The sequence below is a fragment of the Acrocarpospora pleiomorpha genome, assembly GCF_009687885.1.
Classification (GTDB): Bacteria; Actinomycetota; Actinomycetes; order Streptosporangiales; family Streptosporangiaceae; genus Acrocarpospora; species Acrocarpospora pleiomorpha.
The window spans coordinates 1-57671 of record NZ_BLAF01000055.1; the positions used below are offsets into that span (position 1 = coordinate 1).

The window sequence follows — 57671 nt, forward strand, 5'->3', positions numbered from 1 at the left end:
ACCGGGCCGAGGGCGGAGACCAGTCTGATGGTGGTCCCGCGTGCCCGGGTGGGCACGCGGGACGGGGGTCAGCGGGACTCGTGGGCCCGGCGGCAGGGCATGCAGTGCCGGGTCAGCGGGCGGATCTTCAGGCGCTCGTACGGAATCGAGGTGCCGCAGTCCTCGCACTGGCCATAGTCGCGTTCGGAGAGGCGGGCCAGGCCCTTCTCGATTTCCGCGATGGCCCGTTCCGTGGCGGCGAGGTCGGCCAGGGTGCGCTGGCGCAGGTCTCCGTCGCCTTCCGTGGTCTCGACCAGAGTGTGGAGTTCCTGGAGGCGGGAGGTCCGCCACATGTGCTGTTCCCGCAGTTCCTCGGCGATGGCGTCGGTCTGGACCCGGCTGAGCCCGGTGTCGCTCATGCTGCCATCTCTTTCGCGGTGAGGCGGGCGCAGTCGGGGCACCGCTGCTCGTGCGGAGCCTGGAACAGGACGGTGAGCGGGATGAACGTGCCGCAGCGCTGGCAGGCGCCGTACAGCCCTCGGTCTATCCGTTCGATGGCGGATTCGATGGCGGCGAGCTGAGCGAGCAGGCGGTGCTGGGCACCTGACCGTTCCAGCTCGTTCCTGGCGGCGGAGCGGCGCTCCTCCAGCAGGGCGCGAAGCTGTTCGAGCCGGGCCAGGTGCCACTCGTAGTCCTGAATGAACGTGTGCAAAGACGCCATGACGGTGTCACTCCTAGCGTGAGAATTCAGCGATCCCGCGCGTTCGCGGCAGATCGATGAGCCCCAGGCGCGGTTCGCGCGCGGGGGAAGGAGAGAACCTCTAGAGCGTCGGCGGGCTACGCGAGCCCGGCGCGCGATGCCCCGACTGCTGGGGGTCGCGAATGTCGGCCGAGCCCGCGTCGGGCCAGGCCAGTCGGGTTCCGGACACCGGTTGCGCCCACCTGGCCACGGGCCACAGGCGGGACGCGTGACCGGGCGCCCCGGTCAACGGCGGCAGCGCCAGGGCCGCGGACGTTTGCGTGAACGGCGTGATCACGTCGGTCGCGCACGGGTTGGAGTCCCGTCCCGGATCGCTCGTGGCCCACGCCGGAGTGGAGGCGAACATGACGAGTGCGAGCAGGAGAAGACCCACCGCCGCCGTGAAGGAGGCGGAGCCACAGGGTCTCCGGAGCCGCATAATCCCGACCATAGCCCACCTCAGGCACCAGAACGCGGGCTAGGCTGGGCGGTCACCGGCCGGGAGGAGGCGTCGTGCGGACCAGGTTGCCCGCCGTCCTGCTCCTGGTGGCATGGCTGCTGCCCGTCACCCTTCACGCCTCCGGGGTGACCGGAATCACGGCCACGCCGAGCGCGGTCTCGTGGCAGGCCGAGCAGCAGCAGCCTGTCGGCCGCGCGCTGCCCCTCGCGCAGGTCCGTACCGCCCACGAAGTGCCCGGAACGGCTTGGCACGCCGTTCTCGCCTCCGGCGCGCCCCTCTTGCGCGCCGTCTGGCACGACTCCTCGTTGCCCGGCGACGATCGGGCTCGCCCTACTCCCCGCCGCTGCGCGCCGCCCGCGCGCGCCCCGCCCTCCACGCAGCTCTGACCAGCTCTTTCTTTCCCGCACATCCGAGCCTGTGGAGGGTTCCGTGTCCCGTGCGCCTGTTTGGCGTGCGCTGGCGGCGCTGGCCGTCATCGTCACCTCGATCATCATCACCGTAAGTCTCTCGCCCCGCCTGGGCCTCGACCTGCGAGGCGGCACCCAGCTCGTCTTCGAGGCAAGAGACTCACCGACCGTCAAAGCCGACTCCGAATCCGCCGACCGCGCCCTGGACGTGCTGCGCCGCCGAGCCGACGCGCTCGGCGTGGTCGATCCCACCCTGATCCGTTCCGGCGAGCGGCGGATCGTCGTGGAACTGCCCGGCATCCTGGACCCCACTCAGGCCGCCGAGGTCATCGGCAGGACCGCGCAGCTGAGCATCCATCCCGTACTCGCTCTCGCCGAGGAGACCGACCAGACCGCGCCGCGCGACGAAAACGGCCAGCGGTTGCGGATCGGCCCCGCCGCGATCAGCGGCGACGGCATCACCGGCGCGGGCGAGCGCACCGACCCGCAGCGCGGGCCCGGCTGGTCGGTCGAGATCAACTTCCGCGACGCCCGGGCGTGGCAACAATTGACTGGCGAAGTGGCCTGCGCGGCGCCGGGAGACCCGAGACGCAGGATCGCGATCGTCCTCGACCAGAAGATCATCTCCTCACCGCAGCTCAACCCCTCGATAGCTTGCGGGGCGGGCATCCCCGGCGGCTCGACCGACATCACCGGCTCGTTCGGGTACGAGGCGGCGCGCGATCTGGCCGTGCTCATCAAGGGGGGCGCGCTGCCGGTCCCGCTCGACCTGGTCGAGCAGCGCAGCGTCGGCCCGACTCTCGGCGCGGACGCGATCGACGCCAGCGCCAAGGCCGCGATCACCGGACTCATCCTGACCACCTTGTTCATCATCGTCGTCTACCGCCTGGCCGGCTTGCTCGCCGCCGTCGCCCTGGCCGGCTACGGCCTCATCTCGTACGCCGTGCTGGTGGCCATGGGCGCCACCTTCACTCTCTCCGGCCTGGCCGGTTTCGTCCTGGCCATCGGCATCGCCATCGACGCCTGCGTTCTGATCTTCGAACGCGCCAGGGAGGAGTACGGCCGCGCTCCCCGGCGCGGCCTCAGAGCCGATCTGGACCTGGGCTTCAAGCACGCGTGGAGCGCCATCGCCGACTCCAACATCACCACGCTGATCGCCGCCGGCATCCTGTTCTGGCTGGCTTCCGGGCCGGTGAAGGGCTTCGGCGTGACGCTGGGGATCGGGGTGCTGGCCTCGCTCGTCTCGGCGATGCTGATCACCCGCGTGCTCACCCAGGCGGTCATCGGCCGGGTCGGGCCGAAAGCGTCCGGCATCGGGTCGGCCGGGCGGATCAGGTCGTGGCTCACCCGCAGGAACCCCTCGATCATGGCGGCCCGCCGCTGGTGGCTGGCAATCGCGGGCGGGTTGGTCGCGGTCGCGCTGGCCGGGACGCTCACCCAGGGCCTGAACTTCGGCGTCGAGTTCACCGGAGGCAGAGCCGTCGAGTTCACCACCTCCGGCACCGTGCCGGGCGATGTCGCCCGACGGGCGGTCGCCGACGCCGGTCACCCGTCCGCCGTGGTGCACTCCTCGGCCGGGCTCGTCTCCATCCGGGCCGGGCAGCTCACCCCCGAGGACGTCGCCAGAATCCAGGACTCCTTGCGGGGCCACGCGGGCGAGGTGACCAAGCGCCGGGACGAGTTCATCGGCCCCAGCATGGGCGCGGAACTGCGCCGCAACGCCGCCATCGCGATCATCGTCGCCATGGCCGCCCAGCTGGTCTATCTGGCCGTACGGTTCCGGTGGACCTTCGGCGTGGCGGCGGTGCTGGCCCTGCTGGTGGACGTCGCCGTGGTGCTCGGGCTGTTCGCCTGGCTGGGCAAGCCGGTGGACGGCATCTTCCTGGCCGCGATGCTCACCATCGTCGGCTATTCCGTCAACGACAAGGTGGTGGTCTTCGATCGGGTCAGGGAGCTGTGGTCGAGTAAGGACCATCTCCCCGAAGCCGTGAACAGCGCGATCCTGCAGACCGTCCCCCGGACGATCAACACCGGCCTCGGCGCCCTGTTCATCCTCGGCGCCCTGGCCGTCTTCGGCGCCGACTCCCTCCACAACTTCGCCATCGCCCTGGTCACCGGCATCGTGGCGGGCACCCTGTCCTCCTCGTTCGTCGCGGGCCCCATCGCCATCGCCCTGAACCGCTTCGACCGCAATCCACCTACTTCTCGGCCCCAAAGCCCCCGCTGACCTGGCTTGTCGTCACCGCACTTCGACCGCATGGGGGGAGGGCCCGGTCAGCGGGTGACCACGCCGCAGCCTCTCGTCGAGATGTTGTCGAGGCTGCGCAGGAGCCGCCACGGTGGAGACGTCCGAGGACGTGCCTGGAACATCCTCGGACGTCCTGCCAGGTGGCCGCGCCAGGGGTACCACGCTTGTGATCTTTTTTTGGGGATTTGTCTCGGCAAAGTGAATTGTCAGGAGATCTATAGGTTTGTCAAAGGTTGGGTAGATGCGCAGGCATCACGCTGACCCGCATGATGTCTCGACGGTCGGGTGAGATCCCCGGAGTTGGCCGGTGGATCGGGCTTTGGCGGAAAATGGTGTTCCCCGCCGTGTCAGTGATCATGGTCATGACCGGCGTCCCGGGCGCGGTGGCGTTACCCCGCGTGCGCCTCCGGGCCCTCCATGCTTCCCCCGACTCCAAGGTGGCCACCGTGGCCAAGGCGACCTTCTCCACATCGTCACGCGCCAACCTGACCCGGAACCTCGCCACCTACCTGAAGGACCGCTCCGGCCAGGCGTCGATACAGATCCACGACCTGTCCACCGGCATCACCTACGGCTACAACACCGGCCTGCGAACCGTCACCGCGAGCATCGTCAAGGTCGACATTCTCGCCGCACTCCTGCTACGCGCACAGCAGGACGCCCGGAAACTCACCGCAACCGAACGAAACCTGGCCAAACTCATGATCACACTCAGCGACAACGACGCGGCCACCACACTCTGGAACCAGATCGGCGGCGCACCGGGCCTGGCCACCGCCAACCGCAAACTCGGCCTACGCGACACAACACCCGGCCCCGGCGGCTACTGGGGCTCAACCACCACCAGCGCCGCCGACCAACTCCGCATCCTCCGATCCCTCACCTCCAAAACCAGCCCACTAAACGCCGAAAGCCGCCGCTACATCCTGGGCCTGATGGCGGACGTCACCCCCGCCCAGGCCTGGGGCATCAGCGCGGCTGCCAGCGACAACGACACGACGGCCGTCAAGAACGGCTGGCTACCCCGCACGGCCGACAGCGGACGCTGGACAATCAACAGCATCGGCCGCATCCACGGCAACGGCCACGACTACCTGATCGCCGCCATTTCCCGACGAAACTCCTCCATGCCGGACGGCATCACCACGGTCGAGCACATCGCCGAACTGACCGTCGAGGCCCTGAACAGAAATCCAGCGCCATAACCCCGCGATCATTCAGACCCGTGGAGTCGGATTGACGACCAATAAACCAATTCGGCCACGTTCCTGAGCACCAGGTCACGGGGCGGGTCGTGCCGGATGGCACGCTTGAGGATCGAATGAACCGTTTGTATTCCGATATGTCACCATTGCGCGTATGTCTTCACATCCGCTCGCTTGCGCGTGTTGCGGTGGACCACTTGATCCTAACGATCGTCGCTTCAACTACCGGCTACCCGACCCCGTAGCAGAGTTGCCGGACGAGGAGATCGAGAGCCGAGTGGCAGGCGGACCCCATGTGTTCGTTGTCGAGGGCATGGGCCAGTTTCTTCGTGTTCTCCTGCCGGTTGCACTGGATGACGGCCGCCGTGTCACCTTCGGAGTCTTCGTCGCGGTCAGTTCACAGGCGTACGAGAGCGCGCGAGGCAGCAGGTGATGACGAGAAGTACTCGCACCTCACTTACTCTGGCCTGCTGGCCAACGCGATCAAGCCATGGGGGGACGAACTTCTGGGAGCTGAAGTTGATCTGGCCGTCCTCGACCCGCGCAGCATGGCCTATGTCGTGGGAAGCAAACATCAGGCAGTCGCCCGCGTCCTTCAGGAGCGGTGGCCTGCTTCCGAGGTTCTCGAAGCCCGAGCTGGCTGATGGCTGCGTGACCAAATGTGTGACAACGGAAATGGACGACCATGGGCACTGGCGGCTGGCAGCAGAGCATTTCTGCACGCGGGCAACTCGATGCGGCAACTTCAAACTCGGCAGAAGGGCCCGCGCTGAGAGCGGCCAAAGCTCAAGCACAGTTGCGTTCTGCCCATTCCGCTTGCGTTTGTAGCGGCCCATTCATCAGCTTGTGGGCGATCTCCGTCTTCGTCGCTACATCAAGGTTCTCCGATAACTGATCAAAGGATGAGGCAGGACGTCCAACAGCGAAAAGACCTGCGTGCCGTCTCGGACGGTCAACAGCAGCATGCAGCGCCAATGCGGCGAGTCGACACCAGATCAGGCCTGCACTCACCAAGGGTGCATAGGCCATGGACAAGTACCCCCCGCTGGAGAAGGCAATCGGTCGTGCATCACCCGGCGACCCTTGAACTGCTGGCCAAGTAGGACGGGCCGGACGGCCTGCGAGCCGCCGGACGCGACCAGCTCTTGGGCCTCGCCAAGCCCCTCGCCCCACGCATGGCCGAGCGGCTGGCCGCCGACATCGCGTGCCGCGCTGAAGGCGCAGACCGTGGTAGTCCCGGGCACTACGTCCGCCTTGCTGGTCCTCCCGCACTCGGCTCGCTCGCCGCGGAGCGTGCACGACCAACGTAATCAGGTAGCCTCCGAGGTGGAGGAGATGCTCGACGCGCACCCTCTCGCCAAGATCCTGATCACTATGCCCGATCCGCAGACCCCGGCTTAGGGATCAAGACCCGCCGCGCCGGAAGCGGCCAATACTGTTCCTCCCGAAGTTCGTCGGCCAACTCATCAAAGAGTCGGACGACGCCGTACTCCTCGACCTCGGCCAGAGTGATATTGCCGATACCCGGAGCGCCGTTGTTGGCACGCATCAGGACCGCCCGCGCTGCAGAACGTCTCTGCGGCACTTGTCATACAACGCTTGGAATCTTCGCCCGGGATCGACCTTGGCCGCCCGGTACAGCACATGCTGCATAGCTCGGACCGGATCACGCGGAACCCGCGGTTCCCGCGACCCCGACGCGGCGGGACTCGCCTGACCGGCACTCACCGGGCCCTTCCTCAACAGACACTGCGCATCGACGAAGCAGCGGCCCTTCCCTCACCGCCGGTTATGTTGTCCGGTCGGCTCAAGCAGTAGTACGGTCGCCTCCGACGCCCACCCGGCAGTGATCCTTCCCGGCGTGAACCGGTTATAAGACGCCACGCTCCGACAACACAGCCGCAGGTCATCGGGCCGGGGAGGGCCTCTCCAGTTCCCGTCGTCACCATCAATACGTTCCGTGCCCCATACGCCGGGGAGTCCTCGCGGCTGCGCTCCAGGCTCTCCACCGCTTCCAGGGCGTTCACCCTGATTTCGGGGGCTCGGTTCTCCCTGTTCCCGATCTTGCGACCCGGACCTCTAGCGACGCCGCAGACATCGCGTCACGCTACGGACCGCACCTTCGCTCCCCCAACGGGGCTTTCGACACTGGGCTTCGACGCCAGGAGTTTCTCCCTGACGCCGCCAGTCAGCTACCGGGCCTCCGGACAGCTACCCGGACCGGACTTCCACCGGCAGGTGACGACGAGCTTACGAACACCAGGATCTGCCGTTATGCCACGACTTCACCTCGTGTCTCGTGTCCTGCTGGGCGCACGAAGGATCGAGGCTAGGGCTTTGTGGATCTTCCGCCAGACCCAGGCATTCACCGACACATCTGCATCACCCAATCGGGCATGGTGAAGCCGACTGGCCAGATGCTAGCCTCAAAAGGCACGTCGACTGCGGTTTAGGTGATGAGTGGATCGCTGTATCCCTACCGTGTTCCTTGGTGATCGCCATATGGTGAGGCTCAACTACGTGTTGCGGTCCGTTAGTGGAACCGCTCGTGGGCGGCGCTTGTTTGCGGCCAACACGCTCGTCGCTTTTGGTCTAGTTTCTGCGTTGGTTCAATTCGTCGGCCAACTGATGCCGGCGGTTCTACCAGGAACGGGGACGACCGTCCCAGCGTCGATCCTTGCGTGTCTGTTCTGGGGGGTGTTTCGCGCTGCTCCACGCCAAAGGTTGTCTCACGAGTTCCAGAACCCACAAATAACAATCTCGATGGTGGTCGGTGATCTATTCGAACAGGACGCCGATATCGTCGTGGGGTTTACCGATACCTTCGACACCTCGATCAGCGACGGGGGAGTGATCAGCAGCTCCACTGTACAGGGGCAACTTGTGTTGCGGCACTATGATGGTGATCATCGGCGCCTCGACAAGGACCTTAGCGGCGCGTTATCACGCACCATCCCCATCGCTCGGGAAACTCGTCAGACCAAGCAGCGAGGAAAGCTGCTCCGCTATCCTCTAGGAACGGTGGCGGTGATCGGCAGGCCGCACCGGCACGTCTTCGCGGTCGCCTACAGCCACATGGGAAGAGACAATGTCGCCCAGTCCTCACTAAAGGATCTCTGGCTGAGCCTTGAACGACTTTGGAACGCGGTCCACCAGCACGGTCAGCGCCGTCGACTCGCGATGCCCATCATCGGCTCCGGCTTAGCGCGCATCGACGTTCTCAACAGGGAAGGTCTGCTGCGGATGATCCTACTGTCTTTCATCGCGCAATCCCGGCAGGCTGTGGTCTGCAATGAACTGCTTATCGTGATCCACCCAAATGATCTTGGTGAGGTCGATCTTCTGGAGATGGCGGCCTTTCTCAAGTCTTTCTAGATGACTGGTGCTTTCTGTCGCTCGTGGTGATTTCCCTTCACGTACCCGCGGTGATGGTTATCGAACACCCGATGTGCGGGAGATAGAGAGATAGTGGTGGCGGAAATAATAAAAAAAACGGGGCCGTACGACCGCGAGATGAGCTGCTCTAATGTGACCCACTCGGGACGGTCCGCCGTCGACATTGGTATACGAATCGGACACCCGCGCCCCTTGTAACGAGGCTGAGCCGGTAGCTCAGCGCAACGTGGTGGTGGAGGATTCTCAATTAATACCAGTCAACTAGAAGGTATGGATGTTGGAGGCTCTGGAGGTGCACGGTCGTATGCGTCAAGGTCAGCGAAACGTCGAGGAATTCGCCAGTCACTGCCCTGATCGTCCACCGCGCAGCCAGCCGACTTGAGGCGTTCGACGAGCTTGCCGGTGGAGATGGCTGAGCCGTCGAAGCGGATGACATTGCGCCCCGCCAGGTCAGCGATGGGACGCAGGCCACCGATCTCGACAATGATCGTTCGCTGTGGGTATGCCATGAGTACCATGCCGAGTTCGATCAGGACGTTGGGCCGAGGCTGACAGGTCGGCTTGGTCTCGAAAATAGGCTCAGACTTACCATGTAGATCGGGGTGGAGATGGACGAGGTCATCCGGAGTCAGGAGTACGACGGCCGCCTGTGCCTGGGCTGGCGCACGCTGGACGACGTCTCCAAGGAACGGCGCGGTGCTGTCGGAGGCCGCAACGAGTGGCTCCCACTCCAGTGGCTTGAGGTCAAGGGCTCGCATGAATTCGAACATGCGCTCTCGCACTGTCTCGTCGCGACCATAGACGACGAATACATTGCGTCTGACGTCTACGGTATCGCTTTGCGAATGCGACTCAGCACGTGGGCCGGTGAAAATTTTCTGCCTCGACTGTGATCGTTTCGCAGTGGAACCGTCCAATTCTGAGTTCTGTGTGAAGGTCAGTTCTTGGCGCCGCAGCAGTTGTAACTTATCGGCCGTGATCTCGCCTAGCCGCCGCACATGGTGTTGAGCCGCTTCAATATATGCCAGGTCGTCCTCGAGTTGCTTACCGAACCAGTTCGCCAGGGCCGATTCATCGCCGAACACACTCCGGTCGGGGTTGTCGGCGGAGTACTGGCCCAGCACTGCGGCCATATTATCGGCGGCGATCTTGACCGTCCGCTGCATGATCCGCAGTCGTGTCATCACATCGAGAAGGTCAGCTTCGTTCGTGTGCAGGAGGCTCAGCCGTTCCTCTAGGGTTGCCGTCGAGTCGGGATCGACCTTGCCAATGCCCCCTTCCGTGTGGCCCCGAAGGTCGCGTATTCGTTTTCCCTGGTCATGCACCCGCACCTGATACCGGATCTTCGCGGCATGAAGAAGGTACCGCGCGAAGGGCGGCATGTGCTCATCTCCACGCGACCAGGTCCAGGCGCTCAGCGCGGCATCGTGGTTCTCGGCGGCAACAACAATGATCCGCCGTTCGATCCGCGCGTCTTCAAATGGAGATGGCTCCCAAAGGGCCAGCCCGCCATCTGCGCGAAATGCGCGCTTCCACCAATCGCTGTCGTGGGTGGCGAAGGGCAGCAAGGGACGGATGGCGGCGGCCAGATCTGCAGACGGGTGCGCCTTTGCAGCGTTATCGCTATGCACCCTGGCGAGGTACAGACGCGCTACTCCGAGCAGCGGATCGAGGGCGTCGTTGGCGATCTCGTTCCACCGCCGGTCGAACTCCGCCCACCCCGAGCGGGAATAGCACCCTATCCGGGCCGTCACGCGACGGTGCTCCGAGTGGGGATGCTGTGGCTCCGCAGCGAAAGCACATGAGAGATTTAGTACGTCATGTACTCGTCGAACGATCGCCTGCGTGCTTGCATCGGGCCCTTCGAAGGCAGCGACGGTCTGGGCCAAGCCAAGCGCATCGAGTTCGGCGGGCAGTTCAGTCGGCAGACGCCTGCCTGGAATTGCCTCTACTCTGCCAAGCCTGCGCTGGAGGCCAAGCCACAACGCGCGAATCTGCGCATAAGCCTCATTCGCGCGCGGACCGTCCAGCGGGGCGAAAATATGGACAACAAGCTCCTGATCAATGATGTGCGGGCTCATCGTCAGGCATCTCCAGCTTCGGCCTCATCTGCGGCGGCAGTGCTTGGCAATGGCGCCGTGTCCCCGCCCAGAGAATGGATCAACTGATTCGTACGGTCCCGGATTCGCGGCGGGGGTGGAACCAGGGAGGTGCTTCCGATCCGAGTGATGCGAGTGGGACCCATCAACTCCAACTCAGCAGTCACATGACGCAACGCCTCGCCATCACCGATAGCGAGGGCTTCCTGCATCCGAGTCACGACCGGTTCGATCCGTTCCCAGTGCCCTGGGGAGGATCTCCATCGAAGCAGATCACCAAGGACGGCCAGGGCCTCTTCAACGGTCTCCTGCGTGGCGACTGAGATTTCGGGGGAATGATGTGTGTTATCCGGTAGGCGCATGTGCTGACCCTAGCAACGGTATAACGTGGGCGGATGGCTGCTAGGAAGAACAGCCGCGAGATCGGGGCGGCGTCCTCAGGTATGCGAGCGTCTACCGACTTTCGCCATGGCTCCCCGGGATACTGATCGTGGATCACGAGATCAGTGAGGACATGATGCGTGGGAAGCGTGCCCGTGCGGCGGTTGACGAGCGGCTCGACCGGTTCAACTTCTCAGGTGGGCTGCCCCGCGAGGTACAAAAGAGACTCCGGGGCATCGGTGATGACCCATCCGGCTGGGCGTCGATTGCACACGATCTGCTGAGCACCGGCGCGGCCAAACTGAGCCAATCAGGTGTGCACGCGATAGCCGCGCTTATGGACTTCGCGCTGAAGGAGACTTCACCGTGGCATCCGCTGCGTGAGCAATACGTCCGATACTACGGTGCCGCACTCGCTATCTTGGCCGAGGAATACGGCGATCTCGCCACAATCGACGAGGCGAACGAAGCTTTGCTGGCTCAGGTTGAACGAGGTGCGGTGGATGACTCGTTTCGGCTGCTGGTATATCACGGGTTGGAACGCATGGCTCAGCTCCGGCAAGAGCTTGATCCTGGTATCCCTACGACCGAAGACCTCATCCAAACTCGCATACGGCTTATTTCTCTCATGAGCTTCCACGACCCGGAGACTGCCGGGATCATGGCCAGGCTTGGCATGTCCTACCTCGACCGGCGCGACGGTACAGCCGCCGACCTGGACAGAGTGACCGAGGCCGTTCAATGGACCCAACAGGCGCTCGAATGTGCCGACAACGGCCATCCAGAACTAGGACGCATCTTGCACTATGCGGGAATAGCGTTGAGGAGCCAGTATGAGGTCGCCGCTGACACGGTGGCGTTGATGGAGGCGGTCCGGTTGGTCCGGCGGGCCGTCCAGTGGTATGCGACAAAACTGCCAGACGATCTGTGGCCACAAGCGGATTTGGCCGACCTCCTGCGACTCGAGTACGAGGTGCGCGGCGATCACGCGATTGTGGATGAGGCGATCGGGCACTTCCACTCCTGCCTCGCGAAGCTGCCCAATGGAGGAGTGAAGGCGGGCCTTCTACTGGGGAGTTTGAGTCATGCCCTGTACGCACGTTATCAAACAACCGGCGATGGCCAGGACCTGGAGCAGGCAATTTATACGATGCATCGGGCGTCGGCCCTGGTGCCTGATGAGCATCCGGGGAAAGTTATCCTGCTCGTCAACCTCTCTGGTTTCCTTTACCTCTTGCATGAGAGGACAGGGAATGAAGAACTACATGAGGAAGCGGTCCGGATCGGGCGTGCTGTTACGGCGACGGATAACACTACACGAGTTGGTTTGCTGGCGCTCAACACTCTCGGTTCGAACCTTTTGCAACGATTTTTTCGAACCAGGGATAGGCGAGTTCTAGTTGAGGCAATCGATGTGCTGGCCCGCTGTGTGGCAGCAACGCCAGAGAGGTCTCCAGACCGCGCGGGCCGACTCAACAACCTCGGTCAAGCAGAGTATTTATATTTCCTACAGACCGGCGAAATGAAGGCGCTTGATCGATCGATCTCCCTTGGCCGTGAGGCGCACGCCGAGCTTCCTTTCCACCATCGGCATCGTCATGGAATACTGAGTGAACTTGGTAGCCGGCTACAACGTCGTTACCTCGAGATTAATGACGTCTCTGCAATTGAGGAAGCCGCCGAACTGTTCCAGGAAGTCATTGCCACGAGTCCGGAGTCCGACCCCGACCGACCAGGCTTCTTTGCCAAAGCCGCCACGGTGCTGACAAACCTGTACAAGCAGGTAGGGCGGCCGCAAATCCTCGAGGAGGCCATCAGTGTTGCCCGCAATGGGCTTCGGGGGCTTCCAGACGAACATGCCATGCGTACGAGTCTATTGACAACGCTCGGCCACGCTCTGGCTGTTAAATACTTCGATGCCAATGATCAAGCCTGCGAGCGAGAGGCGCGGTCATTGTTCCTGGCCGCATCGCGGCTCGACAGCCCACCCGGCAACCAGATCGCCAGTGCCCGGATGGCTGCGAATCTGGCCATGGCCAACGGCGACTGGGACGATGCCACCAATGCGCTCGGCCATGCCATCTCACTGCTGCCGCAGTTGGCGTCTCGAAGACTAAATCGCAGCGACCAGGAACGATTGCTAGTGGACGTGAGCGGGCTGGCGCAGGATGCTTGCGCCAGCGCCCTGCGAGTCGGAGATCGCGAACGTGCGCTCACCTTACTGGAGCAGGCTCGCGGTATTCTTATTTCCCAGATGCTTGAGGCCCGCAGCGAACTCACAATACTGAGGGACCACTATCCCGATGCCGCTGACCAACTCGAAAACTTGCGTGATCGGCTGACTGACCTTTCGAATGAGCAAGTTCTGCTCAGCAGTCATCAGACCGACGCCCATCACGAACTGGCTCGTCAGTGGGATCGGCTGATTGCCACAATTCGGAATCTGCCAGGGTTTTCGCGCTTTTTGCTTCCCCCCTCGGTCGATGAACTGCTTACGAGCGCCAAACAGGGTCCCGTGGTGGTACTAGCAATCAGCGAGCGTGGCTCGAGTGCTTTGCTCCTCACCGCTGACAAGCTCGATGTCCTGGAACTATCCGACGTAACCCCGGTCCTTGTCGAGCGGCAGGTGCGGCAGTTTGTGGCCGCCGTGGAGTCTGGGACGGCGGCCGAAGCATCCGCAGACTCATCGCCGGAAGCTCTCGATAGTAATGAGCAAGTGCTACGGACACTGGAGTGGCTCTGGGATATGATCGCCCATCCGGTGTTGGACCGCCTATGCCTGAGCAGAACCCCCACCGATGGCGCCCCGCTCCCCCGGCTGTGGTGGTGCCCGACCGGACTGCTCTCCCTACTTCCGCTACACGCTGCTGGTTATCACCGGGACACCGGTTCGGATGCCCGAACGGTGATCAGTCGGGTGATCTCCTCCTATTCCACCACGGTACGGGGACTGCTGCACGCCCGCCGCCCTCAAGGGGCCAATGGTTCCGACCAAGGAGAACGGCTTGGATCCGACGTCTGCGCCCTTGTCGTGCCGATGTCGCGCACTTCGGGAGCCGATGATCTTCCGGGATCGGACTGTGAGGCGGACATTCTCCGTACGCGACTGCCCGCACAGGTAACTGTCCTTCAGGCGCCAGACGCTCATCGTGACCGGGTGCTGATGGAGCTTCCTGAACACCGCTGGGCTCACTTCGCTTGCCATGCGGTCAGTAATCCCGATCATCCCTCCGCAAGCCATCTGCTTCTGAATGATCACATGCTCCATCCTCTGACCGTCTCAGACATTGCGGCCTTGCACCTTGAGCAGGCAGAATTCGCTTATCTGTCAGCATGCTCGACAGCCCAGGCAGGTGGCAGACTTACTGATGAGGCGTTTCATCTTGCTTCTGCCTTCCAACTCGCTGGCTATCGAAACGTCATCGCGACCTTGTGGCCAATCCGCGACCGCCCGGCAGTTCATTTCATGAAGGGCATTTATAGCATTATCGCTGTCCGTGGGACGGCTTCTACCGCCCAGGCACTACATACCACGACCTGCCGACTTAGAGATCGATGGCCTAACAATCCAGAGGTATGGGCTGCGTACATCCACATCGGGCCCTGATGATAGAAGGAGAGTCGATCCGCTAATCGAACGACCTGGGCCGGGACATTGTATCGTTAGATTCGGCTTAGCCCACACCGGGGTCCCCTGATGAGCGTTCCATATCTCCGTCTAGGGAATGTATCATTTGACTTACACGATCCCGAACCGCTGCCGGTGGAGGTACAGTCGGCGTGTCCCCGATTCGTGTGTTCCGCGTAGTTCCTGCTAGGGCAAGGTCTGCAACAGCACTCCAGGCTGTTGTCATATTGCTGTCAGCGAAGGCCGCCTGCATATGGGCCAAGATCTGTTCGATTCGTCCCCATCGCTTTAGAGAGGTTCGCCAGAGCAGCAGATCACTGAGAATTGCTAGAGTATCAGCGGCCATCTCTTGCTCATCCAGGTGCTCACCCATGTGAATGGTTTGGCGGCTAGCGGGACTATTGTTTTGCTGCTGGGCATGCGGGCTGGCGTTCTGGACGGAACCAGTATTGCCGGTAATTGTAACACTACTGTCTATTACAACTCCTCGCGAATTCAGAAGATATTCATCGAGCTTCCGCCAAATCTTGATTACATTACCCACATTCCTTCCTTGGTCGATGATCACGGTGCTTGGTTGAGAGACGCTTTCAACATGCACCCATCCATCGTCGGTGACTGAAATTGAAATTTTCTCCTTGAACTTTGAGAGCCAGCGCTTCAGGACAAATGACACCATTATCTCTTCGAAGAAGCTTAAATCGCGTGTATCGGAGTACTGCCCATCTGTAGATTCAGCTTGAATCATCCCTGAGTGGTGTTCCGATTTGGTGATCAAGAAACCGCATGGCTGCATTGCATCGCAGCAAGCTTGAAAGATTCGATCTCTGGGGGCTTGATATTGCCTCGAGTCTCGATGGCCAGCAGTCATTTCTCCTCGTTTAGCGCATCGTCTACAGAGTACAAGACACGACACCTCGGTCTGATCAAACAGCTGCGCCTATCGAACTTGCTATCCGTAGAATTTGGGCCATATTTGTCGTAGTTGTTATGCCTTCTGTCCTGATTATCACATAGGTTCGCTACATGTGCTCGCCGTTTGTCGCCAAGCTACGGCCCCTAGGTAACGTGGATTGGTGTAACTCCAAGCTGTTGATGCATCCACCAGGCAGCAAACGAAGCATCGTGTGGGTCTCTGCGTGACCTGCCAAAGTAGCACGTGGGAAAGGACACCGATGGCCCTGGGCCAGTCTGCCCTCCTTGATGTGTGGAGTCACGATCCTGACGTAGATTGGGCGAAAACGCTCCACGATCGCTGTCGTTTGGGAACATGAGGCAGAAGAGCTGTGCCGACACTCAGACGCCGGGCCAGACCCCAGAGTCATGAGAGCTGCGGACCCAGGTGGCTAAAGTTCCCGCAGGAAAGCACTCACCGGGGTGGCCGTACTGGCCTGGTGAGGCACATTAGCGACGGACCGCGCCGATATCATGGTGTCGGTGGAACGTAACCCCATGCCTGCCGAAAACATCATCCATGCAGTTCAAGTGGTATGTAGATACTCGTGTGGGACTCCGCCGAGTCTGTCTCGTCGGCCTATGTTCAGGTCGGCAATTCGCTCTGGATCGGTGATCGGAATTGGGATCGCGCGCAGCGGAGCCGCCTGAGCGAGGGCCTGATTGTCAACGGTGCGCCAATCGTCGCTCTGCCCCACTTTGGTGATCTCGTGCGACGCAGGTCTGCCTTCGTGATCATGTCGGATGTCTGTCAGTGAGCTGTCGAGCGTTGTTTTCCCTCACCTGCATCATGTGCGGATCGATCGCGTGTCGTCGGCCGGACGGTCGGTCCGCATTGAGGCGAGCACCCACCTCGTCCACGCCCTCTGCCCGAACTGTGGCCTGGCTTCAAAGCGTGTGCACAACCGCTACCGGCGCAGGATCGGTGATACCGCGACCGGCAGCAGGGAAACGCTCATCCATCTGCGGGTCCGCCTGTTCTTCTGCCTCAACGCCGCGTGCGAGAAGCAGATTTTCGCCGAGCAGGTGCCCGGTGTGACCGTCGGGCATGGGCGGCACAGCCCAGGACTCGGTGCGGTACTCACCGCGCTGGCACTGGCCTTGGGAGTCCGGGCCCTCACGTGTCCGCACAGCTGTCCAGCGCGATGCCCCTGCTGCGGTTGATCCGCGCCCTGACTGGACCCGCCACCGGCACACCCGGGTGCTGGGCGTGGATGAATCCGCCCCTGCGCCGCGGACATCGCCGATTTCATCGCGACGTTGGAGATGTCGGATCAATCCACACTGCACTGCACTGCATTGTGGTACGCCGTTGGCGCAAACCAGTCCGCGAGGCGATCAAGAAAGGAGACATGGTCACCGAGAACTACAGCTTGTGTCTGGACGCAGAGCGTGGTTTGCGTCCACGGAGGCGGTGTAAGAGCTTCCGCTGGTAGCAGGCGTGGTGTCGTGAAATGTGGACGGCCATCGCAGGATCCTTCCGGTAGCGGTACCAAGATCGAAGGAGACAACGCGATGGCCGTGAACGACAGTGTGGACCCCGTCGGCTGGCTGGCACGCGAACTTGAGACCAGAGACCCGGATCTGTTGCGGTCCATGGTGAAGACGATAGCCGAGGCTTTGATGTTGGCCCAGGCCGACGCCGAGTGCGGAGCCGAGTATGGACAGCGACGACCCTGCGTCGGCATCACGCGCGGCAGGCCGCCCAGAAGCTCAAGGCCGGGAAGCATGGCAGGACAACGGTCTCGTCTTCTGCCGCGAGGACGGGACACCGCTCGACCGCTGGACCGTCCGGCGGGAGTTTCAGAAGATCACCAAGTGTGCAGGTCTCGGAGAGGACTGGACACCGCGCGAACTGCGGCACAGTTCGGATCCATCCTGAGCGCGCACGACTTCCCGCTAGAGGACATCAGTGGCCTTGTAGTCCACGGAAGCACGCACGTGACCCAGACCGTCTATCAGGGGCATGTGCGCGGGGGGTGGACAACCGCGGGGAATCAGACACTCCAAGACGCGATCGACCGGAGCATTCCGGCCCCTGCTCACGTCCTGCGCCAGGCGCTGAGCAGTTCCTCGGGGCCGTACGCCGCCTGGAGCCCGGAGCAGCTGGTCCCGTTGCGGGAGACCGCCACGAGCGGTACCGGATCGTCGGTGATCGCCGCCCGGTGCTTCTGCAGCGCGGCCAGGTCGTGGCTGTCGAACGCGGAATTCTCCAGCCACTTGATCGAGCCGAGGAAGAGCAGCTGCTTGGCCACCGGTTGCCGGTCGGCGCCCACCAAGTCGATTTCGACGTCATTGCTACGGGTCCAGTACCCGCCGATCGCCGGGGTGGCGGGCAGGAGCCCGTCCGGCAGGAGACGGGCGAGGGATTCCCGGATGAGGGGCTCGATCGCGCGGCCCCGCCAGCTCGTCCACTGCTCCTTGATCCGGCTCAGAGTGAGATCTCCCCTCATCCGCTCGATCTCCGCCATGTGCGGATCCAGAAACGCGAGCCAGAACCGCAGGTAAGGATCGGCCACTCGGTAGCGGCGTTCCTTCGACAGCCGCAGCGAGACTGGCAACTCGGCTGCCACCACCCGTTTCTCGGTCAGGACATCCGTAGCTCGAGTGAGAGTGGTGTGGGCGATGCCGCCGGCGGCGCGCGCGATGTTGGTAAAGGTGCGCTCCCCGGCTCCGATGGCCCGCAGGACTTCCCTGCTCATCGCCTGCGGTGGAAACTCCGCGGCCAGTGAGCGCTCGGCGGAGACCAGCAGCGCCGAGATGGGGTTGTCCAGCGAGTCGCGGAGGAACTCCCAGACGTCCGCTCCGGCCTGCCATTCCGCGCAGATCAGCGGGAGGCCGCCCGTGATCAGGGCGGCGTCGAAGGCGGCCGCCGGCGCAAGGCCGAGCATCTCGCCGATGTCGGCCGGGTTCAGCGGCCCCACGACCATTTCCCGGCCACGCTGATGGAAGGGGCGGTCGTAGCTGTTCAGCGCCTCCATCATCGACAGGTCGGATCCGACCAGGAGGAGAAGTACCGGCTTGCGGCTCAGCAGGCGGTCCCAGGCCCGCTGGAGCATGCCCTCGAAGGCGTCGATGCGGTCCATGAGATACGGAACCTCATCGATGACGACCACGCTCGGGCTGTCATCGGGCAGGATCTTCGCAAGCAGCCTGAATGCCGAATTCCACTGCTCCGGGGTCTCCTCCGAGAACAGTCCTCGCTCCGGCAGCGTGGATCTGGCGACCGCGTCGAGCAGCTCCGTGAGTTTGTCCTTCGCCGTACCGCCCGCCGCGGTGAAGAAGAGGTTCGGCGTCTCGGTGCGCCGGAGGAACTCCTCGACAAGGCTCGACTTGCCGACCCGCCGCCTTCCCCGCATGAGGATGCATTGACCTGGTCTGGCCGACCCGGTGGCATCGCGAACTGCTTGGAAAGCGTCGCGGAGCACGTTCAGCTCCCGGCCCCGCCCGATGAAACGACGCATGGCACGCCCCCGTAGCCGATAGTATCGATAGAGATACTATCGCCATCGCTACCATCTTGGCCGTATCGGGGGATGGCGTTGTGCGGTACCACGAGATAGGTGTCGGCCACACACATCCAGCCGGAGGTGAAGCAGCTGCGATGGATGCGTTCGGTAATTTGACAGTTACTCATGCGGACCTGTTCAATAGGCGCGAACCCGCCACCGGCTTCTGGTCGAGTGGTTGCAGGCCCCGCCCAGTGGACGGGGCCTCACTTTTTCCTCACCAGCCGGTGTTGGATTTCGCCTTCGCTGTTCTGGAGCTTCGGAGCGAACTGGTCGGCGGCAACGGCCCTCTCCTTGAGCTGCCGGAAGAAGACGGGCGGCACGGCCTGCAACTGCCAGCTGGCTTGCGATCGAGCCCTGTGGATTGAAGATCACTACGTCCACCCCGTAGTCGTGACAGGCCATCCAGAAGGTTCCGTTTCATCTGGTTGCGCGGTGCCCCGGGATGGGCCGGGGCACCGCGTGTTGGTTTAGGAGAGGCGGACTGGTAGGGGAGTGGCGCCGAGGGTGGAGACCTCGACCTTGGTGCGGGTCTGGGTGGTGAAGCCTGGCTTGGAGATCGTCAGGGAGTAGGTGCTGGGCGGGGCGGTCAGGCGGTAGTAGCCGTTGGTGTCGGTTGTGCCGGTGATGCCGCCGCCGGCGTCGACTGTGGCTGCGGGGATGGCCGCGCCGGCGGTTGTGGTGACGCGGCCGATGATGGTCGGTGCGGTTACCGGGCTGGCGCCGATGTCGATCGTCAGCACGGTGTAGGAGTGGGCGGGGAAGTTGTAGTCGAAGCTCGCGCCGACTCCGGTGATGGTGCTGGTGGTCGTCTGGATCAGTGTCGGATTCTGCCAGGTGTTCTGGTCCAGGTATGCGGCCGAGTTGACGGTGTTCACGGTCGCGGTGGAGCCGATGGTGCCGGCTCCGGTCAGGTTGATGGTGGAGGTCTGTACGGCGGACGGGTCCCGGTTGACCACCGAGATGTAGAGCTTTGTCCCGTCCGCTGAGCGGGTGGAGGTGATGTCCAGCATCGGGATGTTGGCGCGCGCCGGCAGGTTGCCCAGGGCCGGTGCGTTGTACGTCGGTCCGCTCAGGCCGGTCGGCAGCAGGAGCGGGCCGTGCCGGTCGGCGGCCAGTTTCTGCACCAGGTAGCCGGGGGTGACGAAGCTGCCCCGGTTGGCCAGGCGGATGGCGCTGCCGTCCCAGAAGTTCACCAGGGCAGAGGCCGCGTTCAGTTCGTTGACGTCGGCTCGGCGCATGAACAGGTTGAGCAGCCCGGCCTCCTGCAGGGCGCCTTCCACGGTGCGGGTACGGCGATGCTCCTCGTTGAAGTACATCGCGTTGTGCTCCGTCACGGCGATCTTGATGTCCCGGCCGCCGCCGCTGGCGAGGATCGTGTCGGTGGCGGTGTTCATGCGGTCCGCGATCACCGCCGGCGCGCCGACGGACGCCTGGTAGACGGATGCGCTGTTGTACTGGGCCGGCAACGGCTGCGGGCTGTAGTAGTGGATGGACAGGTGATCCATCCGGCTGCCCGACGTGGTCAGGACCGTGGTGTTCCACGTCTGGTCGTTGTTGGTGCCGTCACCGCCTTCGGCGATGAACGATATCGTCGCGTCCTTGGCCGCCATGGCGTCGCGGAAGGTGTTGTAGCTGGCGGCGTAGTTGGCCGCGGACGTCCAGCCGGGGGTCCACGACCCCCACACCTCGTTGCCGATCTCCCATGTGCGCACCGCCCACGGCTGGCTGCGTCCGTTGGCCGCACGCTGCGCGCCGTACGGCGTGCCGGTCGAGCCGTTGGTGTATTCGACCCAGTTGGCCGCGGTCGTCGCGGTTCCCCTGCCCCAGTTGACGTTCAGGTAGACCGGGATGCCCAGCGCGTCGCCGAGGCCGAGGATTTCGTCGGTGCCGACGTCGTTGGTCATCCACAGCGCGTCCCATTGGTTGTAGTGCATCGGCGGGCGGTTGTCGCGAGACCCGATGCCGTCGGTGAAGGTGTAGCTGTCGGCGATGATGCCGCCTGGCCAGCGGATCGCCCCCGGTTTGAGCGCGGTCAGGTGGTCCACGAAGTCCTTCCGCCAGCCGCCGAGGGTGACCTCCGCCGAGTTGAGCGGCATGACGCTGACCATGTCGATCCACAGGGTGCCGGTGCTCGCCGTACCGATGAAGAGCTTGGCGTAGGGATCGGTGGTCGACGGGGTGAGGGTGGCGGTGAACTTGGTCCATCCCGCGCCGACGCCGCTGAAGGTGGTGCTCGCGTAGGCGGGGTAGGACGGGCTGTCGCCGATGTCCGGTCCGAGGGTGACCGTCACGGGTGTGCTCAGCCCGGATTGTTTGAGGTAGGCGCTGACCTGGTACTGGCGGCCGGCGGTGACCGCGATGGCGCCCTGGCTGACGCCCTTGCGGCCGGTGGTGTGCTGGGTGATGTCGACGCGTTGCGCGTAGGCGCCGTTGAAGCCGGACCGGTCCTGTGAATAGGTGGCCTGGTCGGCGTGGCCGTCCTCGGTCCAGCCGTCGGTGCGCCGCCAGGTCAGGTAGTCCCACGTGGTGACCGAGGTGCCGAAGCCGTACAGGAAGGCGGAGTAGTCGCCGTTGGGTACGGCCGCGGTGTTGGTGAGGCTGTGCACGAGCCGGCCGTTGGCGAAGAAGTTCACGTTCCTGCCGGTGCCGTTCCACCGGCCGACCTCGATTCTCAGTACGGCGGGCAGGCTGATCGCGGGGCCCGTCCACGGGGTCACGCCGTCCCCGAACACGCGCAGGGTTCCGGCCTCGACGCCGAACTCGAGGTATTTCGAGAAGTCGCCGCGCCCTGTTCCGCCGTAGATGTTCAGCAGGCCGTTGACGCCGGTGACGGAGTCGAGCTTGGCCTCGACCGTGTAGTCGTAGACGTCGCTCTCGCCGACCGGCGCGGACATGATGCCGTAGCGGCTGTTCGCGGCCCCGTTGATCACCATTTGGCTGTTGGACATGCTGGATGTGCCCCAGCCTCCGGCGAGGGTGGAGTTGGTCCAGGCCGCGCTGATGCCGGGGCCGCCCTCGAAGTGGTTGTCCCAGCGGTCGAGCATGTGCACCTGGCGGACGTTCACGTAGTCCCAACTGGTGGTCGAGGTGCCGAAGCCGTACAGGAAGAGCCGGAAGTCCGGTGCGGGCACGTCGAAGCGGGTGGCTAGCTCGTGCACCTTCACGCCGTTGACGAAGAACCTGAAGAGCCGTCCGTTGGACCAGTAGGGACTGATCTGTACGGTGAACGTGGCCGGCAGGCTGACCGCGGAGCCGGTGAAGTTGCCGGTGCCGTCGCTGGTGAAGACGCGGGCGAGACCCCCTTCAACCCCGAATTCCATAAATTTCGTGAAATCTCCGGCACCTGTGCCGCCGTAGATGTTGAGCAGGCCGTTGACGCCGCTGACGCTGCTCAGCCGGGCGTCGATCGTGGTCCAGTCGACCGCGCTGTTGCGGATGTAATCGGAAAGCACGCCGTACCGGGAATTCGCGCCGCCGGTCACGGTGACCTTGCCGGCGGACACGGAAACCGACCCGTTCGTGGCGCCCTCGAGCCTGGTGGGCGTCCAGCGCGGGGACAGCGCCGTCCCCTCGAAGGCGTCATAGGTGGCGTCCGGGGTCTGCGCCAGGTAGTCGGCGGTGACGGTGCCCGTCCAGCCGTACAGGAAAGCACGATAGGTGCCCGGCAGCATGGTGAAGCCGGACAGGGTGTGCACCAGGGTGCCGTTGTAGAAGAAGTCGAGGGTGCGAGCCGAGCCCGCCAGCCCCGACACGTCGATCCGCAACGTCGCCGGGGTGGTCGCCGCGCCCCCGACCCAGGTGGGTTGCCCATCGGCGAACACCTTGAGCAGCCCGCCATCGATGGCGAATTCGGCGAAATGGCTGAAGTCCCCGGCGCCGGTGCCGCCGTACACGCTCAGGATCGCGTTCGCGCCGGTGTAGGAGACGATCTTCGTCTCGACGCTGACGGTCGCATACCGGGTGTCCGGCACCGTGTTGCTCATGATGCCGAACCGGCCGGGCGTGCTGCCCGCCACCGCGACGTTCCCGCCGGCGACCGTGACGGTCCCGGCGGGCGCGGTGTCCAGGCTCATCGGCTGCCATTTCGAGGCGTCGAGCGTGGTGCCGGTGAATCCGTCGTAGAGGGTGCTGCGCGCGGAGGAGACCCGTTCGGTTTCGAACGAGCGGTCCTTGACCCGTTCGGCCCAGGCCTCGTTCATCCCGTCCGTCGCCCATTCCATCATCTGGCCGGTGACCCCGGGCTGGACCACGCCGACGGGTGCGGAGGCGTCGATGGAGATGGTGTTGGCGCCGGCGGCACTGGCCGAACCAGGCACGGCTATCGATGTCGAGACAATGCAGAGGATGAGCAGGATTCGTAATCGGGCGCGCATGACCAACTCCTTCGGTTGGGGGATTCAGGCGATGGGGTGAGCGAGCCGGAGCATGGTCCAGGAGGCCGGGGGCAGCGGAGCCGTCAGCAGGTGGGAGCCGTCGATGGCGGCGCCGTTACCGGCGCGCGGCGCGACCCGCTCGGGCGCGTCCGCGGAGTTGCTGTGGAGCAGCTCGCCGGGAACGCCGCCCAGCACGAGGTGCTCGATGATCCGCATCCCGGGCAGGGCGCGCAACGCGGCCTCGAGCAGGACGGTCTCGGTCTCGCTGCGATTGACGGCGAAGATGGTGACATAGCCGTTCTCGGCATCATGGGTGGCGACGACATCGGCGACCGGCACGTCGCCGTGCCGTGCCGTGTCGTAGGTGGACGTGATCGGCTCGACGCGCAGCACCTCGCCGCGCGCGTGCCGGGCGGTGAGCGCGAACGGGTAGAAGATGGTCTGCCGCCAGGCCGGGCGATCGGGTTCGGCGCGGATGGGCGCGATGATGTTGACCAGCTGGGCCAGGCAGGCGACGCCCACCCGGTCCGCGTGCCGGAGCAGGCTCATCATCAGCGATCCGACGACGACCGCGTCCTCGGTCGTGTACTCGTCCTCGATGAGCCGGGGAGCCTGCGCCCACTCCAGATTGGTGTGTCCGGCGAAGCGGCTCTCGTACCAGATGTTCCACTCGTCGAACGAGAGCATCAGCTTGCGCCGTGACCGCTTCTTCGCCGCGACGTGATCCGCGGTCGCCACCACGCCTTCGATGAAGCGATCCATCGCCAGCCCGGAGGCCAGGAAGCTCGCCCGGTCCTCGCCGGCCTTCTCGAAGTACGCGTGCAGCGAGATGTAGTCCACGTAGTCGAAGGTGTGGTCGAGGATCGTCGCCTCCCACGAGCCGAACGTGGGCATGCGGTCGTTCGAGCTGCCACAGGCCACGAGCTGCACGCTGGGATCCACCTGCCGCATGGCTTTCGCGGTCTCCGCCGCCAGCGCGCCGTAAGCGTCCGCGCTCTTGTGCCCGACCTGCCACGGCCCGTCCATCTCATTGCCCAGGCACCACAGCTTGATGCCGTACGGCTCCGCCACGCCGTGGGAGACGCGCAGATCCGACCAATAGGTGCCACCGGGATGGTTGGCGTACTCGAGCAGGTCACAGGCTTCCTGAATGCCGCGCGTGCCCAGGTTGACCGCCATCATGGGCTCCACCTCGGCACGCCGCGCCCAGGTCATGAACTCGTTGAAGCCGAACGCGTTGGTCTCAACCGACCGCCAGGCGAGGTCCAGCCGTCGCGGACGCTGCTCCACCGGACCGACGCCGTCCTCCCACCGGTACCCGGAGACGAAATTCCCGCCGGGGTAGCGGATCACGGTCACCCCGAGCTCGCGGCTCAGCTTCAGCACATCCTGCCGCAGTCCGTCGGCATCGGCCTCCTCATGGCCTGGCTCGAAGATTCCGCCGTAGACGCATCGGCCCATGTGCTCGACGAAGGAGCCGAACAGACGCGGGTTGACGGTGCCGATCCGGAACGCGGGATCGAGCGTGACGTGGCAAGTGAGCACGGATATTCCTGTCCTTGATTATTTGAGGCCGGTCGTGGCGATGCCCTGCACGAAGAATCGCTGGGCGAGCAGGAAGGCCACGGCCAGCGGGGCCAGGGAGATGGCGGCGCCGGCCATGAGCGCGGCGTGGTCGACGCCGGACTGGCTGGAGAAGAGGGTCAGCGCGGACGGCAGCGTCCGCATCTCGATCGTGCTGGACACGACCAGCGGCCAGAGGAAGTCATTCCACAGCGCCATGAACTGGATGACGAACAGCGACGCCAGCGCGGGCTTCGCCAGCGGCATGATCACCCGCCAGTAGATCTGGAATGAATTGGCCCCGTCGATGTGCGCGGCCTCGTCGAGCTCGCGGGGGAGCGTCAGGAAGAACTGGCGCAGCATGAAGATGCCGAGAGCGCTGGTCGCCCTGGGGATGATCAGACCTTGGAAGGTGTTGAGCCAGTCCAGATCGAACAGCGTCAGGAACACGGGGATCAGCGTCACCTGGAACGGCACCATCAACGTGGCCAGGATCAGCAGGAAGATCGCCTGACGGCCGCGGAACCGCAACCGCGCGAGCGCGTATCCCGCGAGCGAATCCAGGAAGACCAGGATCACGGTCGTCCCGCCGGCGAACACGAACGTGTTGAACACCAGCCGCACGAACGGCAGCTGGGTGAGCACCGCGTGGTAACCGTCCAAGCTGAACGTGCTCGGCCACAGCTGGGCGGGATCGGCGTAGAGGTCGGCCGGCGTACGCAGCGACACGCCCACCATCCACAGGAACGGCAGGATCGTCGCCAGCGCCGCGACGATCAGCACGAGCCACGAGACGCCCGCCGCGGTACGCCGGAGCACCCCGCGACGTGTATCAGCCGCCATCGTGATTCCTCGCGATCCGCAGCTGGATCATCGACACGACCAGGATCAGCACGAAGAGCACCCAGGCGATGGCGCTCGCGTATCCCAGCCGGAACTCGACGAAGCCGCGCTGGTAGAGATAGGCGACGATGGACTCGGTGTGAAACAGCGGCCCGCCCCCGGTCATCACATAGACCAGGTCGAAAAGCTGGAGCGAGGTGACCGTCGCGATGACCGTGGTGAACAGCAGCGCGGGCCGCAACTCCGGCAGGATCACCGCTCTGAACTGCTGCCACCGGCCCGCGCCATCCAGCTTGGCCGCTTCGATCAGCTGATCCGGAACGCCCTGCAACGCGGCCAGCAGCACGATCATGCTGAAGCCGACACCCTTCCAGATCCCGACGCCCATGACCGTCACCAGCGCCAGGCTGGTGTCGCTGAGCCAGCCGGGACCGGTCATGCCCGCCTTCTCCAGCCACGCGTTGACCAGGCCCACCTGCGGATCGAGCAGGAACTTCCAGACCACGCCGACCACCGCGAACGACGCCACCGTCGGGAAGAAGAACGCCGATCGCAGCAGCGACGACAACCAGGTGGTACGGCGCAGCCACATCGCCAGCGCGAGCCCGGCCACCACCTGCCCGGCCACCGTCACCAGGGTGTAGACCCCGGTGACGGTCAGCGCGTTGCGGAACCGCTCGTCGGCGAACAGTTCGAGGTAGTTGCCCAGACCGACCCATTCGTGGGTCTCCTCGCCGACCGTCCAGTCATGCAGGCTCATCCAGCCGGAGCGCAGGATCGGCTCCGCGATGAAAACCGCGATGATCAGCAGGCTGGGGGCCAGATACACGTACGCAGGGTTCAACCAGCGCCGCCCGGTGAGCGTGGCCGTTGTCATTCCCGATTCCTTTCAGGCACGATGCGGTCCGGTCCACCGCTCGGGCGGCGGACCGGAAGCGTCGGCTACGCCGTACAGCCGGTGATCTGGTTGATCGCCTCGGCGGCGGACCGCGCCGCGGCCTCGACCGGCTCACCTCGCGTGATCTTGCCGATCAGCGGCACGTAGACGTCCGCGTCGATCTTCGGCGAGGTGGGCAGCCCGGGCAGGTAGAGCCGGGCGTGCGGCAGTCCCGCGGCGAAGGGCGCCACGACCGGGTTGCTCGAGGTCACATCGGTGCGCACGGGCGGGAAGCCCGAGGCGTCGGAGAAGGCCGCCTGCGCGGTCTTCCCGGTCCACCAGCTCAGGAATTCCAGCGCCTGCGCCTTGTGCTTGGTCGACTTGCCGACCGCCAGCGGCACCGTCGACGCCAGCGTCACGGGACCCCCGGCGCCCACCGGGACCGGGGCGATCCCGAGGTCGATCCCGGCCTCCTTGAAGCCGGCCGCGGCCCACGGGCCGTTGATCTCCATCGCCGCCTTCTTCGCCGAGAACAGCGTGTCCGCGTCGGCACCCGTCTGGCCGATCGGGCTGACCTTGTCCTTCACGACCAGATCGGCCCAGGTCGTCAGGGCCTGAACGCTGGCGGGCTGGGCGATCGTCGCGCAGCCCTTCGCGTCGACGATGTCGCCGCCGTTCATCCACTGCAGGATCGGCCACATCTGGATCGTCGCGTGATCGGCCAGCGAGATGCCGTACTGGGTGACCTTGTCGCCCTCGGTCTTGGTGAGCTGCTTGGCCGCCGCGGTGAACTCATCGGCGGTCTTCGGCTCCTGGAGCCCCGCTTCGGCGAACATCGCCTTGTTGTAGTACAGGACCAGCGTGGCCATGTTCGCCGGGGCCGCGTAGAGCTTGCCGTCGATCGTGAAGGCCGTGTTCACCGCGGCGGGGAAGGTGCCGGCGTTCAGTTTGCCGTCCCCGGTGCCCACCGCCTCGTCCAGCGGGAGCAGCGAGTTCGTCTTGACGTAGTTGAACAGCACGCCGGGGTCGAAGTTCGGCGTCGCCAGATCGGGCCCCTGGCCGGTGGCCCAGGCTCCGGGAAGCTTCTGGGCGATGGCGTCCCACGGCTGCACGTCCATGGTCACCTTGATCTTGGGGTGGCTCGCGTTGAACTGCTTGACCAGGTTTTCGTAGGCGGGGCGGTCCGGGCCGGTGAAGCCGGTCCAGAGGCTCAACTCGACCACCGCGTCGGGGTCGGAGCTCGTGGCCGTCGAGCCGCATCCCGTCGCCAGGAGGATTCCGGCGACGAGGGCAGTGCCAATTTTCAGCGAGGATCTCATGAGGTTGACCTTCCGTCCCAGCTCAGCACCGGGGGGACTCGTACGGCAGAGCCGTATCAGATCTGTGTTGCGCCGCCAGCCCCGCGCTGGCCTGCTTGTCCGGGGTCGGGCTGAGGACATGTTCCATCGTTGGAACGACGTTGTAAATACCTCTGTTCAGTCTTGTTACATCGTTGTATCGTCAAGCCTGACACAGCTGCCCCCCAAGCGAGGATCATCGATGGCCGTGACATTGAAGGACGTCGCCGCGCGCGCCGGCGTCTCGGTCAAGACCGCGTCGAATGTGGTCAATGGCTACTCCTTCGTCGCCGCCGACAACCGCCGCCGGGTTCAGGAGGCCATCGAGCAGCTCGGCTACGTGCCCAACATCGGCGCGCGCAACCTCCGGCGCGGTCGGACGGGATTCCTCACGCTGGCCGTACCCGAGCTGACCAACCCCTACTTCGCCGAGCTCTGCGGGCTCGTCATGACCGCGGCCGCCCGGCACGACTGGACCGTGCTCATCGAGCAGACCGCGGGTGCCCGCGAGCGCGAGCTCGCCGTCATCAACGCCGCCCACCGATCGCTGGTGGACGGCGTCATCCTCAGCCCGATCGGCATGCATCCCGCGGACCTCGCCGCGGACAGCGCCACGAACAGTCCGCTCGTGCTGCTCGGAGAACGGGCTCTCGGGGCCCGCGTCAACCACGTCGCCATCGACAACGTCAAAGCCGCCGAGGTCGCGACCGAGCATCTGATCGGCCTCGGCAGGCGCCGCATCGCGGCTATCGGCGACCAGCCCGGACAGAACGGAACCGCGATGCTGCGACTCGCCGGTTACCGAGGCGCCCTCCGCGCGGCCGGCCTGCCGGACGACCCCGCCCTGACCGTGCCGACGCCCACCTACAGCCGCGCCGAGGGCGCCGGAGCCATGCGCCGCCTCCTCGACGGGCCGAACCCGCCGGACGCGGTCTTCTGCTTCAACGACCTGCTCGCCATCGGAGCGATCAGCGCGGCCCGTGATCGCGGCCTCCGGGTCCCCGCGGACCTGGCCGTAGTGGGGTTCGACGGAATAGAGGAGGGCAATTACAGCGCCCCCCGCCTCACCACCATCGCGCCCGACAAATTAGCCATAGCCGAAGCGGCGATCGACCTCGTCAAGCGACAACTGGACCACGACGGCCAGCAGCCACAGGACGTCACGGTCCCGTTCACCCTCGAAATCCACGAGAGCACAGCCCCCTGACCCGTCGTTGATCGCGCGTGCGCCGGGATACTTCGCCTTCAAGGAGAGCGGGATGGGCGTCGCGGCGGGCGGTCTGCCTGCTTGCGGTTCTCCAGCTGCGGGGCAGGCCGGGCTATCGGGCCGGGAGGATCCGTCCGGTCACCTCGCCGAAGCCGATCGTCGTGCCGTCCGGGCCCGGCGCGGTGGCACTGATGGTCACCTTGTCGCCGTCGAGGAGGAAGGTGCGCTCCTCGCCCTTGACCGTGACGGGTTCCTTCCCGCCCCAGGTCAGCTCGATGAACGCGCCGCGCTCGTGCTTGCCGGGGCCGGAGATGGTGCCGGAGGCGAACATGTCGCCCGTGCGCGCCGAGGCCCCGTTGACGGTCATGTGCGCGAGCATCTGCGCGGGCGACCAGTACATCTCCCGGTAACAGGGCCGGGCGACCTCCTCGCCGTTCCACTCCACGACCAGGTCGATGTCGAGGCCCCATGGCTCCTGTTCCTGCAGGTACGGTAGCGGTTGCGGGTCCTGGCCCGGCAGCGGCACGCGCGCGGCCTCCAGTGCGGCCAGCGGCACGATCCACGGCGAGACCGAGGTGGCGAAGCTCTTGCCCAGGTTCGGGCCCAGCGGCACGTACTCCCAGGCCTGCAGGTCGCGGGCCGACCAGTCGTTGACCAGGAACGCGCCGAACACGTGCTCGGCGAACGCCGACGTCGGGATCGACGTCCCGATTGGCGATCCGACCCCGACCACGAACCCTAGCTCGGCCTCGATGTCGAGCCGCACGCTCGGCCCGAACGCCGGCGCGTCGGCGTCGGGGGCCTTGCGCTGGCCCGACGGCCGCACGATGTCGGTGCCCGACACCACGACCGTGCCCGAGCGGCCGTGGTAGCCCACCGGCAGGTGCTTCCAGTTCGGCATCAGCGGCTCCGAGCCGGGACGGAAGAGCCTGCCCAGGTTCGAGGCGTGGTGCTCCGAGGCGTAGAAGTCGACGTAGTCGGCCACCTCGAACGGCAGGTGCAGCGCTACCTCGCCGATTGGGTGCACCGCGGCGGCAGGCACCTTCCCGGCAACCCGTTCGGTGATCGCGGCGCGCACCGCCGCCCACCGGGCCGCGCCCTGCGCGAGGAACGGGTTGAGCGAGGGCGCGGCGAACACGTCGTCGCCGAGCAGCGCCGCGAGGTCGACGGCGGAGTCGCCGAGCCGGACGCCGACGCGCGGTGCGCCACCTCCCACGGAGTAGACGCCGTACGGCAGGTTCTCCGGCCCGAACGGCGATCCGGCCGGGACGTCGACGGTGGTCATCGGGGTGTTCCTGGCACGATCGGGCCGGTCGCGGCAGGGGCGGTGAGGACGCCCAGCTCGACCAGTTCGGAGACGGGGTCGGCGATGCTGCAGGTGCCGAACGAGACGAACCGCCACCGCACCTCCGCGTCCAGGCCGACGATCAGTCCGGCGACGGTGGCGCCGTCGCGTTCGGCGAGAAGCGCGACGGCGTCGGCCTCGCTGCCGCCGCGGGCGAGCGTGTCGGTGGCGAGCAGCAGGTTGAGGAAGCCGTGCTGTTCGAAGCCGGTGGCCGGGTCGGTGTTGCGCACCGCGTGGTGCAACCCGGCCGTGGCCTTGAACGGCACCCCTGCCGCAACGGCGGTGGCGACCGAACGGCCCAGCTCGACCTCGTCCGGGTAGAGGTCGGCGCGCACGCCGCCGGTGCGGAACTTGGCGCGGTAGCCCGGCGGCAGGGCCGCGAGCAACTGCGGGCCGCGCTCGTCGCGGGGGATCTCCACGTAGACGTCGACGCCACGGGGCGGCCGGGTCGCAGCGGGGGTGGGGCGGTCGCCGGCCTCGATGTCATCGGGCGGGGTGCCGGCGGTGTCGCGTCGGTCCTCGGCGGACACGGCGGTGGCGAGCGCGGCGAGGAAGTCGGCTACCGTCGCCGTGTCGGGCATGGCGACCTCGATCGCGCGCACGGCCACGGGCATCCCGGCCAGCGCCGCGAGCACTTCGGCGACCATGCCCGGGCCGGCCGGGAACGTCACCGACACCGGTAGGGGCTCGGCCCGCCCGGCCACGAGCGGCGGCAGCGACGGCACCGCGGCCGCGCCGATGACGAGGGGGCCGACCAGCGGCGCGTACCACTCCCTTGTCGCGGCGTCGTGGGCCCGCACCGCGGCGGGCAGCGGGGCCAGCCCCGGCGGGAAGATCGCCGCGTCGTCGCACAGCCCCGCGACGACGGCCGGGATGCGCCCCGGCGCCGGCGCGCCCGTCACGACGCGGGCCCCCGACCCGCCCACGTCCAGGCGTACGCGGGGTCCTCGGCGGCCAGCCCGCCCTCACCCAGCTCCAGCGGGCGGAACGTATCGACCATGACGGCCAGCTCGTCGAAGAACTCGATGCCCAGCGACCGCTCCACCGCGCCCGGCTGCGGCCCGTGCGAGTGCCCGCCGGGGTGCAGGCTGATCGAGCCCTGCGCGATCCCAGAGCCCTTGCGGGCCTCGTAGTCGCCGCCGCAGTAGAACATGACCTCGTCGGAGTCGACGTTGGCATGGTAGTACGGCACCGGGACCGCCAGCGGGTGATAGTCGACCTTGCGTGGCACGAAGTTGCAGATCACGAAGTTGTGGCCCTCGAATACCTGGTGCACGGGCGGCGGCTGGTGCACCCGCCCGGTGATCGGCTCGAAGTCGGCCACGTTGAACGTGTACGGATACAGGCAACCGTCCCAGCCCACCACGTCGAACGGGTGTGTCGGGCACACGTAGCGGGTACCGGTGACCCCACGCGACCCGCGGTGCTTCACCAGCACCTCCACGTCATTGCCCTCCACCACGAGCGGCTCGGTCGGCCCGTGTAGGTCGCGCTCGCAGTACGGGGCGTGCTCCAGCAGTTGGCCGTACCGCGACAAGTAGCGCTTCGGCGGCGCGATGTGCGAGTTGGCCTCGATCACGTACGCCCGCAGCGGTTCGTCGCCGACCGGCAGCCACCGGTGGGTGGTGGCCCGCGGCAGCATCACGTAGTCGCCCTGCGCCGCCTGCAGCGTGCCGAACACCGTCTCTACCGTCGCCGTGCCCGACTCGATGTACACGCACTCGTTGCCGATCGCGTTGCGGTACAGCGGCGAGGCCTCGCCCGCCGCGACGTAGGAGATGCGGACGTCGGCGTTGCCCAGCACCAGGCGCCGCCCGGTGACCACATCGACGGCCTTCCAGTCGTCGCTCGTCAACGTGTGCAGCCTGAGGTGGCGCGGGATCAGCGGACGGTTCTCCGTCAGCGTCTGGTCGGGCAGCTCCCACAGCGTGGCGTCGATGATGGCCGATGGGATGCCCGCATGGTAGAGCAGCGACGAGTCGGCCGAGAACCCCTCCTCGCCCATCAGCTCCTCGGCGTAGAGGCCGCCCTCGGGCGTGCGGTGTTGGGTGTGCCGCTTATGCGGGACGGAGCCCACGGAGCGGTAGTACGCCATATCGTCACCTCCTCGCAAGAACTGATTAAAGCGTTAACTATTTCGATGGCCAGCGTAGCGCGCAGCGGCACTGAGCGAAAGAGCTCGGACGCATGTGGCTCCCCGTCCCGCGCGCTGGCAGGCCTCGGGCCCGGGAGGGTGGCGACGCGGATCGCGTCCTACGCCCGCCCGCGGACCTCGATGGCACGCTCCGCCGTGATCAGCTTGTCCAACAGCGAGATGAGCGTGCGCTGCTCGGCCTCGGTCAGCGCGTCGGCCCACTCGAACTCGCGCTCGTTGTGCTCGCGGAACACGTCGACCATCTCGGCCTGCCCAGCGTCGGTCAGCGACAGCGTGACCGAGCGGCCGTCGCGCTCGGCTGCGGTGCGCGCCAGCAGGCCGTCGCCGATCAACGTCTTGGTCAGGTTCGACACGGCCGCCCGGCTCATCCCCGTCAATCGGGCCGCCGTGCTAGGTTCCATCGGGCCGGCCAGCCAGATCACGAACAGCAGCCGGAACGCCGACCACGACCGGCCGCGCGGCCGGTGCACCGACGCCTCCAGGTCGTAGGTCACCAGGTCCGACGCCCGGTTGAGCGTGATCAGCACTTGGGTGGCCAGCTGGTGGGCGAACCCGTACTCGGTGGCCAGCTTGCGGTTGGCCAACGCCACGAACGACCAGAAGTCCAGGTCGGCGGGGCTGACCGGGTTCTGCTCGTTCGCGGGGATCACAGGGCAATCTTATGGCCGTGACGCTCGGATGGATGTCAGGCGGGGCGGGCGGTCGCGCTGGCGAGGGCCGCCCTCACCTCGGCCGCGGTCGGGGCCGCGAGCACCGCCGCGACGTGGGCGTCGGGCCGGACGATCCACACCTCGTCGGCACGGGCGCCGAGCGCGGTGGCCAGCGTGGCGTCGGGGTCGAGGTCGGCCAGTGCCGCGACGATCGTTGGTCCCGCGGTGGCGGCCGCGCCGACGATCACGTCGGCGCCGACGTCGGCGCCGGCCAGCAGCAGGAAACCGGACCGGGCCAGCTCCCGGATCCGGCCGGCCCGCCCGTCCGGCAGCCGGACCGGCGCGTCGGGCAGCAGCACGCCCGGCCCGGCCTGCGGTGCCTGCCCGCGCGCGGGCCTGCCGTGGAAGGGGCGGCGCGGATCGGGCGTGGTCAGCGGCGAGTCGACGTACCAGAACGGTTCGGCGAGCCGTCCGGAGTCGACGGCGGCGCGGGCCTGCGGGTCGGCGCCCGCGCGGGCGAGCACGTCGGCACGGTGCCGGGCGCGCTCCTCGTCGGGTGGCACGAGGAAGTCCATCGTCGCGGTCGTGATCGCGATGTTCTCCTGCGCCGCCGCGTGCCGCTCGTCGTGGTACGACTCCAACAGCGCGTCGTCGGCCCAGCCGTGCCCGACGTAGGCGATCTTCCACGCCGCATTCTCCGCGTCGGCGACGCCCGAATTGAGCCCGCGCGCCCCGAACGGGGAGACGAGGTGCGCGGCGTCGCCCGCGAGCAGCACACGTCCGGCCCGCATCCGGTCGGCGACCCGCGACTGGAAGCGGTACACCGACTTCCACACGATCTCGTAGGGCTGCTCGCCCAGGATCTTCCGGATGCGCTCGTCCAGTGCACCGGAGGCCACTTCAGCGGCCAGGTCGTACGTGGCCGGCACCTGCCAGTCGATGCGGAACGTCGAGCCGGGGCACGGGTGGATCAGCACCTGCCGCCCGGGGTTCCACCCGGGATCGAAGTAGAAGCGTCGCTCGTCGGCCCAGCCAGGCAGGTCGGCGCGGATGTCGCAGATGAGGAAGCGGTCGTCGAAGGAGTGGCCGGGAAACTCTATGCCGAGCAGCCTGCGCAGGCCGTCGCTGCGCGAGCCCGCGCACAGGACGGCGTATGACGCGTCGATCTCGACGGGATCGCCGTCGGCGAGGCAGCCGACCGTCACCCCGTTCGGGTCCTGGACGAGGTCGAGCACCTGGTGGCCCCACCGCAGGTCGACCAGGGGCTCGGCCGCGATGCGCTCGTCGAGGATCTGCTCTGTGCGGGTCTGGGAGATGTTGACGAACGGCGGGAACGCCGGCTTGCCCGGCTCCTCGAACCGGTAGCTGAACAGCTCGGCGTCGCGGTGGAACGTGCGGGCTGTGGTCCAGGTGAGGCCCTCGGCCGCGATCTGCTCGCCTGCCCCGACGGCCTCCCACACGTCGAGCACGTCGCGTTGCTGGCAGATGGCCTTGGACCCGATGGCGTCGCGCGCTGGCCGCTGGTCGAGCAGGACGGTCGGCACCCCCCAGCGCGCCAACAGCAGCGCTGTGGTCTGCCCGACCGGACCGGCGCCGATGACGGCGACCGGGGCGTGGGGCCAGGATGTGGTCGGCACCTCCGGTGTCCTCTCAGCCCTGCAGCTGCGCCCAGACTTCCTGGTCGCGCTCCGCCGTCCAGATGATGGGGCGCTCGATGCCCGACAGCTCGTCCCACAGCCGGGAGACGTCGAACGGCAGGCAGTGCTCGAAGATCGGCCAGCTGCCGAAGTCGTCGACGAGCGCGGCGTGGGTGGCCTCGAACGCCTCCTTCAGGGTGCCGCCGCGCTGCTGCACCGCGCCCACCTCACGGATCATCACTTCGAGGAAGCCGCGGGTCTTCGTGATCGCCGCGTCAGTCGCGGCGCGGCCGACGCTCACGTCGCCGCGGCCGCCGACGAGCTGCTCGGCGCCGAGCGCGCCGATGCGGTCGAGGGTACTCGTGGCCCACTCCCGGTGGAAGGCGTCGCCGGTGTAGAGGGCGGCCTCGGACTCGACGAGGTCGCCCGCGAAGAGGATCTTGTGCCGGGGCAACCACGCGGTGATGTCGCCCTCGGTGTGGCCGCGCCCGTGGTACTGCAGTACGAGGTCGCCGCGGTCGCCGCCGAGGTCGATGGTGAGGCGGTCGGAGAACGTGAGCGTGGGCCAGGTGAGTCCGGGCACGGAGTCGGCGGCCTCGGCCAGGCGCGGCATGCGGGCGAACTCGCTGGCCCAGTCCTGCATGCCGCGCTCGGCCACCAGCGCGCGGGTGTTCTCGTGCGCGACGATCACGTCGGCGTCGAACGCGCTGGCCCCGAGCACACGCACCGCGTGGTAGTGGCTCAGTACCAGGTAGCGGACGGGCTTGTCGGTGTGGGTGCGCAGCTTCGCGAGCCATTTGGCGGCGGCCACCGGGGTGGCCAGCGCCTCGAAGCACACCAGGAAGTCCTCGCCCTCGATGGCCCCGACGTTCGGGTCGCCTTCGGCGGTCAGCGCGTACACGCCGTCGGCCAGTACCTCCAGGGTCTGCTCCTTGGCCGCGGTGTCCTGCGACGACGCGAACGGTTTGGCCATTTCTTCCTCCTGAGGGTCACCTCGGCGAGACGATCAAAGGTTTAACTAGTTGGGGACTATAGAGGTGGGCGACCGAGAACACCAGGGGCGCGTCAGCGATCGGCACGCGCGACGACCCGGCCGTCGTGGACGCGTCGAGCCACCCCGTCCAAGCTATTGACGGACGAGATTGTCCTACATTACTCTCCACAAAATCGCAGGACCAGTTCGAGCGGGTCCGTTCTCCCAAGACCATTGGGGAAGCACGTCTGGAGCACGACGATGTTTCGTTGGTATCGCCGTTTCATTTGTATCGCCGCTTCGGCGGCGCTCGTCGGTGTAGTCGCTGGTTGCGGCGGCTCGGACGACAGGGGGGCGTCGAAGGACCTGTCAGGGGAGCCCGTCAAGATCTCGTTGGTGGGTGACATCGATGCGCCGGCGCTGGGCGTGACCACGCCGCAGTTGCGTGACGCGGCGGTCGCCGCGGTCGAAGCCGTCAACCGTGACGGCGGTATCAACGGTCGGCCGCTGGAGCTGACGGTGTGCAACACGCAGGGCGATCCGAACATAGCCGCGAAGTGTGCTCGCACGTCGATCAATGACGGCGATGCGGCTTCCGTGGGGACGTACGCGATCGCTGGGGGCGCCACACCGGTCTTCACCGCCGCCAGGTTTCCAACCATCGGCAACTTCCCATTGGGGCCGGAGGACTTCGACAGCCCGTTCAGCTATCCCATCGTGGGCGGTACTCCGTCAGCGGGTACGTGCTCGGTGGCGTTGCTGGCTGACGTGGTCGGGGTGAAGAAGATCGGTGTGCTGTACAGCGAGGCGCCCGCGTCTGCCGCGGGCAACATAGTGCTGGAGCGGGCGTTGTCAGCGCGCGGGTTGAAGGCCACACGATTCACCGCGTTGCCGCCGAACGCGACCGACCTGACGCCGTATATGACCGAGGTAGCGCAAGGGAGCGACGCCGTCGTTCTCGTAATGGCTCCGGTGACCGCGGCGCGCGTGGTCAAGACGGCTCGCGGGCTCGGGCTCGATACCGACCTGGTGTCGGTTTCGCTCGCGACGAAGCAGCTCACCGAGCTCGGTCGTGCGGCCGAGAGGTTGTACCAGTGTTCGTTGCTGCGCCCTGCGTCGGCGGGCGGGCCGGGGATCGACCAGATGCTGAGGGAGATGAAAGCTGCAAATATCACCCCGGATGTCGATGACACGGCGACAAACGCCTGGTTGGCGGTTCATCTGTTCGCGCAGGTCGCGGCGACACTCGATGAGATCACCCCGGCGACCGTGGCAGCCGCGATGGACCGATTGACCGATGGTGATCTGAGCGCCATCGCGCCGCCGCTGAACACTACCGAGCCGTTCGCCGGCACCGCTGATACGTGGCCGCGCCTGTTCAACCCGACGGTCTGGTACGGGCAGATCGCCGACGGCAAGATCGCGCTATTGCGTGACAACGCGGTCAACCCCTTCCAGCCGGCCGAGTAGGTGACGTCGGTGCTGCTCCAGTTCATCGCGCTCGGTCTGAGCCTCGGCGGTGCCTACGCCTTGGCGGGGCAGGGCCTGTCCCTGATCCACCGAGGATCCGGCGTCGTCAACTTCGCGCACGGAGCCATGGTGGGACTGGGCGGCTACCTGAGCATCGAGTTTCGTGAAAGCGGGTTGCCGCTCGCCCTCGCGGCCGTGCTCGCCGTCGCGCTGACCGCTCTGGTCGGCGCCGCGGTGCAGCACCTCGTGATGCGCCGGCTACGCGACGCGGTGCCGCTCACCCGCCTGATCGCCACACTCGGCGTCATGACGGTCCTCAACCAGGTGATGGTCCTGCGATATGGGCAGGACCCGAAGTCCGCCCCCGCACTCCTGCCGACGCACATCTTCCGGATCGGCGACAACTTCCAGATCGGCCTCGACCGGGTCCTGCTGACGATCATCGCGGTTCTCGTCACCGTGGTGCTCTGGCTGGTCTACAAACGAACCCGCTTCGGGCTGGTCACTGCGGCCGTCTCGGAGAACCCCCGCTGCGCGGCGACGCATGGCCACTCCCCGCAGCGTGTCGCCCTGATCAACTGGGCAGCGGGCGCCGGACTGGCCGGTCTGACGGGGGTCCTGCTCGCACCGCTGGCCTTCTTCACCCCGCAACAAGTCGTGTTCCTCGTCGTCCCGGTGCTCGCCGTTGCGCTGATCGGCAACTTCTCCTCGTTCCCACTGACCCTGTTCGGTGGTCTCGTGGTCGGCGTCACCGAGTCGGTGTCGGCGTACTACATCGACGCACCGGGCTGGTCGACGTCGCTCCCGTTCCTGATCATCATGATCGTGCTCATCCTGCGGGGCAAGACGCTCCCGCCCCGCGGGCAGCAGTCGGAACGGCTGCCCAAGGTGGGCAGCGGGCGCCCGCCGCTGCCAGTGCTCGTGTTCCTCATCGCCGCGCCCGCATTGATGCTCACGCTCCCTGCGAACTGGGCCGACGCGGTGGTCACGAGTGCCCTGTTCGGTCTCGTGGGCCTCTCGGTGGTCGTCGTGACCGGCTATGCAGGCCAGCTCTCCCTGGCGCAGTTCGCCTTGGCCGGGATCGGGGCGTTCGCCTCTGCGCGGCTGGCGGCCACGAGCGGGGCGTCATTCGTGATGTCGGGCATCTTCGCGGTGGTGGTCGCGGTGTTGATCGGCGTGGTGATCGCGCTGTCCGCCGTCCGCACGCGTGGCGTGACGCTCGGCATCGTCACGCTCGGTCTCGCGCTGGCCATCCAGCGTCTCGTACTGGAGAACACCGACTACACGGGAGGCTTGCTGGGCACCGTCGTGAGCCCGCCGTCGCTCCTGGGCGTCGACTTCGACGCGATCGTCCATCCCGAGCGGTACGCGGCGCTGGCGGTCGCCGCGCTGGTCCTCGGGGGAATCGTCGTCTCCAACCTTCGGCGCGGGCCGGCGGGCCGGCGGCTGCTCGCCGTGCGCACCAACGAACGCGCCGCGGCATCGCTGGGCATCAACGTGGCTGCGACGAAGCTGTACGCGTTCGCGGTCGGCGCGGGGCTTGCCGGAGTGGCCGGCGCGATGCTGGCGTTCCGCGACACCCACGTCAACTTCGTTCAGTTCGAGGCGTTCATGTCCGCCCAGGTCGTCGTGCTCGTCGTGCTCGGCGGAGCCGGGTACATCTCCGGCGGCGTCGCGGGCTCGCTGATCGTTGCCGGTGGCGTGTTCTCGCAGATCGGCGACACGATCGGCATCGCTGAGTACATGACGCTCGCAGCCGGGCTCATGTTGCTGATGCAGCTGACGACCGTGCCTGATGGGATGGTCGCACCGTTGCTGGGACCTCTGGCCCACCTTCGGCGCCGTCTGCCGCGGTTTCGTCAGCGTCGAGCTCCGGTGGCGCCGCCGGTCGCACAGGACATCGTCACGGGCGGCGGGGGCGGAACGTTGGAGGTGCGGAACGTGAGCGCCCGATTCGGTGGAGTCCTCGCGCTCGACGAGGTTTCGCTGTCGGTGCAGCCGGGCGAGATCGTCGGTCTGATCGGCGCCAACGGGGCCGGCAAGACGACCCTCGTCGACGTCGTCACCGGATACGTGCCGCGCTACGAGGGGTCCGTACTGCTCTCCGGCAACGCTGTCGATGGGCTCTCGGCGACGCGACGTGCACGCGCTGGTCTGGGTCGTTCGTTTCAGTCGCTCGAGCTGTTCGACGACCTGACGGTTCATGAGAACCTGCTGATGGCTTCTGACCGCGCTCGACCCTCGTCGCACGTGCTCGACTTGTTGCGCCCCGCGCCTTCCCCGCTGCCCCCGGCGGCCGCATATGCGGTCCGCGAGCTGGAGCTGGAACAGTGGTTGGACACGCCGGCGGCGAGCCTGCCAGCCGGGGTGCGCCGGCTCGTCGCGATCGGGCGTGCCGTGGCGGCCGAGCCCGCCGTGCTGCTGCTCGACGAACCGGCTGCGGGACTAGACGAGCACGAGACCGCAGAGCTCGGGCGGCTGCTCAGGCGAATCGCCGCCGTGTCGCGCCCAGCGATGCTGCTCATCGAGCACGACATGAGCCTGGTCATGTCGGTGTGCGACCGAGTGGTGGTGCTCGACGCGGGACGGTGCATCGCCGAGGGCACTGCGAGGGAAGTCCAAAACGATCCGATCGTGCGCACCGCGTACTTCGGCGAGCTCGGGAGCGCGACGACCAGACCCCGAGTTTCAGAACGGCACACGACGTGAGCCCGCTGTTGGAAGCGCGTGGGCTCTGCACCGGCTACGGCACGATCCAGGTCGTGCACGGCGTAGATCTGACCGTCGACGCCGGGGAGATCGTCGTCCTGCTCGGTCCGAACGGCGCGGGCAAGAGCACCACGTTGAAGTCGGTCGTCGGTGAGCTCCCCTCGATCTCAGGAACGTTGCACTGGCGCGGTCAGCCGTCGGACGGCCCTTTGCACGCGCGGGCGCGCCAGGGGATCTCGTACATCCCGGAGGAACGAGCTGTCCTGATGCGGCTGTCCGTGATGGAGAACCTGCGAGTCGCCGCGGGGCGTCCAGAGGAAGCGGCGGCGGTGTTCCCGGAGCTCGCCAACCATCTCGCTCGCCCCGTCGGGCAGCTCTCGGGTGGCCAGCAGCGGATGGTCAGCGTCGCCGCGGCGCTGGGTGCGCGTCCGAAGCTCCTGGTGGCGGACGAGCTCTCCCTCGGGCTCGCGCCGGCGATCGTGACGCGTGTCCTCGGTCGTGTTCGTGTCGCCGCCGACGAGGGGCTCGGCGTGCTGCTCGTGGAGCAGCACGCCGGTCAGGCCCTGGCAATCGCCGATCGGGCGATGGTCATGGTGCGCGGCCGGATCGTCTGGGCCGGCACCGCGCACGAAGCACTCGCGAGCATCGACGAATTGCATGAGCTGTATCTCGGTACGGCAGAAGGAGGATCGCAGAATGGCAGGTAGCGACGTGGTCACCGATAGGGACTGGCGGGGCACCAACGCCCGGAGGCAGACGGCGGAGGTGTCAGAGTGAGCGAGCAGCTCGGGCTGACTGCCGACGAGGTGCTGGCGACGACGCGCGCGGTGCGTCGTCGATTGGACCTTTCCCGCCAGGTCGCCCCTGAGGTCGTGCTGGAGTGTCTCGCGCTGGCGCAGCAGGCACCGAACGCCAATGGCGAGGAAGCATGGCGGTTCATCGTTGTCACCGATCCAGGGCGGCGTTCCGCGATCGCCGCGCAGTACCGGCGGGCGTGGGACCTCTACGAGGCGGAGGAAGGCAACGCTCACACCCGCGAGCGCGAGGATCCTGACGAGGCACGACGGTGGGACAAGCAGGTTCGTTCAGCGCGCTACCTCACGGACAACCTGGAGAAGGTCCCCGTCTTCGTCATCCCGTGCGTTTCCCCGCGAGTCGAGGGCGAATCCACGCCGACGCAGAGTGCGCTGTGGGCCTCGATCCTGCCGGCCTCCTGGAGTTTCATGCTGGCTGCACGGGCTCGCGGCCTCGGCACCTGCTGGACGACCGGGCATCTGTTCGCCGAGCGCGAGGTCGCGCAGATCCTCGACATCCCCTACGACGACGTCATGCAGGTCGGCTTGATCCCCGTCGCGTACACGAAGGGGACGGATTTCCGGCCAGCCGAGCGGGCTCCGCTGGACACGATCGTCTACTGGGACGCATGGGGCCAGAAGCGGTCATGGTGACCGCGATGTTGAGAGATCACCGCTGATTCGTGCCATCAATCGCCCCCAAGGGCTGATCTTGCAGGAACGACGATTGAGAGAACATGTGACTACACAGACGACTCGCCGCATGACGAACTTGCGGAACCTGTACCGGCAGATGGTGCTCAGCCGCCGCCTCGACGAGGAGTGCACAGCGCTCCACCACCAGGGCGCCATCTACGGTTACGCCCCGTTCCTCGGCCAGGAGGCGGCCCAGGTGGGGAGCGCCTCCGCGCTCGACCCGGCGCGGGACTTCGCGTTCCCCACGTATCGTGAGTTCGCCGCCGCGGTCGTGCTCGGCGTCGACCCGGTTGCGATCCTGTGCCATCACCGTGGCTACGGGGACGGAGGCCTCTTCAACTCCGCCGATCGGCACGTCGCACCGTTGAACTCCGTGGTGGGCGGGACGGCGCTGCATGCCACCGGATGGGCGATGGGCGCGCGGCTGGATGGCTCGGATGGGTGTGCGCTGGCGTACTTCGGCGACGGGGCCAGCTCCCAGGGGGAGGTCCACGAGGCGATGAACTTCGCCGCGATCTTCGGTGCGCCGGTGATCTTCTTCTGCCAGAACAACGGTTGGGCGATCTCGGTTCCGACCGACAAGCAGGTCGGCGGCGGATCGGTCGCGGCCCGGGCGTCGGGGTATGGCATCCCGGGGGTGCGCGTCGACGGAAACGATGTCGTGGCCGTCTACGAGGCGACGAGCGAAGCGGTGGAACGGGCACGAGCCGGTGACGGTCCCACCGTGATCGAGGCGATGACCTACCGGTTGGGCCCGCATGCGACATCAGACGATCCTTCGCGCTACCGCGACAAGGTCGAGGAGGAGCAGTGGCGGCTGCGCGACCCGATCGGTGTCGCACACGCGGCGCTGACAACCGCCGGCGCGGACGACGAGGCGTTCTTCGCGGAGGTCGAACGTGAGACGGCCGCCGAGATCGCACGGATCCGCCGCGACTTCGCCGCGTTCGTGCCTGCCACCCTGCGCGAGCAACTGGAACTGGTTTACGAGCAGATGCCGCCAACCGTGCGCGCACAGATCGGGGCGTGGATCGACGCGGGAGGCCCCCATGTCTGAGTGGTCGATGCAGCGTGCCCTCAACGAGGCGTTGCGTACCTCCCTGCGTGAAGACGCCCGAACCCTGATCTTCGGCGAGGACGTGGGTCGGCACGGCGGCGTCTTCCGCGTCACCGACGGGCTTCAGCGCAGCTTCGGCGATCGGCAGGTCTTCGACACCCCACTCGCAGAGGCCGGGATCGTCGGTGCGGCCGTCGGTCTGTGCATGCGGGGATGGCGGCCGGTGGTAGAGCTCCAGTTCGACGGGTTCAGCTACCCGGCGTTCAACCAGGTGGCCAGTCACGTCGCGCGACTGCGGACTCGGTCGCGCGGCGCGTTCCACTTGCCGCTCACGATCCGTGTTCCCAGCTTTGGCGGCATCAAGGGGCCGGAGCTGCACAGCGAGAGCACGGAAGCGCTCTACGCACACCTCCCCGGCATCAAGGTGGTGTCACCGTCGACCCCGGCGGACGCGTACGCGCTGCTCCTGCAGGCCATCCGGGACCCCGACCCCGTCGTGTTCCTGGAGCCCAAGAGCCGCTACTGGAGCACCGGTCCGGTGCCTACTGAAGCGGACCTCGACAGCGAGCTGTATAGCAGCCGCCTTGCCCGCGCGGGCCGCCACGTCACGCTGTTGTCGTGGGGGGCTTCGGTTGCCCGATGCCTGCAGGCCGCCGACTTCGCCGCTGAGGACGGAGTGGAGGTCGAGGTCGTCGATCTTCGCTGGCTGAAACCGATCGACGTCCCCGCGATCGCAGCGTCGGTCCGCAAGACGCGCCGCGCGGTGGTCGTAGAGGAGGCTCAGCGTTCCGGCGGTCTCGGCGCCGAGGTGAGTGCGCTGCTCATGGAGCACTGCTTCTCGGATCTGCGGGCACCGGTTGTGCGGGTTGCCGCGCCCGATGTGCCGTACCCGAGTGGCTCCTTCGAGGATGCGTTCCTCCCCACCCCCGACCGCATCTTGACAGCGATCCAATCGACCTTCGGAGCAGCGTGATGGCGATCTACACATTTCACCTACCCGATCTCGGCGAGGGGCTCCTCGCCGCGAAGGTCCTCGAATGGTTGGTCGCCGTCGGAGACGACGTCGACCGAAAATCGCCACTCGCAGATGTCGAAACGGAGAAGTCGGCGATCGAGCTTCCCTGCCCGGTCAGCGGGCGCGTCACCGCGCTGCACGCCGAAGAGGGGGACACCGTCCTGGTCGGCAAACCACTCGTCACCTTCGAGACGGCCGAGCAGGCCGGCATCGTCGGCACCGTTCCCCACGAGGACACTCCTACGCGCAGCGTGCGTCTGCGCCCGCCCGACGCATGAGCGACAGCCCACCGCCGATCCTGCTGGTGCACGGCTTCGGTGCCGCTGCCGGCATGTGGCAAACGACCGGCTGGACGCGAGCGATCGATGCGGCCGGCCGAACCGCGATCGCCCCTGACCTACGCGGACATGGGCAAGCGCCTCGGCCTCACGATCCTGACGACTACGCACCAGCGCGCCTCGTCGCGGACCTTCTCGCGGTGCTCCCCGACACGCCGGTCGACGTGGTCGGTTACTCGCTCGGCGCGCAGCTCGCGTTGGACATCGCCATCAGTCATCGCCATCGCGTGCGACGTCTCGTCCTTGGTGGCATCGGCAGCGAGCCCGCCGTCTCGTCCATCGACGCCGAAGCCGTCTGGAGTGCCGTCAGCCACGGCGAACCTATTCCTGCCGGGGCCGCGGCTTCCTTGTGGCAGATGGCCAGCGCTGTTCCCGGCTGCGATGCACGCGCTCTGGCCGCCTGCTTGGCCGGGGTCGCGCGCCACCGTCGGACCGTCGGCATTCCCGGCGACCTACCGCCCGCCTTAGTCTTCGTGGGCGCCGACGACCCGATTGCACGGAACGTGCGTGGGCTCGTCGATGCGCTCCCCGCTGCCGAGCTCTTGGAGCTCCCGGGCCGCGATCACCGGAGTGCGTGCTCGGCGTCTCTGGCCAAGCAGCGCGCGCTGGACTTCCTGCGCGAATAGCCCTCCGCGACCCGGACCACGCTGACGGCTGCGAGCCCAGAGTCGCTCATCGGGAGCGACGTCCGCTCGGTTCTGACCGGTAGAGGGGGTGTTGGCGGGAGAGCGTGTCGTCGGCGGTGTGGCGGATGTGCTGGCGCATGAGCGCTTCGGCGCTGGCGGGATCGTTGGCGAGGATCGCTTCGGCGATCTGAATGTGCTGCCGGGCCGAGGTGCGTACACCGTCGATGGACACGAATCCGAGGAAGAGGATTCGCCACGTATGGGTTTGGAGCTGGTTGATGAGGCCGGCAACGAGCTGGTTGTCGGCGATCTCGATGATGAGGTCGTGGAAGTGGGCGTTGGCCTCGGTGTAGCCGCTGATGTCGGTGGCTTCGGTCCAGCGGCGCTGCTCGACGAGCTCCTGCTCGAGGGAGGAGCGGAGGGGACTGTCGGTGATCTGCTCGGCGGCGAGGCGAGCCGCTCCGCCTTCGAGAATCTCCCGGGCCCTGAAGAGCTCGGCGACATCTCGACGGGTCATCTGGCGCACCGAAGCGCCACGGTGGGGGGTGATCTCGACGAGCCCCTCGGCTTCGAGCCGTCCGAGTGCCTCGCGGACGGTGCCTCTGCTGACGGCGAACTCGCGGGTGAGGTCGGCTTCGATCAGGCGCTGGCCCGGGGAGAAGAGCCCGTCTTTGATGCCTTGACGAAGGTGATCGAGCACTCGCGCCGACATGCCCTGCCGGTCACGCGGTGGCTTCGTCGCGTTCACCGGGACTGACCGATGACGAAAGCGGGCCAAGATTGATTCATTCATCCGTAGTGTAGTTGCGCGGGCTCTACCCGACAAGGATGTCCGACGATCTGATCGGATGAACGGGTGCCGTCGTGCGGCCGCGTAGACCGCCCCACACATTGACGGACGAGATTGTCCTACGTTAGGTTTTCACCGTGATGATGAAGGTGGCGCGTTTTCACGGCTTCGGCGGACCTGATGTGCTGCAGGTCGAACGGGTCGATCTGCCCCAACCGGGTCGCGGCGAGGTCGCTATCGCGGTGCATGTCTGCGGGCTCAACCACATCGACGTCGACATCAGAGAAGGAATCTCTCGGCTTCCCATCGAGCTGCCACACACGCCGGGCGGGGACATCTCCGGCGAGATCGAAGCGATCGGCCCGGGCGTCGACGGAGACTGGGCGCTCGGTGACCGCGTGGTCGTCTTCGATCATGCATCGGTCGGCGACGGCCGCGGCGGGCTGGCTGAACGAGTCATCTGGCCGGCAGCGCGCCTCGTGCGCCTGCCGCCCGGGTTGTCGCACGAGGCGGCCGCGGCCGCGGGGATCACGTTTGCCACCGCCCACAACACTCTGCTGAGGCGAGGGCGTCTGAGCGCCGGCGAGACGGTCCTCGTGCACTCGGTCAGCGCCGGCGTCGGGCTGGCCGCCGCGCAGGTGGCCAAGCACCATGGCGCCCGCGTCATCGGCACGACGAGTAGCGCCGACAAGATCGCCAGACTCGGAGGACTCGAACTCGACGCGGTGCTCGACTACACGCGCGACGACGTCGCCGCCGAGGTCCGCCGCCTCACCGGCGGGCGTGGGGCAGACCTCGTCTTCGACCACCTCGGCGGCGAAGCGTTCGGGGTTGGCCTTGCCGCGCTGAAGCCGCGTGGGCGTGTCGTTGTGATCGGCGGTCACGCCGGCGAGGTGGTCCCCCTTGATCTCGTTGCGCTGTTTCGCGAGGAGAAGGAGATCATCGGTGCGACTCGCTTCGAGCGCGACGACCTCGTGGCCGTGCTCGGCGAGGTTGCCACGGGTGGGCTCCGGCCGATCATCCACCGGACATTCTCGTTGGACGAGGCGCGTGCGGCCATGGAGGAGCTGGAGAGTCGCCGGCATGTCGGAAAGGTACTCGTGAGTTGCACCTCCGCCAGCGGCAGCTGAGGGTCATGACGACGACCAATGACGCCTCCGAAACTCCTCCGCCGCGGCGTCTGGTCTGCAGGATCATCACCAAGCCCGCGGGCCTGCCTGTGCAGGATCACCGTCACCTGGACGATCCATCGAGGCTAGCGATCTGCTTGCGATGCACGCCTTCGTCCGGGGGCTACGCAAGGACCTGCCCGCAGTGGTCGCGGGGCTGACGCTGCCGTACAGCAATGGCCCGATCAAGGGCGCCAACACGAAGGTCAAACTCCTCGAACGGCAGATGTACGGCGGGGCAGGCTTTCCACTGCTACGACAGCGGATCCTGCTGACCTGACCGCCGCTGGCACCAACCCTCTCTGTGCGCCCCGGTGCGCTCGTCGTCTGCGCGCAGTACCCGGCTACCTCGACGCGCATGTTCTCGGCGATCTCGGTGTAGCGGCCTTGCCGGGACAGGGCCGCCTTCACCTCCGGGCTGCCAGAGCGCAGCTGCTCCCCGATGATGTAATGGTGATCACCCGCTCGCAGGTAGCGGCGGTTGGCGTCGGAGGAGAACCCGCGGTCGGTCACCCACACGATCGTGCTGAGGGTCCAGTCGCGCATGTCGTCCTTGACCACGACCTCTAGAACCCTCGAATGACGCGGAACGCGGGCCGGTGGACCGCCGCGATCAACTGCGCATCCGCAGTATTTCAGGGCTGTCTGTCCGTATTTCTGTGCTTTTCCGAGGTGTGATCGGTGCCGCACAGTTGGGTCAGGAGATCGAACCGTTCAAGGTATGAAGAGGTGTCGTGCATGACTGCCGTCGTCGACGACTACGTGGAGTCGATTCGTCTGGACGCGCTCTACGACGATCCCTATCCGATCTATCGCGAGCTGCGGCGTCGCCCGCCGGTCTTCGTGCCCGCCGCAGGCCGCTACCTAGTCACCCGGCACGCCGACGTCGTTCACCTGGAGAAGCACCCGGAGATCTTCAGCGCGGCCGAGAAGGACTCGCTGATGACCAGGGTCATGGGGCACACCCTTCTCCGCAAGGACGGATGCCCGCACATGCGTGAGCGGAAGGCGGCCGAGCCGGCCCTGCGGCCGCGGGTGGTGAAGAACCACTGGACGCCGATCTTCCAGCGCATCTCCGACGAGCTGATCGATGTCTTCGTCGACGAGGGACGGGCCGACTTGTTCACGGCCTACGCCGCCCCGATGGCGGCGCTGTCGTTGCGCGAGATGCTCGGCCTGCGCGGCGTGTCGGCCGACGATCTGCAGAAATGGTCGCAGGCGATGATGGACGGCACCGGCAACTACGCCGATGACCCCGCAGTCTGGAAACGTTCCGATCGGGCGGCGGCTGCGATCGGTGTGGCCGTCGACGAGGCGATCGTGCGCCTTCGGCGCGGGCCGGACGAGACGATCATCTCGGCCATGCTCGCCGGTGACGACCCCATCGAACCCGAGACCATCCGGGCGAACGTCCGGGTCATCATCGGTGGCGGGTTGAACGAGCCGCGCGACGCCGTGCTCACCGGGATCTACGGGCTGCTGACGAACGCCGGCCAGCTCGAGGCGGTGCGGGCGGATGCCGGCTTGTTCCGGTCGGTGTTCGAGGAGACGGTTCGCTGGGTCGCGCCGATCGGCATGTACCCCCGGCAGACCACGCGCGAGGTGGAGCTCGGGGGCACGACGCTGCCTGCGGGGGCGCGGATCGGGGTGGTTCTCGGCTCGGCGAACCGGGACGAGGCAATCTTCGACGACCCGGACGTCTTCGACATCCACCGCAACGCACGGCATCACGTCGCCTTCGGCGGCGGGCCGCACTTCTGCCTCGGGACCTGGGCCGCCCGGGCACAGGTCGGCGAGGTCTCGCTGCCGAACCTGCTGCGCCGCCTGCCGAACCTGCGGCTGCGCACCGACGAACCGACCTGTTGGGGGGGCTGGGTCTTCCGCGGCCCCCTGACCCTGCCGGTGGAATGGGATGCCCGATGACCGACATCATCTTCCGGATCGGGGACGAGTCGCGCACGATCGACGTCGCCGACGGGGTCAGTCTCATGAAGGCCGCGGTCGAGGCCGACATCCCCGGCATCATCGGTGAGTGCGGCGGTAACGCGATGTGCGCGACCTGCCACATCTACACCGCCGAAACCGATGGCGGTCGCCTTCCCGCGGTTAGCGACGACGAGGACGAGATGCTGGACTGCACCGCCAGCGACCGTCGCCCGGGCAGCCGGCTGAGCTGCCAGCTCGTCGCTGCCCCGGCGCTCGATGGCATGGTCGTCGAGGTTCCGCCGGAGCAGGTGTGATGCCCGGGATCGTCGTCGTCGGAGCGGGCCACGCCGGTGTGGCCGCCGCCGCGGCGTTGCGACGTGAAGGTTACGACGCAGCGATCACCCTGCTCGGTGACGAACCTGACGCTCCCTATCAGCGTCCGCCGCTGTCGAAGGCATTCCTGCTGGGAACGGCGGACGAAGACGCCCTGGCCTTGCGTTCACCGGGCTTCTACGCCGATAACGCCATCACGGTCCGGTCCGGGCACAGGGTGACCGCGATCGACCCGCAGCGGCGAACGGTCGTGCTCGACGGCGGCGAGCAGGTCCCGTACACCGATCTCGTCCTGGCGACCGGGGCCGCCGCCCGGTCGCTCCAGATCCCCGGTGCTGACCTCGCCGGGGTGGTCAGCCTGCGGTCCCTCAGCGATGCGAGGGCCCTGCGCAGCGTGATCGGCTCGGCCACGGCCGTGGTCGTCATCGGAGGGGGCTTCGTCGGCCTCGAGGTGGCGGCAGCATTGGCCGGAAGGTCAGTGCAGGTGACCGTCCTGGATGTGGCCGCGCGTCTCCTCGGTCGCGCTGTGACCGTGCCGGTGTCGGATCATGTCGCGTCCGTACACCGTGACCGTGGGGTGCGGGTCGTGCTCGGCACGGGAGTCGCGACGATCCTTGGGCGGGACGGTCGAACGACGGGGGTCGTCGACACCGCGGGGCGTCGGCACGAGGCCGACCTAGTCTTGGTCGGAGTCGGAGCGACGCCACGGACCGGGCTGGCCGAGGCCACGGGCCTGGCAGTCGCCGACGGAGTGGTAGTCGACGGGTCTCTGCGCACCTCGGACCGGCACATCTATGCCGTGGGCGATTGTGCCTGTGCCGGCGGGGTGCGCCTCGAGTCCGTGCAGAACGCCACAGACCAGGGCACGCACGTCGCGCGCGTCCTGACCGGAAGGCGTCCCGGCGACTACGCAGATCTGCCCTGGTTCTGGAGCGACCAGCAAGGCCTGCGACTCCAGATGGCTGGGCTCGTTCGTCGTGACGACGAACTGCAGGTCGTCGGCGATCCGGGCAGCGGCCGGTTCAGTGTGCTTGCGTTCCACGCGGGGCGGCTGGCCGCCGTCGAGTCGGTCAACCGGCCGGCCGACCACATGGCCGCCCGGCGCATCCTCTCCACGGGCGTTGTCGTGACGCGGGCAGCGGCGCAGCTTCCCGGCTTCGCCCTCCGTGATGTCGCCAAGCCGAGTGTGGCGGCCGCGGTGGGTTGATCGGGATCAGGCGCAGCCACAGGGCGCGGACCGGGTGCCGGTCCACGCCTTTCCGATCCGGCAGCGTGGGCTCGGATCAGACGGCCCGGTCCGCACGCGGGCGGAACGTGTCGATGCAGTGCTGGGCGAATGCCTCCGCGCGGCGCGTTCGCTTGCTGCCCGCCGCCCAGCCGAGTATGACGGCCACGCTGTAGTCCTCGAGTTCGACGATGTCGCGATGCGCGACCTGGAGGTCTTCGTAGGTGCGGTCGTTCGGTGGGCGTTGAATGAGGATCGCCCAGCCGAGGCCCCGCCCGACGAGGCCGCGGGCGGTCTCGAAGTTCGTGGTGGTGTGCCGAACCTTGGGCCGGATCCCGGCCTGCGTGCACAGGAGCAGAGTGTGGGTGGAGCTCGGCGACGAGTCGTAAAGGACCATCGGCTCGTCGGCGAGGTCACGCAGCGACACGTGCGTGTCCGAGGCCAGGGCCAGCGGGTGGTCGGCGGGGAGCACGACATGTGGGCGTGCCCGGAACAGCTCGACGCGCTCGAGCCCCGGTTGGACGGTCATGTCGTAGAGGATCACCAGCTCGAGCTCGCCCTCCAGCGCGCGCCGTTGCAGCGCATCCGCGGTGTCCTCCGAGAAGGACACCGTCACCGCGGGGTTGACCCGGCCGAACTCGGCCAGCAGCCGGGGGAGCAGCGTCGGCGCCAGGGTGAGGTAGCAGCCGAGGGACAGCGGCCCGTTCAACGAGGTGCCGCGCACGCCGAGGTTCATGTCCTCGGCCTGGCGTAGCAACTCGCGGGCTCGGCGCAGTGTTTCGTGCCCGGCCTGGGTCAGGATGATCCCGTGTGCCTTGCGACGCACGCACAGCTGCACCTTGAGGGTGCGTTCCAGTTCGGTGACGGCCAGGGAGACCGCTGAATGCGAGACCCTCAGGCTTTCGGCCGCGGCGCTGATCGAGCCCGCTTCCGCGACCGCGACGAAATACCAGAGCTGCCGGAGTGAGAACGGGGGCGCGGCCGCCGACCGGGCCGGGCCTTCGATCCAATCGATCCTGGATTCCGCGTCGACATGCATCGTCGTACCGCCTCTCTGCGGTGAGGAGCGGGGCCGGACCGGCGCAGCACCGGCCCGGACCCGCTCGGTCAGACCTGTTCGCCGAGCTTGAACGGGATCTTCTGGTCGCCCTCGGTCGCGATGGCGAAACCGTCCGCGCCCACGATGACACCTGTCCGCTCCGCTTCGCGAACCGCCGGAGCACTCAGCGGCACGACACGACCGTCGAGGTCATGGACCCGCGAGCCGTCGGTGTACCAGGACGGGACGACGGCGTGGCCCCAGAACGAGCGCCTGCGGTCGTCGTCGACACTCCACTCGACCGTCGGGTTGTCGGGATCGCCGGTGTAGTAGTCAGTCGTGTAGATCTCGATGCGATGTCCGTCAGGGTCGCGCAGATAGAGGTAGAAGGCGTTGGAGACGCCGTGCCTACCGGGGCCGCGTTCGATGTGGTGCTCCTTGTGCAGCGCGCCGAGCACGTCGCACGTGTGCAGGATCTGGTGCCGTTCCGCGGTGGCGAAGGCGATGTGGTGCAGCCGCGGGCCGTCCCCGCCGGTGAGCGCCACGTCATGAACCGTCTGCTTGCGGTAGAGCCAGGCCGCGTAGACGTTGTCCTCGTCGTCGATGATCGTCTCCGAGACACCGAACCCGAGGCCGGTGTAGTACCGGTGTGCGGCCTTGACGTCGGGAACCATGACGTTGAAGTGGTCGAGCCGGGTGATGGCGTTGCCATGATGCAGGTCGTAGCGCTGGGTGAACCGCTCGGTGTGCTCGGCGTCGTAGAAGAACTCGACCGGGAATCCGAGGGGATCGGTGATCCGCACGGCTTCGCCGATGCCGCGGGTGGCCCCCGCGGGGACACGCCGGGTATCGACACCGATTCCGCGGAAATAGCGTTCGGCGGCGTCGACCTGGTCCTGCCCGCGCACTCGGTAGGCCAGCCGCCCGAGTGCCGGCATATCGCCGCGGCGCAGGACGAGGCTGTGGTGCAGATACTCCTCGAAGGCACGCAGGTAGATCGCGTCGTCGTCCTCGGCGGTGACGATGAGGCCGAGCAGGTCGACGTAGAACCACCGAGACGCGGCGAGGTCGGTCACGATCAGCTCCGCGTATCCGGAGCGGATGACGTCAGGCGGCGGGTTGCCCGTTGTGGTGGCGGTCGCGGTGGGGTCGGTCACGGTCATCGGGACGCTCCAAACTGAGGGGTGTGCACGTCGCCGAGCGCGACGTGGATGATGTGTTCGTCGGTGTAGAAGTCGATGCTGCGGTGGCCGCCTTCATGCCCGACGCCGCTCTCCTTGACCCCGCCGAACGGGGTGCGCAGGTCGCGCACGTTGTGCGAGTTGAGCCAGATCATGCCGGCTTCGATGCGGCCGGCCACGCGGTGTCCGCGCTTCAGGTCGCTGGTCCACACGTAGCCGGCGAGGCCGTACCGGACGGCGTTCGCGAGCTCCAGCGCCTCGGCTTCGGTGTCGAACGGGGTCAGCGCGACGACCGGTCCGAAGATCTCCTCACGGAAGATCCGGGCGTCGGGCTTGACGTCGGCGAACACCGTCGGCGCGAGGTAGTTCCCCTCGGGCAGGTGTTCGGGCCGCCCACCGCCTGCGAGGAGCCGCGCCTCGCCCTTACCGATCTCGACGTAGGACAGCACGCGGTCGTAGTGCTCGGGATGCACCAGTGCGCCCACTTCCGTAGCGGGATCGCTCGGCGGCCCGACGACCACCCGAGCCGCGCGATCGGCGTAGCGGCGGCAGAACTCGTCGTAGATTGGGCGCTCGACCAGGATTCGGGAGCCAGCGGTGCAGCGCTCCCCGTTCAGGGAGAAGACACCGAACAACGTGGAGTCGAGTGCAGCATCGAGATCGGTGTCGGCGAAAACGACCACGGGCGACTTGCCGCCGAGCTCCATCGACAGGCCCTTCAGATGCTCCGCTGCGGCGCGCATGATCACCTTCCCGGTCGTCGTCTCGCCGGTAAAGGAGATCAGCGGAACGTCAGGATGCTCGACAAGCGCGGCGCCCGCGTCCTCTCCGATCCCGTTGACCAGGTTGAACACGCCAGCCGGCACGCCTGCATCTTCCATGATCCCCGGCCACAGGCCTGCGGAGAGCGGGGTGAACTCGGCAGGCTTGAGCACGACCGGGCAACCCGCAGCGAGCGCAGGGGCCAGCTTCCAGCTCTCGAGCATGAACGGTGTGTTCCACGGCGTGATGAGCCCGGCCACGCCGACCGGTTTGCGGACCACGTAGTTCAACTGGCTGCCCGGCACCGAGTAGGCCTCGTCACCCCGCGCGACGATCATGTCGGCGAAGAACCGGAAGTTCTCCGCCGCCCGCCGGGCCTGACCGCGGGCTTGCGTGATCGGCAAGCCGGTGTCGAAGGACTCGAGCTCGGCCAACCGGTCCTCGCGTGCCTCCACCGCATCGGCGATCGCGACCAGGACGCGTGCCCGTGCCCGCCCGGCCATCGACGGCCAGGGGCCGTCGAGGAAGGCGCGCCTGGCCGCGGCGACGGCTCGGGCGATGTCCTCGGTGCCGCCGGCCGCCGCGGTCGCGTAGGGCTTGTTCGACACCGGGTCGATCACCTTGAAGGTGGCCCCGGATGCGCTGTCGACGGATCGCCCGTCGATGTAGTGCTGGAGGTGGCACGGCAGATCCGGCGGCACCGCCGAGGTCACCGTGCTGCTCATCGGGTGGTTCCTTCCAGGGGCGAGAGCAGGTCGTCGACGCCGTTGAGGAGCGCCCTGCAGCGGGTCTGCCCATCGGTGGTGAGCGGGATCAGGGGCGGTCGGACGAACCCCGACTCCAGCAGCCCGCGTTGTGCCAGAAGCCACTTCACGGCGGCGGGGTTGGTCTCGGTGAACGTCAGGTCGACAAGGGGATGGAGCCGGTAGTGCAACTCGCGGGCGCGCTGCTGGTCGCCCCCGACAGAGGCCTCGTACATCGCGGCGACAGCGGCCGGGGCGAGGTTGGCGACAGCGCTGACGAAACCGACTCCACCGAGCGCCAGCAGGGGCAGGCACAACAGCTCGATGCCGGACCACACGAGCAGGTCGGGACCGCAGGCGTGGATGACGCGGGAGAAGTGCTCGAAGTCCTTGGTCGTCTCCTTGATCCCGACGATGTTGTCGAAGTCGCGGAAGAGTCGACCGACTGTCTCCGGATCGATGTCCACGGCGGTGCGCGAGGGCACGTTGTAGATCACGATCGGCAGATCGGGATACTCGCGGGCGACCGTGGCGTACCAGGAGTAGAGGGCCTCCTGGGTCGGCCGGGCGTAGTACGGGGTGATGACGAGGGTGGCGTCGGCGCCGGCCTCACGCGCGATACCGGTCAGCTCCAGGGTCTCGTCGAGCTTCGCCGAGCCCGTTCCTGGGAGGAAGGGCACCCGGTCAGCGATGACGTTGGCGGCGAGCCGGATCGCCTCGGCCCGCTCCGGGAGCGTCTGGGCGCCCGGTTCACCGGTCGAGCCGCCCAGGGAGATCCCGTGCGAGCCGTTCGTGAGCTGGAACTCGATGAGCCGGCGCAGGCCGTCGGGATCCGGGGTTCCGTCGGAACGGAACGGTGTCACCACGGGAGCGATCGACCCGCGGATGCACGCGGGATCGGAGCGGTACTTCATGGCTGGATCTCCTCGGGAGTGGCGGTCGGGTGGCCGGTGCCCGGTTGGGTGAGAAAGGCGTCGAGCGTGGCGAGGCGGTGCTCGCGTGCGAAGGCCTCGATGTCGGCGGCATCTGCCCGTACGCGGATCAGCCCGAGCATCCGGTCGTGTTCGGCAACGGACTGTGGGGCGCGGCCGGGGACGCTGAAGTGTGTGCGGAGCGTGCCCATGCGCGCCCATCCGCGCTCGACGAGGTCGGCGATGTGCGGGTTCGGGCAGCGCTGATACAGCAGCTGATGGAACTGCCCGTTGAGCGTGGTGAACGTGTGCGCGTCGCCGTCGTCGAGGCAGCGCCGCATCCGGTCGTTGATCTCGGCGGCGGTCGCCAGGTCGTCCAGGGGCACCATCGGTGCGGCCAACGCGGTCGCCGCGCCTTCGATGATCGCGAGGGTTTGCATAGTGTGCCGGTACTCGGTTGTGTCGATCGCGCTGACCCGAGCGCCGACGTTGCGTTCGAAATCGACGAGCCGTTCCGCTTCGAGCCGTCGCACGGCCTCCCGGACCGGGACGGAGGATACGTTCAGCTCACGGGCCAAGCGGTCGAGGACCAGCCGGAAACCGGGTGCGTACCGGCCGTCGAGGATGCGTCGGCGGATGATGGAGTAGGCGTGGTCGGACTTGCTGGCCGCACGCTGGGCGGTCACCACGGTAGCTCGTCCGTCCGCTTCGCACGCCATGCGTGGTAGTGCTCGACCCAGTTACCCGCCAGGGGGTACAGGCCGTCGACGGACTCCCCGGCCTTGACCTGTTCGGTGATGAACTCCTCCTGCAACTCCTGCTCGCGGACATCTGCGAGCACATCCGCGGCCAGTGCGGCGGGCACCACCACGACGCCGTCGTCGTCACCGACCACGATGTCGCCGGGCAGGACCGTGGCCCCACCGCAGCCGATGGCCACGTCGAAGTCCCACGGCAAGTGCCGACGGCCCAGGACAGCCGGGTGCGGTGGGCCGGAGAAGACCGGGATGTCGAGGGCGGCGACCGCGGCGACATCCCGGACGCCTCCGTCAGTCACGATCGCGGCCGCACCCCGGACCTGCGCCCGCAGTGCCAGGATGTCGCCGATCGTCCCGCTGCCGCGCTCCCCGCGCGCCTCCATCACCAGCACCTCGCCCCGGCCGACCGTGTCGATCGCTTGCTTCTGCGCGGTGAAGCCGGCCGTGCGTTCCTTGACGAGGTCCTCGCGCAGCGGGAGGTAGCGCAGTGTCCGGGCGCGCCCGGCGAACCTCGCGCCGGGTTGGGTGCTGCGCACCCCTTCGATTGCCACGCTGTCGAGGCCTCGTCGGCGCAGCTGCACCGAGATCGTCGCGACCGCGACGGATCCGAGCCCGGCGACGACCTCGTCGGGGGGTACGGGCTGATTGTCGACGAGGGGGCGTCCCCATGTGTCGGCCCGCAGCTGGGCATCGACCCGGGGCGGGGCACCCGGGCCCGTCAGCTCGGGGCCGTCGACGACCGGTGAGCGCAGCCGGCCGGAACTGGCGTCGTCTCCCGGAGCGAGGCTGTCGACCTCGACCTCGACGACGTCACCCGGAACGGCGACCGAGGCGCCCGCCGGTGTCCCGGTCAGGATCACGTCGCCGATCTCGAGAATCATCGTGCGTGACAGGTCGGCCACGAGCTCGGCGAACGGGAAGAGCAGATCGGCCGTGACGTCCGACTGCACGAGCTCACCGTTGATCCAGGTCCGCACCCGCAGCGCCGCAGGGTCCAACCCGGCGGCGTCGAGCAGCCGCGGGCCCAGCGGCGTGTAGCCGTCCGCGCTCTTTGAGCGCACGTTCGCGCCGCGGTCGGCGTAGCGCAGGTCGTGCAATCCCACGTCGTTCGCGGCCGTCACCCAGCCCACGTGCGCCCACGCGTCTGCTGGGCTGACCGCACGGCAGGCCGTGCCGATCACCAGCGCGATCTCGCCCTCGTAGCCGAGCAATTCAGTGCCGGCAGGCCGGACCAGCGGATCACCGTCGGCCGCCAGCGACGACGAGGCCTTCAGGAAGTACGAGCCATGAGTAGGGGTGCGGCCGCGCTGAGCAGCACGGCTGGGGTAGTTCACGTGAACCGCGATGATCTTGCCTGGGCGATGCCCGACCATGGCCGTGACAGGGTCGGTCACGCTCGCCTCCTTTGCCGTGGGACCGTCCCTAGATTCGTATACGATTCGATTCCCGTGGAAAACGACTCTTTTCCTCGGTGAATCCACGGAAAATCTGTGGAGTGCGGACCGTCGTGGTGGAGGGCACCGTCGGCACGTCCGTCTACGTCCCGGACCGGCTCGACGTCATGGAGCACACTCGCCCATTCGACAAGCGGCTCACATCGGTCACCTTTGGGCCGGTGACCTTCGGTGTTCAGCTACGGCGACCGCAGGCCGCATCGAGATCAGTGACCCTGAGACCCCGTACGAGGCGATCGTCGTCGAAGCCCGCAAGTAGGCCCAGGCCCGCCTTCGGGGCAGATGGGGGCGCTCGTCACGGGAGAACTGCGTTGGCGCCCTCCGAGCGCTGTTCAAGCGAGCCAAGCGCGCCCGGCTCATCACCGACGACCGGCCGCAGAGCTTAACAAGCCCACCCGCCTCCGGAGCCGGCGCCGTGCCCTGGCCGAGCCCGAGCTGGCCGAGGCCGTCGAGGAGGTCCGGATGTGCAGCCGGGACCTCGCCCTCGACCTGCTGCTGGTCGTACTTCTCTTAGCTTGACCCGCACTTTGCCCTACGATATCGTCTGACAACACCGTGACGAAGATGTGTCGCGGATCCTTGGCACCGTGAGGTGAGGGTGTATGGAGATCGCGACTGCGGCGCACGCGTGCGCCGCAAATAGTCGAAGGCGCGGCCCCGCCGTTGGTGACACCCGGGCGATGCCCGACCAACCGACGAATGCTGGT

General features: G+C 66.9%; 47 protein-coding genes and 2 pseudogenes. 23 read left to right on the top strand and 26 right to left on the bottom strand.

Annotation, left to right across the window (positions count from 1 at the left end):
• Positions 1 to 68 precede the first annotated feature (68 nt).
• The 3 genes from Aple_RS37370 to Aple_RS37380 all read right to left on the bottom strand — a co-directional run bounded on the left by Aple_RS37370 (position 69) and on the right by Aple_RS37380 (position 1157).
• The gene (locus Aple_RS37370) at positions 69 to 398 is read right to left on the bottom strand and encodes a TraR/DksA family transcriptional regulator (RefSeq protein WP_155349484.1); all 330 of its coding nucleotides are present in this window, start codon (positions 396 to 398) and stop codon (positions 69 to 71) included.
• Positions 395 to 700, bottom strand: coding sequence for a hypothetical protein (locus Aple_RS37375; protein WP_155349485.1), 306 nt, complete (start codon positions 698 to 700; stop codon positions 395 to 397). The genes Aple_RS37370 and Aple_RS37375 overlap by 4 nt, the downstream gene beginning before the upstream one ends.
• A gap of 100 nt (positions 701 to 800) precedes the next feature.
• Positions 801 to 1157 (bottom strand): hypothetical protein, encoded by a 357-nt coding sequence (locus tag Aple_RS37380; protein WP_155349486.1) that lies wholly within the window; start codon positions 1155 to 1157, stop codon positions 801 to 803.
• A 74-nt stretch (positions 1158 to 1231) separates the two neighbouring features.
• Here Aple_RS37380 and Aple_RS37385 point away from each other — a divergent pair, with 74 nt between their 5' ends.
• From Aple_RS37385 to Aple_RS37405, 5 genes are all read left to right on the top strand, one after another.
• Positions 1232 to 1564, top strand: a complete 333-nt coding sequence (locus Aple_RS37385) for a hypothetical protein (RefSeq protein ID WP_155349487.1) — start codon at positions 1232 to 1234, stop codon at positions 1562 to 1564.
• Between the two features lie 43 nt (positions 1565 to 1607).
• On the top strand, positions 1608 to 3812 hold the full coding sequence (secD, locus tag Aple_RS37390) for a protein translocase subunit SecD (protein ID WP_155349488.1): 2205 nt from the start codon (positions 1608 to 1610) through the stop codon (positions 3810 to 3812).
• 365 nt (positions 3813 to 4177) lie between these two features.
• Positions 4178 to 5038, top strand: coding sequence for a serine hydrolase (locus Aple_RS37395; RefSeq protein ID WP_155349489.1), 861 nt, complete (start codon positions 4178 to 4180; stop codon positions 5036 to 5038).
• 154 nt (positions 5039 to 5192) lie between these two features.
• On the top strand, positions 5193 to 5471 hold the full coding sequence (locus Aple_RS56455) for a DUF2199 domain-containing protein (protein WP_155349490.1): 279 nt from the start codon (positions 5193 to 5195) through the stop codon (positions 5469 to 5471).
• Between the two features lie 2126 nt (positions 5472 to 7597).
• Complete coding sequence (locus tag Aple_RS37405; protein ID WP_155349491.1) at positions 7598 to 8413, top strand: macro domain-containing protein; 816 nt, start codon at positions 7598 to 7600, stop codon at positions 8411 to 8413.
• A gap of 278 nt (positions 8414 to 8691) precedes the next feature.
• Here Aple_RS37405 and Aple_RS53815 read toward each other — a convergent pair whose 3' ends face one another.
• The gene (locus tag Aple_RS53815) at positions 8692 to 10515 is read right to left on the bottom strand and encodes a CATRA conflict system CASPASE/TPR repeat-associated protein (RefSeq protein WP_218038701.1); all 1824 of its coding nucleotides are present in this window, start codon (positions 10513 to 10515) and stop codon (positions 8692 to 8694) included.
• 2 nt (positions 10516 to 10517) lie between these two features.
• Positions 10518 to 10895, bottom strand: a complete 378-nt coding sequence (locus tag Aple_RS56460) for a CATRA system-associated protein (protein WP_373869681.1) — start codon at positions 10893 to 10895, stop codon at positions 10518 to 10520.
• Between the two features lie 128 nt (positions 10896 to 11023).
• On the opposite strand from Aple_RS56460, the gene Aple_RS37415 reads away from it, so the two are divergent.
• A complete protein-coding gene (locus Aple_RS37415) occupies positions 11024 to 14521 on the top strand; it encodes a CHAT domain-containing protein (protein ID WP_155349492.1) in 3498 nt (1165 codons plus the stop codon).
• A gap of 67 nt (positions 14522 to 14588) precedes the next feature.
• Here the strand turns inward: Aple_RS37415 and Aple_RS37420 are convergent, their stop codons facing one another.
• Complete coding sequence (locus tag Aple_RS37420; protein WP_155349493.1) at positions 14589 to 15290, bottom strand: CATRA system-associated protein; 702 nt, start codon at positions 15288 to 15290, stop codon at positions 14589 to 14591.
• 950 nt (positions 15291 to 16240) lie between these two features.
• Between Aple_RS37420 and Aple_RS37425 the strand changes: the two genes are divergently transcribed.
• The 3 genes and pseudogenes from Aple_RS37425 (at position 16241) to Aple_RS37430 (ending at position 17378) form a co-directional block, all read left to right on the top strand.
• Entirely contained in the window at positions 16241 to 16660 is a 420-nt protein-coding gene (locus Aple_RS37425) for a transposase family protein (protein WP_155349494.1), read from the top strand.
• Positions 16661 to 17011: 351 nt separating this feature from the next.
• A pseudogene (locus Aple_RS56655) lies at positions 17012 to 17167 on the top strand (IS256 family transposase); the annotation flags it as partial.
• On the top strand, positions 17157 to 17378 hold the full coding sequence (locus Aple_RS37430; protein WP_155349495.1) for a tyrosine-type recombinase/integrase: 222 nt from the start codon (positions 17157 to 17159) through the stop codon (positions 17376 to 17378). The pseudogene Aple_RS56655 and the gene Aple_RS37430, both read left to right, overlap by 11 nt.
• Before the next feature lie 160 nt (positions 17379 to 17538).
• Here the strand turns inward: Aple_RS37430 and Aple_RS37435 are convergent, their stop codons facing one another.
• From Aple_RS37435 to Aple_RS37460, 6 genes are all read right to left on the bottom strand, one after another.
• Positions 17539 to 18960, bottom strand: coding sequence for an ATP-binding protein (locus Aple_RS37435; protein ID WP_155349496.1), 1422 nt, complete (start codon positions 18958 to 18960; stop codon positions 17539 to 17541).
• Positions 18961 to 19475: 515 nt separating this feature from the next.
• On the bottom strand, positions 19476 to 23381 hold the full coding sequence (locus tag Aple_RS37440) for an alpha-L-arabinofuranosidase family protein (RefSeq protein ID WP_155349497.1): 3906 nt from the start codon (positions 23379 to 23381) through the stop codon (positions 19476 to 19478).
• A 24-nt stretch (positions 23382 to 23405) separates the two neighbouring features.
• Positions 23406 to 24926, bottom strand: a complete 1521-nt coding sequence (gene arfA, locus Aple_RS37445) for an arabinosylfuranosidase ArfA (RefSeq protein WP_246265021.1) — start codon at positions 24924 to 24926, stop codon at positions 23406 to 23408.
• Positions 24927 to 24944: 18 nt separating this feature from the next.
• A complete protein-coding gene (locus Aple_RS37450; RefSeq protein ID WP_155349498.1) occupies positions 24945 to 25787 on the bottom strand; it encodes a carbohydrate ABC transporter permease in 843 nt (280 codons plus the stop codon).
• Positions 25777 to 26664, bottom strand: a complete 888-nt coding sequence (locus tag Aple_RS37455; protein WP_155349499.1) for a carbohydrate ABC transporter permease — start codon at positions 26662 to 26664, stop codon at positions 25777 to 25779. Before Aple_RS37455 ends, Aple_RS37450 begins: the two co-directional genes overlap by 11 nt.
• Before the next feature lie 65 nt (positions 26665 to 26729).
• Entirely contained in the window at positions 26730 to 27983 is a 1254-nt protein-coding gene (locus tag Aple_RS37460; protein WP_155349500.1) for an ABC transporter substrate-binding protein, read from the bottom strand.
• Between the two features lie 220 nt (positions 27984 to 28203).
• Here Aple_RS37460 and Aple_RS37465 point away from each other — a divergent pair, with 220 nt between their 5' ends.
• Positions 28204 to 29208, top strand: a complete 1005-nt coding sequence (locus tag Aple_RS37465) for a LacI family DNA-binding transcriptional regulator (RefSeq protein WP_155349501.1) — start codon at positions 28204 to 28206, stop codon at positions 29206 to 29208.
• A 112-nt stretch (positions 29209 to 29320) separates the two neighbouring features.
• Here the strand turns inward: Aple_RS37465 and fahA are convergent, their stop codons facing one another.
• The 6 genes from fahA to Aple_RS37495 form a co-directional block, all read right to left on the bottom strand.
• The gene (fahA, locus tag Aple_RS37470) at positions 29321 to 30493 is read right to left on the bottom strand and encodes a fumarylacetoacetase (RefSeq protein WP_155349502.1); all 1173 of its coding nucleotides are present in this window, start codon (positions 30491 to 30493) and stop codon (positions 29321 to 29323) included.
• A complete protein-coding gene (locus Aple_RS37475; protein ID WP_155349503.1) occupies positions 30490 to 31455 on the bottom strand; it encodes a hypothetical protein in 966 nt (321 codons plus the stop codon). Before Aple_RS37475 ends, fahA begins: the two co-directional genes overlap by 4 nt.
• On the bottom strand, positions 31452 to 32648 hold the full coding sequence (locus Aple_RS37480) for a homogentisate 1,2-dioxygenase (protein ID WP_155349504.1): 1197 nt from the start codon (positions 32646 to 32648) through the stop codon (positions 31452 to 31454). The genes Aple_RS37475 and Aple_RS37480 overlap by 4 nt, the downstream gene beginning before the upstream one ends.
• A 158-nt stretch (positions 32649 to 32806) precedes the next feature.
• Entirely contained in the window at positions 32807 to 33358 is a 552-nt protein-coding gene (locus Aple_RS37485) for a MarR family winged helix-turn-helix transcriptional regulator (RefSeq protein WP_246265022.1), read from the bottom strand.
• A gap of 35 nt (positions 33359 to 33393) precedes the next feature.
• Complete coding sequence (locus Aple_RS37490) at positions 33394 to 34995, bottom strand: FAD-dependent monooxygenase (RefSeq protein ID WP_155349505.1); 1602 nt, start codon at positions 34993 to 34995, stop codon at positions 33394 to 33396.
• Between the two features lie 13 nt (positions 34996 to 35008).
• The gene (locus Aple_RS37495; RefSeq protein ID WP_155349506.1) at positions 35009 to 35968 is read right to left on the bottom strand and encodes an MBL fold metallo-hydrolase; all 960 of its coding nucleotides are present in this window, start codon (positions 35966 to 35968) and stop codon (positions 35009 to 35011) included.
• Positions 35969 to 36229: 261 nt separating this feature from the next.
• On the opposite strand from Aple_RS37495, the gene Aple_RS37500 reads away from it, so the two are divergent.
• From Aple_RS37500 to Aple_RS37535, 8 genes are all read left to right on the top strand, one after another.
• A complete protein-coding gene (locus Aple_RS37500; RefSeq protein WP_155349507.1) occupies positions 36230 to 37438 on the top strand; it encodes an ABC transporter substrate-binding protein in 1209 nt (402 codons plus the stop codon).
• A gap of 9 nt (positions 37439 to 37447) precedes the next feature.
• Positions 37448 to 40147, top strand: a complete 2700-nt coding sequence (locus Aple_RS37505; RefSeq protein WP_170321871.1) for a branched-chain amino acid ABC transporter permease/ATP-binding protein — start codon at positions 37448 to 37450, stop codon at positions 40145 to 40147.
• Positions 40144 to 40854, top strand: coding sequence for an ABC transporter ATP-binding protein (locus Aple_RS37510; RefSeq protein WP_155349509.1), 711 nt, complete (start codon positions 40144 to 40146; stop codon positions 40852 to 40854). The genes Aple_RS37505 and Aple_RS37510 overlap by 4 nt, the downstream gene beginning before the upstream one ends.
• Positions 40855 to 40920: 66 nt before the next feature.
• The gene (locus Aple_RS37515; protein ID WP_155349510.1) at positions 40921 to 41595 is read left to right on the top strand and encodes a nitroreductase family protein; all 675 of its coding nucleotides are present in this window, start codon (positions 40921 to 40923) and stop codon (positions 41593 to 41595) included.
• A gap of 109 nt (positions 41596 to 41704) precedes the next feature.
• Positions 41705 to 42694, top strand: a complete 990-nt coding sequence (locus tag Aple_RS37520; RefSeq protein ID WP_218038702.1) for a thiamine pyrophosphate-dependent enzyme — start codon at positions 41705 to 41707, stop codon at positions 42692 to 42694.
• Positions 42687 to 43667, top strand: coding sequence for an alpha-ketoacid dehydrogenase subunit beta (locus Aple_RS37525; RefSeq protein ID WP_155349511.1), 981 nt, complete (start codon positions 42687 to 42689; stop codon positions 43665 to 43667). The genes Aple_RS37520 and Aple_RS37525 overlap by 8 nt, the downstream gene beginning before the upstream one ends.
• Complete coding sequence (locus Aple_RS37530) at positions 43667 to 43987, top strand: biotin/lipoyl-containing protein (RefSeq protein WP_155349512.1); 321 nt, start codon at positions 43667 to 43669, stop codon at positions 43985 to 43987. Before Aple_RS37525 ends, Aple_RS37530 begins: the two co-directional genes overlap by 1 nt.
• Positions 43984 to 44673 (top strand): alpha/beta fold hydrolase, encoded by a 690-nt coding sequence (locus Aple_RS37535; RefSeq protein ID WP_155349513.1) that lies wholly within the window; start codon positions 43984 to 43986, stop codon positions 44671 to 44673. Before Aple_RS37530 ends, Aple_RS37535 begins: the two co-directional genes overlap by 4 nt.
• Positions 44674 to 44719: 46 nt before the next feature.
• Here the strand turns inward: Aple_RS37535 and Aple_RS37540 are convergent, their stop codons facing one another.
• Positions 44720 to 45421 (bottom strand): GntR family transcriptional regulator, encoded by a 702-nt coding sequence (locus tag Aple_RS37540; protein ID WP_170321872.1) that lies wholly within the window; start codon positions 45419 to 45421, stop codon positions 44720 to 44722.
• A gap of 182 nt (positions 45422 to 45603) precedes the next feature.
• On the opposite strand from Aple_RS37540, the gene Aple_RS37545 reads away from it, so the two are divergent.
• Both Aple_RS37545 and Aple_RS37550 read left to right on the top strand, forming a co-directional pair.
• Positions 45604 to 46593, top strand: coding sequence for a quinone oxidoreductase family protein (locus Aple_RS37545; protein ID WP_246265027.1), 990 nt, complete (start codon positions 45604 to 45606; stop codon positions 46591 to 46593).
• A 118-nt stretch (positions 46594 to 46711) separates the two neighbouring features.
• Complete coding sequence (locus tag Aple_RS37550) at positions 46712 to 46912, top strand: transposase (RefSeq protein WP_373869682.1); 201 nt, start codon at positions 46712 to 46714, stop codon at positions 46910 to 46912.
• A gap of 68 nt (positions 46913 to 46980) precedes the next feature.
• Here Aple_RS37550 and Aple_RS56660 read toward each other — a convergent pair.
• A pseudogene (locus Aple_RS56660) lies at positions 46981 to 47299 on the bottom strand (IS1634 family transposase); the annotation flags it as partial.
• A gap of 71 nt (positions 47300 to 47370) precedes the next feature.
• On the opposite strand from Aple_RS56660, the gene Aple_RS37555 reads away from it, so the two are divergent.
• The 3 genes from Aple_RS37555 to Aple_RS37565 are packed head-to-tail and all read left to right on the top strand — an operon-like array spanning position 47371 to position 50098.
• Positions 47371 to 48555, top strand: a complete 1185-nt coding sequence (locus Aple_RS37555) for a cytochrome P450 (RefSeq protein WP_155349517.1) — start codon at positions 47371 to 47373, stop codon at positions 48553 to 48555.
• Positions 48552 to 48872, top strand: coding sequence for a 2Fe-2S iron-sulfur cluster-binding protein (locus Aple_RS37560; protein ID WP_155349518.1), 321 nt, complete (start codon positions 48552 to 48554; stop codon positions 48870 to 48872). The genes Aple_RS37555 and Aple_RS37560 overlap by 4 nt, the downstream gene beginning before the upstream one ends.
• A complete protein-coding gene (locus Aple_RS37565; protein WP_155349519.1) occupies positions 48872 to 50098 on the top strand; it encodes an NAD(P)/FAD-dependent oxidoreductase in 1227 nt (408 codons plus the stop codon). The genes Aple_RS37560 and Aple_RS37565 overlap by 1 nt, the downstream gene beginning before the upstream one ends.
• 76 nt (positions 50099 to 50174) lie before the next feature.
• Here the strand turns inward: Aple_RS37565 and Aple_RS37570 are convergent, their stop codons facing one another.
• From Aple_RS37570 to Aple_RS37595, 6 genes are all read right to left on the bottom strand, one after another.
• Positions 50175 to 51155 carry a LysR substrate-binding domain-containing protein gene (locus Aple_RS37570; RefSeq protein WP_155349520.1) on the bottom strand — a complete coding sequence of 327 codons (981 nt, stop codon included), beginning with the start codon at positions 51153 to 51155 and terminating at the stop codon, positions 50175 to 50177.
• A gap of 68 nt (positions 51156 to 51223) precedes the next feature.
• Positions 51224 to 52318: a 3,4-dihydroxyphenylacetate 2,3-dioxygenase gene (gene hpaD / locus Aple_RS37575; protein ID WP_155349521.1), complete on the bottom strand. Its 1095-nt coding sequence runs from the start codon at positions 52316 to 52318 to the stop codon at positions 51224 to 51226.
• Positions 52315 to 53823 carry a 5-carboxymethyl-2-hydroxymuconate semialdehyde dehydrogenase gene (gene hpaE / locus Aple_RS37580; protein WP_155349522.1) on the bottom strand — a complete coding sequence of 503 codons (1509 nt, stop codon included), beginning with the start codon at positions 53821 to 53823 and terminating at the stop codon, positions 52315 to 52317. Before hpaE ends, hpaD begins: the two co-directional genes overlap by 4 nt.
• Positions 53820 to 54755 carry a 4-hydroxy-tetrahydrodipicolinate synthase gene (gene dapA, locus Aple_RS37585; RefSeq protein WP_155349523.1) on the bottom strand — a complete coding sequence of 312 codons (936 nt, stop codon included), beginning with the start codon at positions 54753 to 54755 and terminating at the stop codon, positions 53820 to 53822. Before dapA ends, hpaE begins: the two co-directional genes overlap by 4 nt.
• Positions 54752 to 55438, bottom strand: coding sequence for a GntR family transcriptional regulator (locus Aple_RS37590; protein WP_246265023.1), 687 nt, complete (start codon positions 55436 to 55438; stop codon positions 54752 to 54754). The genes dapA and Aple_RS37590 overlap by 4 nt, the downstream gene beginning before the upstream one ends.
• A complete protein-coding gene (locus Aple_RS37595; protein WP_155349525.1) occupies positions 55435 to 56904 on the bottom strand; it encodes a fumarylacetoacetate hydrolase family protein in 1470 nt (489 codons plus the stop codon). The genes Aple_RS37590 and Aple_RS37595 overlap by 4 nt, the downstream gene beginning before the upstream one ends.
• Positions 56905 to 57671: the final 767 nt, after the last annotated feature.

What these genes read in the sequence shown, in the direction of transcription:
- Aple_RS37370 (WP_155349484.1), bottom strand. Translation starts at nt 398, where the DNA reads ATGAGCGACACCGGGCTCAGCCGGGTCCAGACCGACGCCATCGCCGAG.
- Aple_RS37375 (WP_155349485.1), bottom strand. Translation starts at nt 700, where the DNA reads ATGGCGTCTTTGCACACGTTCATTCAGGACTACGAGTGGCACCTGGCC.
- Aple_RS37380 (WP_155349486.1), bottom strand. Translation starts at nt 1,157, where the DNA reads ATGCGGCTCCGGAGACCCTGTGGCTCCGCCTCCTTCACGGCGGCGGTG.
- Aple_RS56455 (WP_155349490.1), top strand. Translation starts at nt 5,193, where the DNA reads ATGTCTTCACATCCGCTCGCTTGCGCGTGTTGCGGTGGACCACTTGAT.
- Aple_RS53815 (WP_218038701.1), bottom strand. Translation starts at nt 10,515, where the DNA reads ATGAGCCCGCACATCATTGATCAGGAGCTTGTTGTCCATATTTTCGCC.
- Aple_RS56460 (WP_373869681.1), bottom strand. Translation starts at nt 10,895, where the DNA reads ATGCGCCTACCGGATAACACACATCATTCCCCCGAAATCTCAGTCGCC.
- Aple_RS37420 (WP_155349493.1), bottom strand. Translation starts at nt 15,290, where the DNA reads ATGATTCAAGCTGAATCTACAGATGGGCAGTACTCCGATACACGCGAT.
- Aple_RS37425 (WP_155349494.1), top strand. Translation starts at nt 16,241, where the DNA reads ATGTCTGTCAGTGAGCTGTCGAGCGTTGTTTTCCCTCACCTGCATCAT.
- Aple_RS37430 (WP_155349495.1), top strand. Translation starts at nt 17,157, where the DNA reads ATGGACAGCGACGACCCTGCGTCGGCATCACGCGCGGCAGGCCGCCCA.
- Aple_RS37435 (WP_155349496.1), bottom strand. Translation starts at nt 18,960, where the DNA reads ATGCGTCGTTTCATCGGGCGGGGCCGGGAGCTGAACGTGCTCCGCGAC.
- Aple_RS37440 (WP_155349497.1), bottom strand. Translation starts at nt 23,381, where the DNA reads ATGCGCGCCCGATTACGAATCCTGCTCATCCTCTGCATTGTCTCGACA.
- Aple_RS37450 (WP_155349498.1), bottom strand. Translation starts at nt 25,787, where the DNA reads ATGGCGGCTGATACACGTCGCGGGGTGCTCCGGCGTACCGCGGCGGGC.
- Aple_RS37455 (WP_155349499.1), bottom strand. Translation starts at nt 26,664, where the DNA reads ATGACAACGGCCACGCTCACCGGGCGGCGCTGGTTGAACCCTGCGTAC.
- Aple_RS37460 (WP_155349500.1), bottom strand. Translation starts at nt 27,983, where the DNA reads ATGAGATCCTCGCTGAAAATTGGCACTGCCCTCGTCGCCGGAATCCTC.
- Aple_RS37465 (WP_155349501.1), top strand. Translation starts at nt 28,204, where the DNA reads ATGGCCGTGACATTGAAGGACGTCGCCGCGCGCGCCGGCGTCTCGGTC.
- fahA (WP_155349502.1), bottom strand. Translation starts at nt 30,493, where the DNA reads ATGACCACCGTCGACGTCCCGGCCGGATCGCCGTTCGGGCCGGAGAAC.
- Aple_RS37480 (WP_155349504.1), bottom strand. Translation starts at nt 32,648, where the DNA reads ATGGCGTACTACCGCTCCGTGGGCTCCGTCCCGCATAAGCGGCACACC.
- Aple_RS37495 (WP_155349506.1), bottom strand. Translation starts at nt 35,968, where the DNA reads ATGGCCAAACCGTTCGCGTCGTCGCAGGACACCGCGGCCAAGGAGCAG.
- Aple_RS37500 (WP_155349507.1), top strand. Translation starts at nt 36,230, where the DNA reads ATGTTTCGTTGGTATCGCCGTTTCATTTGTATCGCCGCTTCGGCGGCG.
- Aple_RS37520 (WP_218038702.1), top strand. Translation starts at nt 41,705, where the DNA reads ATGACGAACTTGCGGAACCTGTACCGGCAGATGGTGCTCAGCCGCCGC.
- Aple_RS37525 (WP_155349511.1), top strand. Translation starts at nt 42,687, where the DNA reads ATGTCTGAGTGGTCGATGCAGCGTGCCCTCAACGAGGCGTTGCGTACC.
- Aple_RS37530 (WP_155349512.1), top strand. Translation starts at nt 43,667, where the DNA reads ATGGCGATCTACACATTTCACCTACCCGATCTCGGCGAGGGGCTCCTC.
- Aple_RS37535 (WP_155349513.1), top strand. Translation starts at nt 43,984, where the DNA reads ATGAGCGACAGCCCACCGCCGATCCTGCTGGTGCACGGCTTCGGTGCC.
- Aple_RS37545 (WP_246265027.1), top strand. Translation starts at nt 45,604, where the DNA reads ATGATGAAGGTGGCGCGTTTTCACGGCTTCGGCGGACCTGATGTGCTG.
- Aple_RS37555 (WP_155349517.1), top strand. Translation starts at nt 47,371, where the DNA reads ATGACTGCCGTCGTCGACGACTACGTGGAGTCGATTCGTCTGGACGCG.
- Aple_RS37560 (WP_155349518.1), top strand. Translation starts at nt 48,552, where the DNA reads ATGACCGACATCATCTTCCGGATCGGGGACGAGTCGCGCACGATCGAC.
- Aple_RS37565 (WP_155349519.1), top strand. Translation starts at nt 48,872, where the DNA reads ATGCCCGGGATCGTCGTCGTCGGAGCGGGCCACGCCGGTGTGGCCGCC.
- Aple_RS37570 (WP_155349520.1), bottom strand. Translation starts at nt 51,155, where the DNA reads ATGCATGTCGACGCGGAATCCAGGATCGATTGGATCGAAGGCCCGGCC.
- hpaD (WP_155349521.1), bottom strand. Translation starts at nt 52,318, where the DNA reads ATGACCGTGACCGACCCCACCGCGACCGCCACCACAACGGGCAACCCG.
- hpaE (WP_155349522.1), bottom strand. Translation starts at nt 53,823, where the DNA reads ATGAGCAGCACGGTGACCTCGGCGGTGCCGCCGGATCTGCCGTGCCAC.
- dapA (WP_155349523.1), bottom strand. Translation starts at nt 54,755, where the DNA reads ATGAAGTACCGCTCCGATCCCGCGTGCATCCGCGGGTCGATCGCTCCC.